The sequence below is a fragment of the Afipia sp. Root123D2 genome (assembly GCF_001425835.1).
Classification (GTDB): domain Bacteria; phylum Pseudomonadota; class Alphaproteobacteria; order Rhizobiales; family Xanthobacteraceae; genus Afipia.
The window spans coordinates 861,051-914,524 of sequence record NZ_LMDP01000003.1 but is presented as its reverse complement, the minus strand read 5'-3'; the positions used below and the strand labels follow the sequence as shown (position 1 = coordinate 914,524).

General features: G+C 62.5%; 65 protein-coding genes and 1 pseudogene (2 of these 66 cut by a window edge). 33 read left to right on the top strand and 33 right to left on the bottom strand.

The window, feature by feature from the left end; genetic code table 11:
* On the bottom strand, positions 1-1,423 hold the 5' portion of the coding sequence (gene acnA, locus ASC80_RS19580; RefSeq protein ID WP_056300743.1) for an aconitate hydratase AcnA. It extends 1,298 nt beyond the left edge of the window; 1,423 of the gene's 2,721 nt are visible here — the first part of the coding sequence; it begins with the start codon at positions 1,421-1,423; its stop codon lies beyond the left edge, outside the window.
* 234 nt (positions 1,424-1,657) lie between these two features.
* Between acnA and ccmA the strand changes: the two genes are divergently transcribed.
* The 6 genes from ccmA to ASC80_RS19550 all read left to right on the top strand — a co-directional run bounded on the left by ccmA (position 1,658) and on the right by ASC80_RS19550 (position 5,035).
* Positions 1,658-2,263, top strand: coding sequence for a heme ABC exporter ATP-binding protein CcmA (ccmA, locus tag ASC80_RS19575; protein WP_056300740.1), 606 nt, complete (start codon positions 1,658-1,660; stop codon positions 2,261-2,263).
* The gene (ccmB, locus tag ASC80_RS19570) at positions 2,260-2,928 is read left to right on the top strand and encodes a heme exporter protein CcmB (protein ID WP_056300736.1); all 669 of its coding nucleotides are present in this window, start codon (positions 2,260-2,262) and stop codon (positions 2,926-2,928) included. The genes ccmA and ccmB overlap by 4 nt, the downstream gene beginning before the upstream one ends.
* A gap of 91 nt (positions 2,929-3,019) precedes the next feature.
* Positions 3,020-3,751, top strand: a complete 732-nt coding sequence (locus tag ASC80_RS19565) for a heme ABC transporter permease (RefSeq protein ID WP_056300734.1) — start codon at positions 3,020-3,022, stop codon at positions 3,749-3,751.
* Between the two features lie 4 nt (positions 3,752-3,755).
* Complete coding sequence (gene ccmD / locus ASC80_RS19560; protein ID WP_056300732.1) at positions 3,756-3,935, top strand: heme exporter protein CcmD; 180 nt, start codon at positions 3,756-3,758, stop codon at positions 3,933-3,935.
* A complete protein-coding gene (locus ASC80_RS19555; RefSeq protein ID WP_056300730.1) occupies positions 3,932-4,525 on the top strand; it encodes a DsbE family thiol:disulfide interchange protein in 594 nt (197 codons plus the stop codon). The genes ccmD and ASC80_RS19555 overlap by 4 nt, the downstream gene beginning before the upstream one ends.
* Positions 4,526-4,663: 138 nt before the next feature.
* Complete coding sequence (locus ASC80_RS19550) at positions 4,664-5,035, top strand: ComEA family DNA-binding protein (protein ID WP_056300728.1); 372 nt, start codon at positions 4,664-4,666, stop codon at positions 5,033-5,035.
* A gap of 100 nt (positions 5,036-5,135) precedes the next feature.
* On the opposite strand, the gene ASC80_RS19545 is transcribed toward ASC80_RS19550, so the two are convergent.
* Both ASC80_RS19545 and ftsY read right to left on the bottom strand, forming a co-directional pair.
* Positions 5,136-5,738 (bottom strand): septation protein A, encoded by a 603-nt coding sequence (locus tag ASC80_RS19545; RefSeq protein WP_056300724.1) that lies wholly within the window; start codon positions 5,736-5,738, stop codon positions 5,136-5,138.
* Positions 5,735-6,682 carry a signal recognition particle-docking protein FtsY gene (ftsY, locus tag ASC80_RS19540; RefSeq protein ID WP_056300722.1) on the bottom strand — a complete coding sequence of 316 codons (948 nt, stop codon included), beginning with the start codon at positions 6,680-6,682 and terminating at the stop codon, positions 5,735-5,737. Before ftsY ends, ASC80_RS19545 begins: the two co-directional genes overlap by 4 nt.
* Before the next feature lie 50 nt (positions 6,683-6,732).
* Between ftsY and ASC80_RS19535 the strand changes: the two genes are divergently transcribed.
* The gene (locus tag ASC80_RS19535; protein WP_056300718.1) at positions 6,733-7,467 is read left to right on the top strand and encodes an RluA family pseudouridine synthase; all 735 of its coding nucleotides are present in this window, start codon (positions 6,733-6,735) and stop codon (positions 7,465-7,467) included.
* On the opposite strand, the gene mtaB is transcribed toward ASC80_RS19535, so the two are convergent.
* Together mtaB and dapF are read right to left on the bottom strand one after the other, a co-directional pair.
* Positions 7,456-8,727: a tRNA (N(6)-L-threonylcarbamoyladenosine(37)-C(2))-methylthiotransferase MtaB gene (gene mtaB, locus ASC80_RS19530; RefSeq protein ID WP_056300717.1), complete on the bottom strand. Its 1,272-nt coding sequence runs from the start codon at positions 8,725-8,727 to the stop codon at positions 7,456-7,458. The two genes, ASC80_RS19535 and mtaB, sit on opposite strands and share 12 nt — an antisense overlap.
* Positions 8,728-8,736: 9 nt before the next feature.
* Positions 8,737-9,609 carry a diaminopimelate epimerase gene (gene dapF / locus ASC80_RS19525; RefSeq protein WP_056300716.1) on the bottom strand — a complete coding sequence of 291 codons (873 nt, stop codon included), beginning with the start codon at positions 9,607-9,609 and terminating at the stop codon, positions 8,737-8,739.
* Between the two features lie 238 nt (positions 9,610-9,847).
* Between dapF and ASC80_RS19520 the strand changes: the two genes are divergently transcribed.
* Both ASC80_RS19520 and ASC80_RS19515 read left to right on the top strand, forming a co-directional pair.
* Positions 9,848-10,636 carry a GyrI-like domain-containing protein gene (locus ASC80_RS19520; RefSeq protein WP_056300715.1) on the top strand — a complete coding sequence of 263 codons (789 nt, stop codon included), beginning with the start codon at positions 9,848-9,850 and terminating at the stop codon, positions 10,634-10,636.
* 15 nt (positions 10,637-10,651) lie between these two features.
* On the top strand, positions 10,652-11,353 hold the full coding sequence (locus ASC80_RS19515) for an SIMPL domain-containing protein (protein ID WP_056300712.1): 702 nt from the start codon (positions 10,652-10,654) through the stop codon (positions 11,351-11,353).
* Between the two features lie 158 nt (positions 11,354-11,511).
* Here ASC80_RS19515 and ASC80_RS19510 read toward each other — a convergent pair whose 3' ends face one another.
* Positions 11,512-12,486, bottom strand: a complete 975-nt coding sequence (locus ASC80_RS19510; protein WP_056300710.1) for an MBL fold metallo-hydrolase — start codon at positions 12,484-12,486, stop codon at positions 11,512-11,514.
* Positions 12,487-12,506: 20 nt separating this feature from the next.
* Between ASC80_RS19510 and ASC80_RS23865 the strand changes: the two genes are divergently transcribed.
* The 6 genes from ASC80_RS23865 (at position 12,507) to rplS (ending at position 16,575) form a co-directional block, all read left to right on the top strand.
* Positions 12,507-12,677, top strand: a complete 171-nt coding sequence (locus ASC80_RS23865; protein WP_156464453.1) for a hypothetical protein — start codon at positions 12,507-12,509, stop codon at positions 12,675-12,677.
* A gap of 159 nt (positions 12,678-12,836) precedes the next feature.
* Positions 12,837-14,351 (top strand): signal recognition particle protein, encoded by a 1,515-nt coding sequence (gene ffh, locus ASC80_RS19505; RefSeq protein ID WP_056300707.1) that lies wholly within the window; start codon positions 12,837-12,839, stop codon positions 14,349-14,351.
* 47 nt (positions 14,352-14,398) lie between these two features.
* Positions 14,399-14,731 (top strand): 30S ribosomal protein S16, encoded by a 333-nt coding sequence (gene rpsP / locus ASC80_RS19500; RefSeq protein WP_056300704.1) that lies wholly within the window; start codon positions 14,399-14,401, stop codon positions 14,729-14,731.
* A 12-nt stretch (positions 14,732-14,743) separates the two neighbouring features.
* Positions 14,744-15,292 (top strand): ribosome maturation factor RimM, encoded by a 549-nt coding sequence (gene rimM / locus ASC80_RS19495; RefSeq protein ID WP_056300702.1) that lies wholly within the window; start codon positions 14,744-14,746, stop codon positions 15,290-15,292.
* 2 nt (positions 15,293-15,294) lie between these two features.
* The gene (gene trmD / locus ASC80_RS19490) at positions 15,295-16,086 is read left to right on the top strand and encodes a tRNA (guanosine(37)-N1)-methyltransferase TrmD (protein ID WP_056300700.1); all 792 of its coding nucleotides are present in this window, start codon (positions 15,295-15,297) and stop codon (positions 16,084-16,086) included.
* A 102-nt stretch (positions 16,087-16,188) separates the two neighbouring features.
* Positions 16,189-16,575 (top strand): 50S ribosomal protein L19, encoded by a 387-nt coding sequence (gene rplS / locus ASC80_RS19485; protein ID WP_056300698.1) that lies wholly within the window; start codon positions 16,189-16,191, stop codon positions 16,573-16,575.
* Between the two features lie 152 nt (positions 16,576-16,727).
* Here the strand turns inward: rplS and ASC80_RS19480 are convergent, their stop codons facing one another.
* On the bottom strand, positions 16,728-17,138 hold the full coding sequence (locus ASC80_RS19480) for a VOC family protein (protein ID WP_056300695.1): 411 nt from the start codon (positions 17,136-17,138) through the stop codon (positions 16,728-16,730).
* Between the two features lie 114 nt (positions 17,139-17,252).
* Here ASC80_RS19480 and leuC point away from each other — a divergent pair, with 114 nt between their 5' ends.
* Complete coding sequence (gene leuC / locus ASC80_RS19475) at positions 17,253-18,659, top strand: 3-isopropylmalate dehydratase large subunit (RefSeq protein ID WP_056300694.1); 1,407 nt, start codon at positions 17,253-17,255, stop codon at positions 18,657-18,659.
* 85 nt (positions 18,660-18,744) lie between these two features.
* Here the strand turns inward: leuC and ASC80_RS19470 are convergent, their stop codons facing one another.
* Positions 18,745-19,074, bottom strand: a complete 330-nt coding sequence (locus ASC80_RS19470; protein WP_056300691.1) for a hypothetical protein — start codon at positions 19,072-19,074, stop codon at positions 18,745-18,747.
* Between the two features lie 106 nt (positions 19,075-19,180).
* Between ASC80_RS19470 and ASC80_RS23860 the strand changes: the two genes are divergently transcribed.
* On the top strand, positions 19,181-19,582 hold the full coding sequence (locus ASC80_RS23860) for a hypothetical protein (RefSeq protein ID WP_056300686.1): 402 nt from the start codon (positions 19,181-19,183) through the stop codon (positions 19,580-19,582).
* 136 nt (positions 19,583-19,718) lie between these two features.
* Here ASC80_RS23860 and ASC80_RS19460 read toward each other — a convergent pair whose 3' ends face one another.
* Positions 19,719-20,024 (bottom strand): hypothetical protein, encoded by a 306-nt coding sequence (locus tag ASC80_RS19460; protein ID WP_056300682.1) that lies wholly within the window; start codon positions 20,022-20,024, stop codon positions 19,719-19,721.
* 198 nt (positions 20,025-20,222) lie between these two features.
* Between ASC80_RS19460 and leuD the strand changes: the two genes are divergently transcribed.
* Positions 20,223-20,828, top strand: coding sequence for a 3-isopropylmalate dehydratase small subunit (leuD, locus tag ASC80_RS19455; RefSeq protein ID WP_056300681.1), 606 nt, complete (start codon positions 20,223-20,225; stop codon positions 20,826-20,828).
* Positions 20,829-21,027: 199 nt separating this feature from the next.
* On the opposite strand, the gene ASC80_RS19450 is transcribed toward leuD, so the two are convergent.
* Positions 21,028-21,909: an HpcH/HpaI aldolase/citrate lyase family protein gene (locus tag ASC80_RS19450; protein WP_056301109.1), complete on the bottom strand. Its 882-nt coding sequence runs from the start codon at positions 21,907-21,909 to the stop codon at positions 21,028-21,030.
* Between the two features lie 122 nt (positions 21,910-22,031).
* Here ASC80_RS19450 and ASC80_RS19445 point away from each other — a divergent pair, with 122 nt between their 5' ends.
* Complete coding sequence (locus tag ASC80_RS19445; protein ID WP_056300680.1) at positions 22,032-22,679, top strand: carbonic anhydrase; 648 nt, start codon at positions 22,032-22,034, stop codon at positions 22,677-22,679.
* Positions 22,680-22,763: 84 nt separating this feature from the next.
* On the opposite strand, the gene ASC80_RS19440 is transcribed toward ASC80_RS19445, so the two are convergent.
* On the bottom strand, positions 22,764-23,798 hold the full coding sequence (locus ASC80_RS19440) for an aspartate-semialdehyde dehydrogenase (RefSeq protein ID WP_056300677.1): 1,035 nt from the start codon (positions 23,796-23,798) through the stop codon (positions 22,764-22,766).
* 174 nt (positions 23,799-23,972) lie between these two features.
* On the opposite strand from ASC80_RS19440, the gene ASC80_RS19435 reads away from it, so the two are divergent.
* Positions 23,973-24,776, top strand: coding sequence for a hypothetical protein (locus ASC80_RS19435; protein WP_056300674.1), 804 nt, complete (start codon positions 23,973-23,975; stop codon positions 24,774-24,776).
* A gap of 189 nt (positions 24,777-24,965) precedes the next feature.
* Positions 24,966-25,322: a hypothetical protein gene (locus ASC80_RS19430; protein ID WP_156464452.1), complete on the top strand. Its 357-nt coding sequence runs from the start codon at positions 24,966-24,968 to the stop codon at positions 25,320-25,322.
* 81 nt (positions 25,323-25,403) lie between these two features.
* On the opposite strand, the gene leuB is transcribed toward ASC80_RS19430, so the two are convergent.
* Positions 25,404-26,516, bottom strand: a complete 1,113-nt coding sequence (gene leuB / locus ASC80_RS19425; protein WP_056300671.1) for a 3-isopropylmalate dehydrogenase — start codon at positions 26,514-26,516, stop codon at positions 25,404-25,406.
* A 148-nt stretch (positions 26,517-26,664) separates the two neighbouring features.
* Between leuB and ASC80_RS19420 the strand changes: the two genes are divergently transcribed.
* Positions 26,665-27,867, top strand: a complete 1,203-nt coding sequence (locus ASC80_RS19420; RefSeq protein WP_056301104.1) for a YbfB/YjiJ family MFS transporter — start codon at positions 26,665-26,667, stop codon at positions 27,865-27,867.
* Between the two features lie 11 nt (positions 27,868-27,878).
* Here the strand turns inward: ASC80_RS19420 and ASC80_RS19415 are convergent, their stop codons facing one another.
* The 6 genes from ASC80_RS19415 to ASC80_RS19390 all read right to left on the bottom strand — a co-directional run bounded on the left by ASC80_RS19415 (position 27,879) and on the right by ASC80_RS19390 (position 32,304).
* A complete protein-coding gene (locus tag ASC80_RS19415) occupies positions 27,879-28,388 on the bottom strand; it encodes a superoxide dismutase family protein (protein ID WP_056300668.1) in 510 nt (169 codons plus the stop codon).
* A gap of 56 nt (positions 28,389-28,444) precedes the next feature.
* The gene (locus ASC80_RS19410; protein ID WP_056300665.1) at positions 28,445-29,230 is read right to left on the bottom strand and encodes a molybdopterin-dependent oxidoreductase; all 786 of its coding nucleotides are present in this window, start codon (positions 29,228-29,230) and stop codon (positions 28,445-28,447) included.
* A 25-nt stretch (positions 29,231-29,255) separates the two neighbouring features.
* Positions 29,256-29,903, bottom strand: coding sequence for a cytochrome b/b6 domain-containing protein (locus ASC80_RS19405; protein WP_056300662.1), 648 nt, complete (start codon positions 29,901-29,903; stop codon positions 29,256-29,258).
* A gap of 208 nt (positions 29,904-30,111) precedes the next feature.
* On the bottom strand, positions 30,112-30,690 hold the full coding sequence (locus ASC80_RS19400; protein ID WP_056301102.1) for a fasciclin domain-containing protein: 579 nt from the start codon (positions 30,688-30,690) through the stop codon (positions 30,112-30,114).
* A 297-nt stretch (positions 30,691-30,987) separates the two neighbouring features.
* Entirely contained in the window at positions 30,988-31,365 is a 378-nt protein-coding gene (locus ASC80_RS19395; RefSeq protein ID WP_156464451.1) for a hypothetical protein, read from the bottom strand.
* Between the two features lie 198 nt (positions 31,366-31,563).
* Positions 31,564-32,304, bottom strand: a complete 741-nt coding sequence (locus ASC80_RS19390; RefSeq protein WP_056300659.1) for an SDR family oxidoreductase — start codon at positions 32,302-32,304, stop codon at positions 31,564-31,566.
* Between the two features lie 67 nt (positions 32,305-32,371).
* Between ASC80_RS19390 and ASC80_RS19385 the strand changes: the two genes are divergently transcribed.
* Positions 32,372-33,901, top strand: coding sequence for a malonate--CoA ligase (locus tag ASC80_RS19385; protein ID WP_056300657.1), 1,530 nt, complete (start codon positions 32,372-32,374; stop codon positions 33,899-33,901).
* A gap of 6 nt (positions 33,902-33,907) precedes the next feature.
* On the opposite strand, the gene ASC80_RS19380 is transcribed toward ASC80_RS19385, so the two are convergent.
* A complete protein-coding gene (locus ASC80_RS19380; RefSeq protein WP_056300655.1) occupies positions 33,908-34,762 on the bottom strand; it encodes a sulfite exporter TauE/SafE family protein in 855 nt (284 codons plus the stop codon).
* 269 nt (positions 34,763-35,031) lie between these two features.
* Between ASC80_RS19380 and sdhC the strand changes: the two genes are divergently transcribed.
* Genes sdhC through ASC80_RS19360 form a run of 4 tightly spaced genes read left to right on the top strand, consistent with a single transcriptional unit; the run spans position 35,032 to position 38,495 of the window.
* Positions 35,032-35,427 carry a succinate dehydrogenase, cytochrome b556 subunit gene (gene sdhC, locus ASC80_RS19375; protein ID WP_056300654.1) on the top strand — a complete coding sequence of 132 codons (396 nt, stop codon included), beginning with the start codon at positions 35,032-35,034 and terminating at the stop codon, positions 35,425-35,427.
* A gap of 29 nt (positions 35,428-35,456) precedes the next feature.
* Entirely contained in the window at positions 35,457-35,831 is a 375-nt protein-coding gene (gene sdhD, locus ASC80_RS19370; RefSeq protein WP_200941219.1) for a succinate dehydrogenase, hydrophobic membrane anchor protein, read from the top strand.
* Positions 35,832-35,834: 3 nt separating this feature from the next.
* Positions 35,835-37,673: a succinate dehydrogenase flavoprotein subunit gene (gene sdhA, locus ASC80_RS19365; RefSeq protein WP_056300652.1), complete on the top strand. Its 1,839-nt coding sequence runs from the start codon at positions 35,835-35,837 to the stop codon at positions 37,671-37,673.
* A gap of 39 nt (positions 37,674-37,712) precedes the next feature.
* Entirely contained in the window at positions 37,713-38,495 is a 783-nt protein-coding gene (locus ASC80_RS19360) for a succinate dehydrogenase iron-sulfur subunit (protein ID WP_056300650.1), read from the top strand.
* An 82-nt stretch (positions 38,496-38,577) separates the two neighbouring features.
* Here the strand turns inward: ASC80_RS19360 and ASC80_RS19355 are convergent, their stop codons facing one another.
* Together ASC80_RS19355 and ASC80_RS19350 are read right to left on the bottom strand one after the other, a co-directional pair.
* Positions 38,578-38,994, bottom strand: coding sequence for an organic hydroperoxide resistance protein (locus ASC80_RS19355; protein WP_056301097.1), 417 nt, complete (start codon positions 38,992-38,994; stop codon positions 38,578-38,580).
* Positions 38,995-39,101: 107 nt separating this feature from the next.
* Positions 39,102-40,154, bottom strand: coding sequence for an alpha/beta fold hydrolase (locus ASC80_RS19350; protein WP_056300649.1), 1,053 nt, complete (start codon positions 40,152-40,154; stop codon positions 39,102-39,104).
* A gap of 151 nt (positions 40,155-40,305) precedes the next feature.
* On the opposite strand from ASC80_RS19350, the gene ASC80_RS19345 reads away from it, so the two are divergent.
* The 3 genes and pseudogenes from ASC80_RS19345 (at position 40,306) to ASC80_RS19340 (ending at position 41,633) form a co-directional block, all read left to right on the top strand.
* The gene (locus ASC80_RS19345) at positions 40,306-40,761 is read left to right on the top strand and encodes a MarR family winged helix-turn-helix transcriptional regulator (protein WP_056300648.1); all 456 of its coding nucleotides are present in this window, start codon (positions 40,306-40,308) and stop codon (positions 40,759-40,761) included.
* A gap of 220 nt (positions 40,762-40,981) precedes the next feature.
* Positions 40,982-41,209 (top strand): annotated as a pseudogene (locus ASC80_RS24470) (FkbM family methyltransferase); the annotation flags it as partial.
* A gap of 37 nt (positions 41,210-41,246) precedes the next feature.
* The gene (locus ASC80_RS19340) at positions 41,247-41,633 is read left to right on the top strand and encodes a VOC family protein (RefSeq protein ID WP_056300647.1); all 387 of its coding nucleotides are present in this window, start codon (positions 41,247-41,249) and stop codon (positions 41,631-41,633) included.
* Between the two features lie 7 nt (positions 41,634-41,640).
* Here the strand turns inward: ASC80_RS19340 and ASC80_RS19335 are convergent, their stop codons facing one another.
* The 3 genes from ASC80_RS19335 to ASC80_RS24670 form a co-directional block, all read right to left on the bottom strand.
* Positions 41,641-42,018 (bottom strand): MAPEG family protein, encoded by a 378-nt coding sequence (locus ASC80_RS19335; RefSeq protein WP_056300646.1) that lies wholly within the window; start codon positions 42,016-42,018, stop codon positions 41,641-41,643.
* 743 nt (positions 42,019-42,761) lie between these two features.
* On the bottom strand, positions 42,762-43,019 hold the full coding sequence (locus ASC80_RS24675; protein WP_056300645.1) for a hypothetical protein: 258 nt from the start codon (positions 43,017-43,019) through the stop codon (positions 42,762-42,764).
* A 169-nt stretch (positions 43,020-43,188) separates the two neighbouring features.
* A complete protein-coding gene (locus tag ASC80_RS24670; protein WP_349509673.1) occupies positions 43,189-43,386 on the bottom strand; it encodes a hypothetical protein in 198 nt (65 codons plus the stop codon).
* A 46-nt stretch (positions 43,387-43,432) separates the two neighbouring features.
* Between ASC80_RS24670 and ASC80_RS24665 the strand changes: the two genes are divergently transcribed.
* Complete coding sequence (locus ASC80_RS24665) at positions 43,433-44,500, top strand: OmpA family protein (RefSeq protein ID WP_349509672.1); 1,068 nt, start codon at positions 43,433-43,435, stop codon at positions 44,498-44,500.
* A gap of 77 nt (positions 44,501-44,577) precedes the next feature.
* Here ASC80_RS24665 and ASC80_RS19315 read toward each other — a convergent pair whose 3' ends face one another.
* From ASC80_RS19315 to ASC80_RS19305, 3 genes are all read right to left on the bottom strand, one after another.
* A complete protein-coding gene (locus ASC80_RS19315) occupies positions 44,578-44,817 on the bottom strand; it encodes a hypothetical protein (protein ID WP_056300643.1) in 240 nt (79 codons plus the stop codon).
* Between the two features lie 58 nt (positions 44,818-44,875).
* Positions 44,876-46,105: an argininosuccinate synthase gene (locus ASC80_RS19310; protein ID WP_056300640.1), complete on the bottom strand. Its 1,230-nt coding sequence runs from the start codon at positions 46,103-46,105 to the stop codon at positions 44,876-44,878.
* 125 nt (positions 46,106-46,230) lie between these two features.
* Positions 46,231-47,064: a phosphatase PAP2 family protein gene (locus ASC80_RS19305; RefSeq protein WP_056301090.1), complete on the bottom strand. Its 834-nt coding sequence runs from the start codon at positions 47,062-47,064 to the stop codon at positions 46,231-46,233.
* A 123-nt stretch (positions 47,065-47,187) separates the two neighbouring features.
* Here ASC80_RS19305 and ASC80_RS19300 point away from each other — a divergent pair, with 123 nt between their 5' ends.
* Positions 47,188-47,796 carry a 2-hydroxychromene-2-carboxylate isomerase gene (locus tag ASC80_RS19300; protein ID WP_056301088.1) on the top strand — a complete coding sequence of 203 codons (609 nt, stop codon included), beginning with the start codon at positions 47,188-47,190 and terminating at the stop codon, positions 47,794-47,796.
* A 12-nt stretch (positions 47,797-47,808) separates the two neighbouring features.
* Here the strand turns inward: ASC80_RS19300 and ASC80_RS19295 are convergent, their stop codons facing one another.
* From ASC80_RS19295 to ASC80_RS19275, 5 genes are all read right to left on the bottom strand, one after another.
* On the bottom strand, positions 47,809-48,555 hold the full coding sequence (locus tag ASC80_RS19295; protein WP_056300635.1) for a DUF4336 domain-containing protein: 747 nt from the start codon (positions 48,553-48,555) through the stop codon (positions 47,809-47,811).
* Positions 48,556-48,594: 39 nt separating this feature from the next.
* Positions 48,595-49,056 carry a hypothetical protein gene (locus tag ASC80_RS19290; RefSeq protein ID WP_056300632.1) on the bottom strand — a complete coding sequence of 154 codons (462 nt, stop codon included), beginning with the start codon at positions 49,054-49,056 and terminating at the stop codon, positions 48,595-48,597.
* Between the two features lie 19 nt (positions 49,057-49,075).
* Positions 49,076-50,305, bottom strand: coding sequence for a dual-specificity RNA methyltransferase RlmN (gene rlmN / locus ASC80_RS19285; RefSeq protein ID WP_056300629.1), 1,230 nt, complete (start codon positions 50,303-50,305; stop codon positions 49,076-49,078).
* A 224-nt stretch (positions 50,306-50,529) separates the two neighbouring features.
* On the bottom strand, positions 50,530-51,150 hold the full coding sequence (locus tag ASC80_RS19280) for an invasion associated locus B family protein (RefSeq protein ID WP_056300626.1): 621 nt from the start codon (positions 51,148-51,150) through the stop codon (positions 50,530-50,532).
* 158 nt (positions 51,151-51,308) lie between these two features.
* The gene (locus ASC80_RS19275; protein ID WP_056301086.1) at positions 51,309-52,154 is read right to left on the bottom strand and encodes an SDR family oxidoreductase; all 846 of its coding nucleotides are present in this window, start codon (positions 52,152-52,154) and stop codon (positions 51,309-51,311) included.
* 176 nt (positions 52,155-52,330) lie between these two features.
* Here ASC80_RS19275 and ASC80_RS19270 point away from each other — a divergent pair, with 176 nt between their 5' ends.
* On the top strand, positions 52,331-53,305 hold the full coding sequence (locus ASC80_RS19270; protein WP_056300624.1) for an NADPH:quinone oxidoreductase family protein: 975 nt from the start codon (positions 52,331-52,333) through the stop codon (positions 53,303-53,305).
* 118 nt (positions 53,306-53,423) lie between these two features.
* On the opposite strand, the gene ASC80_RS19265 is transcribed toward ASC80_RS19270, so the two are convergent.
* Positions 53,424-53,474 carry the 3' portion of a YkvA family protein gene (locus ASC80_RS19265; RefSeq protein ID WP_056301083.1) on the bottom strand. Its footprint extends 327 nt past the window's final position, so only the last 51 of its 378 coding nucleotides appear in the window; its start codon lies off the right edge, out of view — the gene reads right to left on this strand; the stop codon is at positions 53,424-53,426.

Below are 53,474 nucleotides of genomic sequence, written 5' to 3'. Positions count from 1 at the left end.
TCTTCACCCACGGCCTGGCCTTCAGCCCCTTGGCGGCGGCGTTGCGCGCCACCAGGCCGGCGGCGATCAGCACGCTCGGATTGGAAGTGTTGGTGCAGGAGGTGATAGCAGCAATCACCACGTCGCCATGGCCGACTTCGAAATCGCGGCCTTCGACGGCGAAGCGTTTGCTGTGATCGATCGCCTTCTTGTACTCGTTGGTCAGCGCGTCATCGAAACCGCTCGCGACCAGCGGCAAAGCGACGCGGCCTTCAGGACGCTTCGGACCGGCCATCGACGGCACAACGTCCTTGAGATCGAGCACCAGGGTTTCGGTGAACACCGGATCTTTCGATGCCGAGGTCCGGAACAGGCCCTGCGCCTTGGCGTATTTTTCGACCAGCGCCACGCGCGCCGAAGCACGGCCCGAGGTCTTGAGGTAATCGAGCGTCGCCTTGTCGACCGGGAAGAAGCCGCAGGTTGCGCCGTATTCCGGCGCCATGTTGCCGATGGTCGCCTTGTCGGCCACCGACAGATGGTCGAGGCCGGGACCGTAGAACTCGACGAACTTGCCGACCACGCCCTGCTTGCGTAGCATCTGCGTGACGGTCAGCACGAGGTCAGTCGACGTCACGCCTTCCTTGAGCTGGCCCTTCAGCTTGAAGCCGACCACGTCGGGCAGCAACATCGACAGCGGCTGGCCAAGCATCGCAGCTTCCGCCTCGATGCCGCCGACGCCCCAGCCGAGAACCGCGAGGCCATTGACCATGGTGGTGTGCGAATCGGTGCCGACCAGCGAGTCCGGATATGCGACTTCAAAAGTGCCCTTCTTCTTGCCGACGGTCATCTTCTCTTTCTTCGTCCAGACCGTCTGCGCGAGGTATTCGAGATTGACCTGATGGCAAATGCCGGTGCCGGGCGGCACGACGGAGAAATTCGAGAACGCCTTCTGACCCCACTTGAGGAATTCGTAGCGTTCCTGGTTCTGCTTGTATTCCTCGGTGACGTTCTTGCTGAACGCCTTGTTGTCACCGAAGAAGTTCACGATCACAGAGTGGTCGATGACCAGATCGACCGGAACCAGCGGATTGATCTTCTGGGCGTCGCCGCCAAGCGCCTTCATGGCATTGCGCATAGCGGCGAGATCGACCACCGCCGGGACGCCGGTGAAATCCTGCATCAGCACGCGGGCCGGGCGGAACGCGATTTCATGCTCGAGCTTGCGCTTCTTGATCCACTTCGAGAAGGCGATGATGTCGTCCTTCTTGACGGTGCGGCCGTCCTCGTTGCGCAGCATGTTCTCCAGCAACACCTTCATCGAATAAGGCAGCCGCGAAATGCCCTTCAGGCCGTTTTTTTCTGCGGCGGCGAGGCTGTAATAAACATAGGTTTTGCCGCCGACCTTGAGGGTTTTCTGGGCTTTGAAGCTGTCGAGCGAGGACATGTGAGGCGATCCCGATTCATGAGTTAGAGATACCCGGCAAAGGTATCAAAACACCGCCAGCAGTGATAGAGCCGCGGGCCTTGTGAGGATGCGTTGTGTGCTGCATCAAGTTTCGGTTCTATAGAATCTTTCCACACTGCGCGCCACACCGACAATCGTCTCTTCGCAACCCTGACGGACTGCTATTTTGACCCGGCATACGCCTTCTCATCACGATTCAGCGGTCAGGCATCCATGAAGCTTTTGGGACGCGGCGTGACATGCGTGCGAGGCGGGCGCAGCATTTTCTCCAACCTCGATTTCGAGGTGTCATCATTGCAGGCATTGGCGGTGACCGGCGCCAACGGCGCGGGAAAATCGTCGCTGCTGCGGATCATCGCCGGCCTGCTGCCGGCCGAATCCGGTTCGATCGACCTGGAGGGCGGCAACGTCGAACTCAGTGCTGGCGAACACGCCCATTATCTCGGCCATCGCGACCCCTTCAAACCCGCACTGACCGTGCGGGAAAATCTCGCGTTCTGGCAGGAATTTCTCGGCGGCGACGGCGGCGACGTGAAAGACAGCCTGTCCGAAGCAGGGCTTGGCCATGCAGCAGACCTGCCGGCCGCTTTCCTGTCAGCCGGGCAGCGCCGTCGTCTGTCGATGGCCCGGCTGCTCGCGGTGAAGCGGCCGATCTGGCTGCTCGACGAGCCGACATCCGCGCTCGATGCTGCCGGTCAGAAAACTTTTGCAGCACTGATGATGCGCCACCTCGACGGCGGCGGGTTGATCGTCGCCGCTACGCATGGTCCGCTCGGAATCGACGCCGCCGAGTTGCGGATCGGAAGCGCGCAATCATGAACACACTCGGCTCGCTGATCCGGCGCGATCTGCGCATCGCCATGCGCGTCGGCGGCGGCGCGCTGATCGGCGTGCTGTTCTTCCTGACCGTCGTGGTGCTGATGCCGTTCGCGCTTGGCCCCGAGCTGCCGCTGCTCAAGCGTCTCGGACCGGCGATCCTGTGGCTCGGCGCAATGCTGGCGAGCCTGCTCACGCTCGACCGGCTGTTCACTTCCGACCAGGAGGACGGATCGCTCGACCTGATCGTCATGAGCCGGACGCCGCTGGAACTGGTCTGCGCCGCCAAGGCTTTCGCCCACTGGCTCGCGGTCGGCGTGCCGCTGATCGTCGCAACACCGGTGCTGGGTATCCTGCTCAATCTCGAGCCGCCTGCGATGTTCGCCGTGGCCCTGACGCTGCTGGCCGGAACGCCGGCACTCACGCTTATCGGCATGATCGGCGCAGCGCTCGCCGTCACCATGCGGCGCGGCGGATTACTGCTTGCGGTGCTCGTGCTGCCGCTATCGATCCCGGTGCTGATTTTCGGCGTCGCCGCCTCCAACGCCGCCATCGCCGCGCCGGGATCGTTCGGCACACCATTCTCCATCCTGTGTGCGCTGTCGCTGGTTGCGCTGGCGGTCGGCCCGTTCGCCGCCGCCGCCAGCCTGCGGCAAGGGTTGGATTGATGCAGCGGACCGGATCAACTCTTGCGGAAATCGCACATGCCGCGGGCCATCCGCATTGCCTGCGGCGACGCGCGCCAGTATCAGGACCGTCATGAGCTGGATCGACCTCGCCAATCCCTCGCGCTTTCTCGCGTTTACCGCGCGCGTGCTGCCGTGGCTTGCCGCCGCGACCACGGTGCTGCTGGCGATCGGTCTCTACATGTCGTTCACGGTTCCCGACGACTACCAGCAGGGTGCCACCGTCAAGATCATGTTCATTCACGTTCCCAATGCGTGGCTGTCGATGTTCGTGTGGGGCGTCATGAGCCTGTCGGCGCTCGGCACGCTGGTGTGGCGGCACCCGCTGGCGGACGTCTCGGCAAAGGCCGCGGCGCCGATCGGCGCGGCTTTCACATTTCTCGCTCTGGTCACGGGCTCGCTATGGGGCCGCCCGATGTGGGGCACTTACTGGGAATGGGATGCGCGCCTGACTTCGGTGCTGATCCTGTTCCTGATGTATCTCGGCTTGATCGCGCTGTGGCGCGCGGTCGAGGATCCGTCGCGCGCCGCGCGCGCCGCCGCCGTGTTGACACTGGTCGGCGCGATCAACATTCCGATCATCAAGTTTTCTGTCGACTGGTGGAACACGCTGCACCAGGGCGCGTCGGTCATCCGCATGGGCGGACCGACGCTCGACCGCGCCTATCTCATTCCGTTGCTGGTAATGGCGGTCGGTTTCACGCTGCTGTTCATCACGCTGCATCTCGCCGCAATGCGCAACGAAGTCCTGCGGCGGCGCGTCCGCACCTTGCAGATCATGCAAGCCAGCAGGCAGGCGGCCTGACGCCATGGCGCTCGGACCCTACGCCAGCTTCATCGTCACCTCCTATGCGCTGGTCGCGATCGTGATCGTCGGGTTGATCGTCTGGATCGTTGCCGATCACCGCAGCCAGCAGCGCAGCCTGAAAAAACTCGAAGCCGAAGGCATCACCCGCCGGTCGGCTCGCACGTCCGGCTCAGCCTCATGAACACCGCACCGAACACAAGCGCGCCGCGTCGCCGGTCGTGGCTGGTGGCGCTGCCGCTGATCGCATTCGCGGGGCTCGCCGCGCTGTTCTGGTTCAAGCTCGGCAGCGGCGATCCATCGCGGATTCCATCAGCCCTGATCGGACGTCCTGCGCCGCAGACCACGCTGCCGCCGGTCGACGGGCTAACATCCAACGGCGCCGCGGTGCCGGGACTTGATCCCGCCGCGTTCAAGGGACAGGTCAGCATCGTCAACGTCTGGGCGTCGTGGTGCGTGCCGTGCCACGACGAAGCGCCGCTGCTGGTAGATCTCGCGAAAGACAAACGCATCCGCGTCCTCGGCATCAACTACAAGGACGCGCCTGACAACGCCCGGCGCTTCCTCGGACGCTACGGCAACCCGTTCGCGGCGGTCGGCGCCGACGGCAACGGCCGGGCTTCGATCGAATGGGGCGTCTATGGCGTCCCGGAGACCTTCATCGTCGGCCGCGACGGCGCCATCGCCTACAAGCTGGTCGGCCCGATCACGCCGGACAACATCGATCGCGTTCTCCGAACCGAAATCGGCAAGGCCCTGAAGGCCGGCACCTGACGCGCAAGCCGTTCGGCACGCATTCGCCTCAAAATAATTTTGCGCGTTTATCTGCCGTTCATTTGGCAGCCATGGCGCGGCCACGAATCCCGCCTTACCTTGAGGCACTTCAATCAATGTCCTGGAGGGACACCGCTCATGCGCTATTTCAAGCTCGCTTCACTGACTGCCGCAACGCTCGCTCTCGGCCTGCTTGCCGCCTCGCCGTCGTTCGCGCAGGCGACCCAGCCCGCGACTGGCGGCAAGATGGCGCCAGCTCCCAAAGCCGATTCGAAAATGGCTCCGGCGCCGAAGGCAGCGGCCAAGACCGACGCCAAAGCCGCACTGCTCGACATCAACACCGCCTCGGCCGACGAACTCGCCGAACTGAAGGGCATCGGCAAGGCCTATTCGGCAGCGATCATCAAGGGCCGCCCCTACAAGGGCAAGGATGAGCTGGTGCAAAAGAAGATCCTTCCGGAGAAGACCTACGCCGGCATCAAGGACAAGATTATCGCCAAGCAGAAGTAATTTCCGCTTCATTCGAGCCGATCGATAAAAACGCGCCGGCATTGCTGCCGGCGCGTTTTTGCTGGATCGTTCATTTCAGATCGACCGAGCGGCGCGTAGCTTATCCCTTGGTGATGTCGCCGCGCTCAAGATCGCTCGCCTCGTCGGTGGCCGGCTCGATGTGATAGCGCTTGATGAGCGGCGTCTGCAGCATGGCGAACACCGCGGTGATCGGAATCACGCCAAAAGCCTTGAACGCGACCCAGAAGTCCGTGGTCTGGGTGCGCCAGATGATTTCATTCAGCACCGCCATAGCCGCAAAGAAAATCGCCCAACGGATCGTGAGGCGTTTCCAGCCCTCCGGCGTCAGGTTGAACATCTGGTCGAACATCAGTGCGATGAACGACCGCCCGAACAGCAGGCCGATGCCCAGCGTCGCGGCGAACAACGAATAGATGATGGTCGGCTTGACCTTGATGAAGGTTTCGTCGTGCAGCGCCAGCGTCAATCCTCCGAACACCAGCACGATGAACGCGGTGACCAGCGCCATGATCGGAACGTGTTTCGTCACCACGTAGGACACGACGATCGCGGCAACGATCGCGACCATGAAGGCGCCGGTCGCCGTGAACAGGCCGAATTTCGCGTTGGCGGCGAAGAAGATCACCAGCGGCCCCAGCTCGGTCGCGAGCTTGAACAACGGATGGGGCGCGGGCTTGCTCATGAATCCTGTCCTGCAATCGCCTTGGCGAAATCCCTGGCGGTGAAGGGCGACAGATCGTCGATCCCTTCACCGACGCCGATGAAATGCACCGGCAGCTTGTACTTCTCCGACAGCGCGACGAGGATGCCGCCTCGCGCGGTGCCGTCGAGTTTGGTCATCACCAGACCGGTGACCCCGGCAGTCTTGAGAAAGGCCTCGACCTGCGAGAGCGCGTTCTGGCCGACGGTCGCATCCAGCACCAGCAGCACCACATGTGGCGCCGAGGCATCGACCTTCTTGATGACACGCACCACCTTGCCAAGCTCGGTCATCAGTTCCGTCTTGTTCTGCAATCGCCCGGCGGTGTCGATCAGCAGCACATCGCGGCCATCGGCCTTGGCTGCTTCGATCGCCTCGAAGGCGAGGCTTGCTGAATCCGAACCTTGCGCCCGCGCAATCACCGGCGATTTGGTGCGCTCGCCCCAAACCTTCAACTGTTCGATGGCGGCGGCGCGGAAGGTATCGCCCGCTGCCAGCATCACCTTGCGGCCTTCGCCGGCGAACTTCGCCGCCAGCTTGCCGATAGTCGTGGTCTTGCCCGAACCGTTGACGCCGACCACGAGAATGACGAACGGCTTTTGCGCGTCATCGACGACCAGCGGTCGCGCTACTGGCGCGAGAACTTTCTCAACCTCGGCGGCGACGATATTCTGAACGTCTTCCGCCGACACCGACTTGTCGTAGCGGCCCTTGCCCACGGCTTCCGCGATCCGCGCCGCAACCTCGGTTCCGAGATCGGCGCGCAGCAGCACGTCCTCGATATCCTCGAGCATCGCGCCATCGAGCTTGCGCTTGGTGACGAGATCCGCCACCGCGGTGCCGATCGAGCTCGACGTACGCTTCAGGCCGGCGGACAGGCGCCGCCACCAGCTTTGCTTGGGTTGATCTTGTGTGCTGTCACTCATGCGAGGATTGTGTTAGCCGGTTCACGCCGCAAACGAAAGCCACTGCGACGATGGATACGCCACAGCCGACACCGGAGGAAATGCAAGCCCGCGTGCTTCACCGCGACGGGCTGATGCTGGTGATCGACAAACCGGCTGGCATTGCCGTGCATCGAGGCCCCAAGGGCGGCGCCAATCTCGAGGCCTCGTTCGACGCGTTGCGGTTCGGCCTGCCGCGCCCGCCGGTGCTGGCCCATCGGCTCGATCGCGATACGTCGGGTTGTCTGGTGCTGGGACGCCACCGCAAGGCCACCGCCTCGCTCGGGCTGCTGTTCAAGCATGGCAAGATTTCCAAAACCTATTGGGCCGCGGTTGAAGGCGGACCTTCCGAGGCTGAAGGCGAGATCAACATTCCTTTGGGGCGTTTGAATGAAGAGCGCGGCTGGTGGCAGAAGCCCGACCCGAACGGGCTTCCATCGCTGACGCGCTGGCAGGTGCTTGGGCGCGGCAATGGCCTGACCTGGCTGGCGCTGGAACCGATCACGGGCCGCACTCATCAGTTGCGCGTGCATTGCGCCGCCTCCGGCTGGCCGATTGTCGGCGACAACATCTACGGCAACGGTCCGCGCTTCGGCGAACCGACGCTGCATCTTCACGCGCGCGAAATCGTGATCCCGCTCTCCAGGAACAAACCACCCGTGCGGGTCACCGCGCCGGTGCCTCCGCATATGCAGGAACGCTTGCGCGCATGTGGATGGAATGGAGAGGAAGAAGCGACGCAGGAGGCAGCGGCGTCAGACGTGTAGCCGCACGCCATCGTGACCGGCGATCATCAGCGCGCGCACCTCGCCCGCGACACCGCCTGCAATCGCTACCGGCATAAAATGTTCGGTGCGGCCTTGGGTCCCGCTCTCGATCAATACCTGCCGCGCGCCGCCGATCTCCGATGTGAGCCGCCGCTTCAGCGCAACGTGACCCGCTTCACGCAACCGCCGCGCGCGATCCCTGATCGCGTCGCCCTTGACCTGCGGCATCTTCGCCGCCGGGGTGCCGGGACGCGGCGAATAAGGGAACACGTGCAGGAAGGTGAGATCGCACTCGTCCACCAGATCGCATGAGCGGGAAAACATCTCTTCGGTTTCGGTCGGAAAACCGGCGATGATATCGGCACCAAAAGCGATATCAGGCCGCAGCCGTCGCACCTGCTCGCAGAATTCGATCGCATCCTTGCGGGTGTGCCGCCGCTTCATGCGCTTCAGGATCATGTCGTCGCCGGCCTGCAGCGACAGATGCAGGTGCGGCATCAACCGCTCGTCGGATGCAATCGCATCGAGCAGATCGCGGTCGGCCTCGATGGAATCGATCGACGAGATGCGCAGGCGCTTCAGATCGGGCACGTGGCGCAGAATCTGTTGGGTCAATGTCCCGAGCTTCGGCGCGCCCGGAAGATCGGCGCCGTAGCTCGTGAGATCGACGCCGGTCAGAACAATCTCCGCGTGTCCGGCCTCGACCAGCGTTCGCACCTGATCGACCACCGCGCCCATCGCCACCGAGCGCGAATTGCCGCGCCCGTAAGGAATAATACAGAAGGTGCAGCGATGATCGCAGCCGTTCTGCACCTGTACAAACACGCGCGGCAGTCCGCGCTGATAACCCGCGACCAGATGCGGTGCCATCTCGGTCACCGCCATGATGTCGGCGACAGCGATCTTTTCCTCGGCCGCAAGACTGAGCGACAGCGCACCGGTGAACGCGATCTTCGTCGCGCGCCACGCGTCGCTGCGCATCTTGTCGTCGTTACCGAGCACGCGGTCGACCTCGGCCATCGCGGCGAACATCTCGGGCTGCGTCTGTGCAGCGCAGCCGGTGACGACGATCCGCGCTCCGGGACGATCTCGCCGCAGCTTTCGGATGGTCTGGCGCGCCTGCGCCACCGCCTCGTTGGTGACGGCGCAAGTGTTGACGACGATGGCGTCGTCGAGGCCTGCCCCCGCCGCCTCGCGCCGGATCACTTCCGATTCGAAGCTGTTCAGGCGACAGCCGAAGGTGACGACATCGATACTCATTTCACGATTTCACGCCACACTCGCGAACAGCGCCGGATCGAAGCGGCCTTCGTATTCGAACACCGCAGGGCCGGTCATCAGCACATGATCGTCGCTTGCGCGCCACTCGATCACCAGTCCGCCGCCGGGCAGCGTCATGTTGACGATACGATTGGTGCGCTTGAGCCGCGCCGCCGCCACCGCCGTGGCACACGCCGCCGAGCCGCAGGCCTTGGTGAGCCCCGCGCCGCGCTCCCACGTCCGCATCACGATGTGGTCGCGATCGACGATATGGGCCAGCGTGATGTTGGCGCGTTCGGGGAAGATCGGGTGATTTTCCAGCAGCGGCCCGAAACGGGTGAGATCGTAGGCCTCGACATCGTCGACCCAGAAGATCGCGTGCGGGTTGCCCATGCTGACCACAGACGGTGTATGCAGGATCGGTGCATCGATCGGCCCGATCTGCAACTCGATGCCGCGCGTGTCGCGGAATTCCTCGGCCAGCGGAATGTCTTGCCAGCCGAACTTCGGCGGCCCCATGTCCACGGTATAGAGTCCGGCTGACGGCCCCTGCCAGCAATTGAGCAGCCCGGCGCGCGTCTCGAAGGTCAGCGCATCCTTGCCGGTTTCCGCGAACACCTGCCGCGCGACGCAGCGCATCCCGTTGCCGCAGGCGGCCGCTTCCGAACCGTCGTTATTGTAGATGCGGATGAAGGCGCTGGTGCCCTGCAAGCGCGGCGGCTGCAGCACCATCAGCTGGTCGTAATGCACGCCGCCGGGCGCGGCGATGGCACGCGCTTCCCCGGCGCTGACGCCTGCCTGCGAATCGCGCAGATCGATCACGACGATTTCGTTGCCGATGCCGTTCATCTTGGCAAAGGCGTGGTTGGCGAGCGCGCTCATCTTTAAATCCTCTGCCGCCTATATGGCGAATGGCGCCGAATTTGACCAGTCCAACCAAACTCCGGCCGCTGCCCTACTTCCGCCGCCAGACGCATATCTGTCATGGAAACATGCAGAGTTGCGCTGAACGAGCCCGGACAGCCACGCTGCGGTTCTGATTCAAACGGAACTGAAAAGGTTCTAGTGTGGGCGGTCCGCGCCGGACCAGACCGACTGGAATGCCCATGGAGACCGCCGAATGAGCCGCCCCCGTTTGTCCCGCCTCCCGCTGCTGCTGTTGCCAGCCGCGATCTGGCTGACCGTTCCCGCCACCCTCACCGTGGCGCAGACTGCATCGCCACCGGCTACCACACCGGCAACACCGCCCGCCGCGCCGGCTCCGGCCGATCCAGCGCCTGCGGCACAAGCCCCCTCGCCGCCCGCAGCCACTGCCCCCGAAATGGCGACGCCCGCGCCTGCCACGCCTTCAGCCTCAACACCCGGCACAGCCACGCCGCCTGCCGCCACTCCGCCGGCCGCAGCACAAACTCCGGCGACCTCGCCTGCCGACCAGAAGGCCCAGGCCACAGAGCCGTTCGGCGAGGAAGTCACGCTGACGGCGAAGAAGGTGCTGTCGCTGCGCGGCACCTCCAACTGGGAGTCGGCGTTCGACAACATCGTCGAGTCGGTGAAAACGCTGACCGCCTTCCTCGACAAGCAGGGCGTCAAGGCCGCCGGTCCGGCGCTGATCGTCTACACCTCCACCGACGACGCCGGCTTTTCCTTCCTGACCGAAATTCCCGTCGATCAGGACGTCACGAACCTCGGCAAGGACATGAGCATGAGCCAGTCGCCCGACGGCAAGACGCTCAAATTCGTCCATCACGGCTCTTACGACAACATGGACAACACCTACGAGGCGATCACCAACCACCTCGATGACAAGAAACTCGAAGCGAAAGACACCTTCGTCGAGGAGTACGTCACAAATCCGCTGACTACCGCCGAGGACAAGCTCGTCATCAACGTTTTCGTCCCGCTGAAATAAAACGGAGTATCTTTTATGCGCCATCGTCACGCCTTCGCCGCGATCGTTCTCGCCTGCGCGATCTCGCCCGCTTTCGCGGAAACGCAGCCACCGGCGATTTCAGTGAGCGGTGAAGCGACCATCTCCGTGCCGCCGGACCTCGCGGAGATCAACGGTGGCGTCACCACCGAGGCGAAGAACGCACGTGACGCCAGCGCCGCCAACAACAAGGCGATGAGCGCCGTGCTGCAGGCGCTGAAGGCCTCAGGTGTCGCGGAGAAGGACATCCAGACGTCACGGCTGTCGCTGCAGCCGCAAAGCGCACCGATCAAGGGCAACAACGGACCGATGCAGATCGTCGGCTACCGCGCCAGCAACCGCGTTACCGTCACCGTGCGCGACGTGACCAAGGTGGCGAATGCGATCGACGCGCTGGTGTCGAGCGGCGCCAACGACATCAGCGGCATCAGCTTCATGGTATCGCAGGCCTCGAAACTGCTCGACGATGCCCGCGCCAAGGCGATCGACGATGCGCACCGCAAGGCCGACATCTATGCCCGCGCCGCCGGCGTGACGCTGGGCGCGCCTCTCAGCATTTCCGAACAAGGCATGCCGGGCCCAATGCCCTATCGGAAGATGGCTGCCGCCATGGCGGACTCGGCGCCGGTTGCGCCGGGCGAGGAAATGCTGCGGGTGTCGGTGAGCGTGTCCTACGAGATCAAACCGAAGACGCCGTAAGTTTCACTATCGTTTGCTCTGTCGCCCGGCCTTGTGCCGGGCATCCCGCTTAGGGAAGCACGGTGCCCCATGAATCGGGATGGCCGGGACATAGGCGAGCGGAAGCGACGCCGTTCTTCGAACGGCTATGCCCGGCAATGACGATACAGAGAGCAACCCTAAATCTCCATCGCCTGCCCGGGCTGGAGCACCGCGAATTTTTCGCGCGGCATCTTCGCGGCCTCGAGCGCGACCCCGAGCGCCTGAACCGGCGCGTCGATGGCTTCGTCGGTCAGCTGGAACGTGCCGTGATGATGCGCGAAAGCCATCTCGGCACCGCAGTCGTCCAGCGCCTTCACCGCGTCCTCGGGATTCATGTGCTGATCGAGCATGAACCAGCGCGGCTCATACGCGCCGATCGGCAGGATTGCGGCACGCAATGGACCGTGCGCCTCGCGGACACGACGAAAATGTGCGCCGGTGCCGTAGCCTGAATCGCAGACGATGTAGATTTTCCCGGCCGGCGTTTCGAGCACGAAGCTCGCCCACAGCGCCTTGTTACGATCGAACAGACCACGCGCGGTCCAGTGACGTGTCGCCACCAGCGTGACCGCGATACCGTTGCCAAGTTCAATGCGGTCGCCCCAATCGAATGCTTCGGCGCGAATGGCGCTGTCGGCATCGCGCATCGTCACGTCATTGCCGAGCGGCGTGACCACCCGCGGCGAAAATTTCGCGGTGAGTTTCGACAACGTCGCGATATCCAGATGATCGTAGTGGCCGTGCGACACCAGCACCGCGTCGATCGGCGGCAGCTTGTCGAACGCGATTCCCGGATCGTTGACCCGCTTCGGGCCGGCGAACGAAAACGGCGAGCAACGCTCCGACCAGACCGGATCGATCAGGATGTTGAGTCCGGCGGCCTGAATGAGCCAACTGGCGTGGCCGACATACGACAGCCGCGTGCCGGTTCCGGTGACGCGGGCGGGTGGGGTGTCGGAATGGGGGCTCGGCGCCCAGTCCGGCCATTTTGCCGTCTGCTTGGTCATCTGCCAGCGCAGCACCTTCCAGAGCGGTTTTGGCGACGCTCCCTCCGGGTCGAAAAAGTGGGTACCGTCGAAATGATCGGAGATCGGGCCGGCGTAGGTCTTCATACGGGACATCCAGGCAGACGATGACGGCAGAGACGCCGGCCAGCAGGCCGAAAAAGGCGGCAGCGGGTGAGTTTCATCAGCCGATTGGCCTCAAAAACCCGGATTCGGCAAATGAAAGCTTCGCGACCGCCGGGGTGGCTGCCGCAAAAAACCTCCTTTTCCGGTCTTTTCTTGACTTTCCGGGCCTGTGAGGCTTTAACCGCCGCACTTCTCGGAAAGACGTTCTTTTCGACCCGCCGCCCGGTCCCAGAGGCCGGAGGCCCACGCCCGACAGCGCTGTGCGCCCTCGGGCGTAAATGTGTTTGGAATTTCACCTCCCTGCGGGGAGCGCAACGGGATACGGCGCCGGAATGTTCGACAATCTGTCGGAAAGGCTCGGAGGCATACTCGACAAGCTGACGCGGCGCGGCGCGCTGTCGGAAGCCGATGTCGATGCGGCCATGCGCGAGGTACGCCGCGCCCTGCTCGAGGCCGACGTGGCGCTCGATGTCGTGCGCTCGTTCACCGACAAGGTCCGCGAACAGGCGATCGGCGCCACCGTCGTCAAATCGGTGACGCCGGGCCAGATGGTCGTCAAGATCGTCCACGATCAGCTTGTGGAGACTCTCGGCTCCGACGGCCAGCAGATCGACCTCAACGCGCCGGCGCCGGTCGCGATCATGATGGTCGGCCTTCAGGGGTCCGGCAAAACCACCACCACCGCCAAGCTGGCGCGCCGCCTCACCCAGCGCGACAAGAAAAAAGTTCTGATGGCGTCGCTCGACGTCTATCGCCCGGCCGCGCAGGAACAGCTCGCCGTGCTCGGCCGCGACCTGTCGGTCGAAACCCTGCCGATCGTCGCCGGGCAGATGCCGACCCAGATCGCGCAGCGCGCATTGCAGGCCGGCAAGCTCGGCGGCTACGACGTCGTGCTGCTCGACACCGCCGGCCGCACCACGCTCGACGAACAAATGATGCAGGAAGCCGCCACGGTGAAGGCCGCGGCGCAACCGCATGAAGTTCTGCTGGTCGCCGACTCGCTCACCGGTCAGGATGCCGTCAATCTCGCCCGCGCCTTCGACGAGCGCGTCGGCCTCACCGGTATTGTGCTCACCCGCGTCGACGGCGACGGCCGCGGCGGCGCAGCGCTGTCGATGCGTGCTGTTACCGGAAAGCCGATCAAGTTGATCGGCACCGGCGAAAAAACCGATGCGCTCGAAGATTTTCATCCCTCCCGCATCGCCGGCCGTATCCTCGGCATGGGCGACGTCGTCTCGCTCGTTGAAAAAGCCGCGGCGCATATCGACGCCGAAAAGGCGGCCCGCACCGCCGAGAAAATGCGCAAGGGCAAGTTCGATCTTGCCGACCTGCGCGAACAGCTTGCCCAGATGCAGAACATGGGCGGCCTTGGCGGGCTGATGGGCATGATGCCCGGCATCGCCAAGATGAAGAACCAGATTGCCTCCGCCAATCTCGACGACAAGGTCGTGAAGCGTCAGATGGCGGTGATCGATTCGATGACGTGCGAAGAGCGCAAGAACCCCGATATCCTGAAAGCCAGCCGCAAGAAGCGCATTGCCGCCGGCGCCGGCCTCAAGGTCGAGGAAGTCAACAAGCTGCTGAAGATGCACCGGAACATGGCCGACATGATGAAGGCCATGGGACAGGGCAAGCGCGGCCCGCTCGCGGGTATGGCGCAGGCAATGGGCTTGGGCGGAAGCGGCATGCCGTCAGCCGATGCGATGAAACAGCTCGCGGACAAGATGCCCGGCGGGATTCCGCAAGGCGCGCCTTCGCTGCCGAAAGATTTTCCGGGCCTGCCAGGACCGGGAAAACCGTCATTGCCGGGCCTCGGGGGCTTCCCCGGATTCGGCAAGAAGAAATAATTTCACGACTTCAACATTCAACCTGAACACACCAAACGGAGAACATCATGTCAGTCGTCATCCGCCTGTCGCGCGCAGGCACCAAGAAGCGCCCGGTCTATCACGTCGTCGTCGCCGACTCGCGCTTCCCGCGCGACGGCCGCTTCATCGAGCGTCTCGGCCACTTCAATCCGCTGCTGCCGAAGGAGAACGAGGCCCGCCTCAAGCTCGACCTGGACAAGGTCAAGGCCTGGATGGCCAAGGGCGCGCAGCCGTCGGACCGCGTGATGCGTTTCCTCGACGCAGCCGGCGTCGCCAAGCGCACGCCGCGCAACAACCCGGAGAAGGCTGTGCCACGCAAGGAGCGCAAGGCCCTCGCGGAAGCCGCAGCCAAGAAGTAATCGCGCACGGCCGTGAGCAAAGCAGCGCTGATCTGCGTTGCGAAAATCGGCGCCGCGCACGGCGTGCGCGGCGAGGTGAAGCTGTGGCCGTTCACCGAGGATCCGCTTGCGGTTCTCAACTACGGCCCGCTCACCACGAAGGACGGCGCGCGGCAGTTTGAAGTGCTGCGCGCGCGCGCAGCCAAGGACCATCTGGTGGCGGCGCTCAAGGGCATCGCCTCGCGCGACGACGCCGCGCGCGTCAACGGCATCGAGCTTTACATCGCGCGCGACAAGCTGCCGGATACCGAAGACGACGAATATTATCACGCCGACCTGATCGGCCTGCGCGCCATCGACACGCAGCAGCAGCCCATCGGCAAGGTTCTTGCGATCCATAATTTCGGTGCCGGCGACATTATCGAGATTGCGCTGCCGAGCGGCCCGACGCTGCTGTTGCCCTTCACCAACGCAATAGTGCCGACAGTCGATCTCGAGGCCGGCCATGTGGTGATCAACATGCCGCAAGAGATCGACGGCGACGCGCCAGCAACCGATTCATCCCAGCATCCGGACGAATAGCGATGTGGCGCGCCACCGTGCTCACGCTGTTTCCCGAAATGTTTCCCGGTCCGCTCGGCGTCAGCCTCGCGGGCCGCGCACTCGCCGCCGGAATCTGGGCATTGGAGGCGCGCGACATCCGCGATGCTGCGACCGATCGTCACCGTAGCGTCGATGACACGCCCGCAGGCGGCGGCCCCGGCATGGTGCTGCGCGCCGACGTGCTGGCCGCAGCGATCGACGCGGCCGACATCGCCTCCGGAGCATTTTCGAGCGAGGTGGAAACCGGTTCGCGTGAAGAAAACGCGACAAATCAGGAATCCCGCCGCCCCCGCCTTTTGATGAGCCCGCGTGGAACCCCGCTGACGCAGGAGCGGGTGGTCCGGCTCGCCGACGGTCCGGGTCCGCTGATCGTCTGCGGCCGGTTCGAGGGGGTCGACCAGCGGGTCATCGACGCCCGTCAGCTCGAGGAAATCTCGGTGGGCGACTATGTGCTGTCCGGCGGCGAAATTGCCGCCATGGCCCTGATAGACGCCTGTGTCCGGCTTTTGCCTGGGGTCATGGGCAAAATCGCTTCGGGAACCGACGAAAGTTTCTCCCACGGACTACTGGAATACCCCCAATATACCCGCCCGCAGATCTTCGAGGGCCGCCAGATCCCCGATACTCTGGTGTCCGGCGACCATGCCCGGATCGAGGCCTGGCGCCGGGCCGAGGCCGAGGCGCTGACCCGATCCCGGCGGCCCGACCTGTGGGCAGCGGTGCCAGCCGAAAAGAAGCCGTCCCGGGGATCAAAAAAGACGACGGACGGGTGACAACCCTCGATCTTTGGCGTATAGCAGCGCCAAATCCGCGCATGTGCTGGATACGAATTTCCGCGCAGCCCCGTCCGGGCGCGCCGCCGATGGAGTTTTGCGATGAACATCATTCAGGAACTCGAGAAAGAGCAGCTCGAGAAACTTGCCTCGGGCAAGACTATTCCGGATTTCGGACCGGGCGATACCGTGACCGTCAACGTCAAGGTCAAGGAAGGCGAGCGCACCCGCGTGCAGGCCTATGAAGGCGTCTGCATCGGCCGCAATGGCGGCGGGCTCAACGAGAGCTTCACCGTGCGCAAGATTTCCTACGGCGAAGGCGTGGAGCGCGTGTTCCCGATCTACTCGCCGATGATCGACTCGATCAAGCTCGTGCGTCGCGGCAAGGTGCGGCGCGCCAAGCTGTATTATCTGCGTGGCCTGCGCGGCAAATCGGCGCGCATCGCCGAGAAGCAGGATCCCCGCCCGCAGGCTGCGGCTGCAGAGTAATTCCCGCGGCGCTTGCGCCGTTACTCGTTTTACGAAACGCGGCCTCACGGCCGCGTTTTTTGTTGCGCCATAGCGTTTTCAAGCGAAGCACGGCCTCGGGCTCGACCCGAGGGTGGATACCGGTTCGCATCAAGAAAACGCGTCAAACAAAACTAGCGCGCGAGCGGCCCATTCATGATCCAGCGATGTCCGAACGGATCGCGCAGGATCGCCGTGCGCGTGCCCCAGAAGGAATCCGTCGGAGTGACCTCGCCGGAGGCGCCGAGCTTGGTGGCGCGGGCGAACACCTCGTCGACCTGTTCGGCGGTCGCGAATTCGAGGCTGACCGACATCGTCACCGGCTCCGACGGCAGCGGTGTCCGCGCCTTGCCGAATTCCGGAAACGCATCGGACAGGAACAGCGCGCCGCCGTTGATCTCAAGCTCGCAATGCATGATCCGCATCCCGTCAAGCGCCGGCATCAGGGCCTTCTGCCGGGCGTCGAATGCCGCGGTGTAGAAGGCGATCGCCCCGGCCGCGGGAGAAACCGTCAGATAGGGCGCAACCGGCGGGCGAGTGGACATTGAGTCACCTTGTGTAAGGTCTTATATGGCAAGGATACTTTCCCCCAACGGGTTATGCGAGTAAAAACCCAGGCCCGGCCGACCGGGCCACAAACAGCAACCGGACCCCTTACGATGGCCAAAGCGACGACCCTGTACGACAAGATCTGGAACGATCATCTGGTGGACGAGCAGCCCGACGGCACCTGTCTGCTCTATATTGATCGCCATCTTGTCCATGAAGTCACGTCGCCGCAGGCCTTCGAAGGTCTGCGAACGTCCGGCCGCAAGGTTCATGCGCCGAAGAAGACGCTCGCAGTCGTCGATCACAACGTGCCGACCACCGACCGCTCCAAACCAAACCCCGATCCGGAGAGCGCCGAGCAGATCGCGACGCTCGCCGAGAATGCGCGCGAGTTCGGCGTCGAGTACTACGATGAGCACGACAAGCGTCAGGGCATCGTTCACGTCATCGGCCCCGAGCAGGGTTTCACGCTGCCCGGCACGACGATCGTGTGCGGCGACAGCCACACCTCGACGCATGGCGCGTTCGGCGCACTGGCGCACGGCATCGGCACCTCCGAGGTCGAGCACGTGCTCGCGACCCAGACGCTGATCCAGAAAAAGGCCAAGAACATGCGCGCGACCGTCGACGGCAAATTGCCGGACGGCGTGACCGCGAAGGACATCATCCTCGCGATCATCGGCGAGATCGGCACCGCGGGCGGCACCGGCTACGTGCTCGAATACGCCGGCGAAGCGATCCGCGCGCTGACGATGGAAGGCCGCATGACGGTCTGTAACATGTCGATCGAAGGCGGCGCACGTGCGGGACTGATTGCTCCCGACGAGAAGGCCTACGAATTCCTCAAGGGCCGTCCTATGTCGCCGACCGGCGCCGACTGGGACGCCGCCATGCGCTACTGGGAAACGCTGCGCACTGACGACGGCGCGCATTTCGATACCGAGATCAGGCTCGACGCGGCGAAGCTGCCGCCGATCGTGACCTGGGGCACGTCGCCGGAAGACGTGGTGTCGATCGCCGGCATCGTGCCAGATCCCGCCAAGATCGCTGATGAAGCCAAGCGTCTGTCGAAGCAGCGCGCGCTCGACTACATGGGGTTGAAGGCCGGGACAAAAATCACCGACATCAAGCTCGACCGCGTCTTCATCGGCTCGTGCACCAACGGCCGCATCGAAGATCTGCGCGCCGCCGCCAAGGTCGTCGCCGGTCATACCGTCAACGGTAACCTCAACGCGATGATCGTGCCGGGTTCGGGTCTTGTGAAGGAGCAGGCGGAAGCCGAAGGCCTCGACAAGATCTTCATCAAGGCCGGCTTTGAATGGCGCGAGCCGGGTTGCTCGATGTGCCTTGCGATGAACCCCGACAAGCTGTCCCCGGAAGAACGCTGCGCCTCGACCTCGAACCGCAACTTCGAAGGCCGTCAGGGCTTCAAGGGCCGCACCCATCTGGTGTCGCCGGCGATGGCAGCTGCTGCGGCGATCGCCGGACACTTCGTCGACATCCGCGAGTGGCGCTAGCCGCCTCGCATCGTTGAATCAAACGAAACAGGCGCCCCAAAGGGCGCCTGTTTGCTTTTGATCAATCGTTCGAGCTGCACGCAGCTTACCAGCCGAAACCGAAGCTGAATCCCGGGCCGTAGAAGCGCGGCCCGCCATAGTAGTGTCGGTAAGGCCGATAGTAGTAAGGCCGCGGGTAATAATAGGGCCGGTAATACGGCCGATAGTACGGACGATAATAATGGGGTCGATAATAGTGGCGCCGATAGTAACGATGACGGCGGCGCGCGCTGACATCCGTTGTCTCAGCCGCGGTCTTTGCGTCGTGATTCTGTGAGATACCCTTCGCCGGCTCGGCCATGGCCGGTGCCATAGTCATTGCGCCGGTGAACGACAAGGTTACGGCCACGATCGCCGCTCCGAGAATTCCTCTCATGAGAACTCCTCCTCCGATCAATTTCATCGAGATAGATAACGTTCGTTACCTGCTTGAGTTTCGCGATCTTCCTTAAAAATCAACGGTATTTCGCTGCAGGCCGTGATTGAAAGCTGTGATTCGATGCCATGACCATGACGCGAACAACGCCGCGCAATGGCCGGCTGCCGCATCACAGCTCGATGCGGCAGCCGCTCAGGCTTTAGTAGCGATGATGCCGGTATCCACGATGGTGGCCACGGCTCCAGCCGTAGTGATGACCTCGGTTCCAGCCATGGTGGCGATGATGCCAACCATGATGACGGCGCACATGGCGATGACGCGCGTGGCGATGGCGCGAGCTCACATCGGTTGCGACACCATCCGTGACATGCCTCGCAGCGGCAGTGCCCGTGTCAACAAGCGAGAGAGCCTGAGCCGGCCCCGATGGCGCAGCGGCGAACAAAAGTCCCGCAACTGCGAGAAGGCCGAGAATCTTTTTCATGAATGTCCTCTCCTTGATGGATAAAGCCATTGAAGTTTTCATCAAAGGCATCGCTTCGCCGCGATGGCGACAACGGATCCAAAGCTAGGAGCAGGAACGTGAATGTGGGGTGAATACGGATGCCGTATTAATGGCGCATTCGAATGAGCGGGCGCGGCCGTCAACGGCTCCAGTAGCAATTCATTTTAGGAACGATCACCGTTCCGCTCGGTCGGAATTCCTGTTCGTAGTGGGCATTGCAAATTCGCACCGAATTGGGACCGGGGCCGCGGGACCGGCCATAGATATGCACCCGACGCGGCGGGCGCTGCTTCGTCCGGACCTGCGACGAGACGTCGGTCGGAGCGGTTGTCGCGGCGACCGTGGCCGATCCGGTTGTCGCCTCCAAGGCGTGCGCCGCTCCGCCGAGTGCCGCGAGGCAGAGAATGGACAGCGCGGCACACATCGCTCTGGTCTGGCCTTGCATCAGGCGCTCCGTTGAAACAAATCCCGGCCGGAACGTCTCCGATTGCCCCGACGACGTCAACTCCGGAAAATCCCCGCAAACGCCGGCCAGACGGCTTCTGCCTTGCGCAATTTGCACTTTTCCACGGGCCGCGTTCGCGATACACCAACCTCCAGGTCACCGGATGAACTCCGGCCGTCAAACCCGAGAACCGCACCAATGGACAAGTTTACGACGCTGAACGGCGTGGCTGCGCCCCTGAAGATCATCAATGTCGACACCGACATGATCATCCCGAAGCAGTATTTGAAGACCATCAAGCGCACCGGTCTCGGCAAGGGGCTGTTTTCGGAGCAGCGCTACAAGGACGACGGCAGCGAGAACCCCGATTTCGTTCTCAACAAGCCGGCCTACCGTCAGGCCAGGATTCTTGTCGCCGGCGACAATTTCGGCTGCGGATCGAGCCGCGAACATGCGCCATGGGCGCTGGCGGATTTCGGAATCCGCTGCGTGATCTCGACCTCGTTCGGCGACATCTTCTACAACAACTGCTTCAAGAACGGCATTCTGCCGATCCGCGTCAGCCACGAGGAGCTCGACAAGCTGTTCGACGATGCGGACCGCGGCGCCAACGCGACGCTCACCATCGATCTCGAGAATCAGGAAATCCGCGGACCCGATGGCGGCACCATCAAGTTCGACCTCGATCCATTCCGCAAGCACTGCATGCTCAACGGCCTCGACGATATTGGCCTGACGATGCAGAAGAAGGCTTCGATCGATACCTTCGAGATGAAGGAAAAGACCGAACGGCCTTGGCTGTAACAGCCTGGGGTTGTCGTCAACGCAAACCCTGACTTGCTTGGTCGTCCCCGCGAAGGCAGGGACCCAGAATCAGCGGGCTGTTTCTTTCTACCGATGCACCGGTAGAAAAACGATCGACAGTAGCTTCGCCAACCACGATCTAAAGAAATGGTCCCCGCCTTCGCGGGGACGGCATCGTGATTGTGGGTCGCCTCGTGTCTTACGATTCTGAAAGCGTCTTGATCGCATCGGAGATCGCAATCGTGCGCCGCACGATCTCGGCGTGCAGCCGTTCCACCATCCGGCCATCGAGCTGGATCGCACCCTTGCCGGCATTCTCCGGCAGCGTGAAAGCGGCAATGATCTTGCGGGCGCGCGCGACCTCTTCCGCCGGCGGCGTGTAGATTTCATTCGCCTGCGCAATCTGGCTCGGATGGATCAGCGTCTTGCCGTCGAAACCCATGTCGCGACCCTGCGTGCATTCTTTGGCAAACCCATCGTCGTCGCCAATTCCGCTGTAAGGCCCGTCAAGAATTTCGACACCGTAAGCACGCGCAGCCATGATGCAGTGAGCGAACAGCGGAATCATCGCTTCACGCCCCGGCAGCATCTTCATTCGCGTTTCGAGGGCGATATCGTTCGGCCCGAACACGAAGCCCGCAAGCCGCATCTCGACGTCCTTGGCGCAAGCGGCGATTTCCTTCGCCTGCAGCACCGCCATCGGTGTCTCGATCATCGCCCAGACGCGGATCGACATATCGGCACCGATATCGGTGAAGCGATTGGCGATACTCGCCAGATCCTCGGGGCCATAAATTTTCGGAACGAGAATCCCGTCAGGCTTCGCCTTGGCGGCCATATCGAGGTCGTCCAGCCACCACGGCGATTCGAGACTGTTGATGCGGATGATGACCTCGCGTTTGCCGAAGCCCTTCGCCGCGACCGCCTCCGCGATCTGATTGCGGGCAGCCGCCTTTGCCTCCGGCGCCACAGCGTCCTCGAGGTCGAGAATAATACCGTCGGCGGGCAAGGTCCGCGCCTTCTCAAGTGCGCGCGGGTTGGAGCCCGGCATGAAAAGCACGCTACGGCGCGGTCGGATCATGGCCATTATTCCCCAAGCATCTCAAGCCCGAGGCGATAGCACCTTGGCCGACGCTCCGAAAGTCTTGTTCAGCGCCGGCGCATGTGGTTAGCCATCCGCAGTGACGACGAGGAGATTTCCCCATGACACCCTTTCCTCAAGACCTGATTTCGGGCTACCGGACATTCGCGACCCATCGGCTCCGCACCGAGCAGTCGCGCTACCACGAGCTATCGGAGCGCGGGCAATCGCCCGAGACCATGGTGGTCGGCTGTTGCGATTCCCGCGTCTCGCCGGAAGTGATCTTCGACGCCGGGCCGGGCGAACTGTTCGTGGTGCGCAACGTCGCCAACCTGGTTCCGCCCTACGCGCCGGACGGCGAAGCCCACGGCGTCTCGGCGGCGCTGGAGTTCGCGGTGCAGGTGTTGCGGGTCAAGAATATCGTGGTGCTCGGGCACGCCCAGTGCGGTGGCATCAAGGCACTGGTGCAAGACTCGGATCCGTTGTCGCCGGGCGACTTCATCGGCAAGTGGATGTCGTTGCTCACGCCCATGATGGAGAACGAGGTCGAGCATCACCACGACGACACGCCGCAGGAACTTATCACCCGGCTGGAAAAGAAAGCGGTTCTGACCAGCCTGGAGAACCTGATGACGTTTCCATGCATCAGCACCCTCGTCGAGCGCGGCAAGCTCCATTTGCACGGCGCCTATTTCGGAGTGGCGAAGGGGTCGCTGTCGGTGCTCGATCGTGAGACCGGAGAGTTCAGCACCGTCAACCCGACCGCATAACCCCGCATTACCGACAGCAAAAAGGGCGCCCGTGACGGGCGCCCTTTTGTTGAGTACCGGGATGAGGCGAAGCGGGTGCCGCGGTTACGCGGCCTTCTTCTTGGCGCTGATCAGCTTGCGATTTATGAGGCACTCAGCGATCTGGATCGCATTAAGCGCCGCGCCCTTGCGCAGGTTGTCCGATACGCACCACAGCGCGATGCCGTTCTCCACCGTTGCATCCTCACGGATGCGGCTGATGTAGGTCGCATCCTCGCCGGCACATTCGTAAGGCGTGACGTAACCACCAGGCTCGTGCTTGTCGATCACGAGGCACCCTGGCGCGTTGCGCAGGATACTGCGGACCTCGTCGACCGAGATCGGCTTTTCGAACTCGATGTTGACCGATTCCGAATGGCCGATGAAAACCGGCACGCGCACACAAGTCGCGGCGAGTTTGATCTTGGGGTCGAGAATCTTCTTGGTCTCGGCCATCATCTTCCATTCTTCCTTGGTGTATCCGTCCTCCATGAACACGTCGATCTGCGGGATGACGTTGAAGGCGATACGCTTCGGGAATTTCTTGTTGACGATCTCGCTGTTGGTGTAGACGGCCTTGGTCTGCGAGAACAATTCGTCCATCGCATCCTTGCCGGCGCCCGACACCGACTGATAGGTCGAGACCACGACGCGCTTGATGGTGGCGGCATCGTGCAGCGGCTTGAGCGCGACGACGAGTTGCGCGGTCGAGCAGTTCGGATTGGCGATGATACCACGCCTGGTGAAGCCTGCGACGGCGTCGGCATTCACTTCCGGCACGATCAGCGGCACATCGGCGTCATAGCGCCACGCCGACGAGTTATCGATCACCACCGCGCCGGCCGCCGCGATCTTCGGCGACCACTCCTTCGAGACCGCACCGCCCGCCGACATCAGACAGATATCGACGTCGCTGAAATCGTAGTTTTCGAGCGCTTTCACTTTGAGGGTGCGGTCGCCATAGGACACTTCCACGCCCAAGCTGCGGCGTGAGGCCAGCGCCACGACCTCGTCGGCCGGAAACGCGCGTTCGTCCAGAATGTTGAGCATTTCCCGGCCCACGTTGCCGGTCGCTCCCACACAGGCCACCTTGTAACCCATCATTGACTCTCCGAAGAAAAATGCTTCGTCCCCACACCGAGCGGAAACGGAAGAGGCAGCGCTTCTATGCGAAAAATGCCGAAAATACAACGCTGACGCGCTTCCGGGGCGGCGACACCCTCTCCATCGCAGGCAATCGCGTCGGTTTCAAGAATTGAAACAGGGCGCGTTCGCATGAGTGTTCTGCCGATCGACCGGCATCCCGTCATTCTGGCCGAGATTCATCCAGCCTTGCGCAGCTTCCGGGATGAAGCGCGCGCCTTTGCCGTCCGCTTCCTGGCCTATGTCTGCGGCCTCGCGTCGCTGGCGGCGATCCTCGCCGACTTGCTGGTTGGCCCGGTAGGCGCAGCCATCGAGCCCAAGCCGGCGGCAGCCGAGCCCGGCTGGAGCGCCGCCACCCGGCCACAGCCGGTGTTCACCATCGCCAAGCTGGATTTTTCAGGAGTGACAGAGCCTTACGAAGCACTCCGTCACCCTGAAGGCGGCCGCAAGGACACCCTGCGCTGGGCCTTGGGACCGGATGGCAAACCAACCGCTGAAGCTGAAATTTACCGGCCCGGTGACGAGATCGCTGAATTCGAGCCTGCTGATGCCATCCTGGCTCGCCGAATCGGCAACGGCGCACCGGTGCGAACCGAGGCCGCCGGCTTGATCGCCAGTAAATTCGGCCCTGTCAGCCTGCTCCGTCTCTCTGCCACAGAATCGGGTGACAGTTGCATAGGGTTCGCCCGAAGCCTCGCATCGCCGCGCCTGCAAATCACCGGCTGGGTGTGCCAACCGCCATCGGGGCCGGCCCAGCGGGCGGCAATTGCCTGCGCGCTCGACCGGTTCGTTCTTCTTTCGGCCGGAAACGATCCGAAACTGGCGGAATGGTTCGCCGCCGCCGAACTCAAGCGAGCGGGCTGCGGCACCACGACCGGCCCGAACGCCAACTGGATGACCGCGGTTCGGGACCCTGCCCTGCGCGGCAGCCTGTGATCCGCGATACCCGCTAAATCTCTGGCTCGCATGAAACATTTTGCCCCACAGGGCTGTTATTGTCCCTGAGTGTGACCCAATTCACCTTGTGGCCGCATTGCCCGAACGGGTAACATGTCGCCAATCTGGAATTCCCGTGAGGACATGATGGTTTTGAGACTCTTCCGCGCAAACAGCCCCGGTGTGAAAATGTCGGGCGCAAAACTGGCGACAATCGTGCTGGCCGCTTCCGCCGCGATGGCATTCGGCCTGAACGCATCGGACGCCAATGCTGCGCCGAAGAAGAAATACCGCACAGTGCAGGCCACCAATGGCGGCCCCAACTACTCCTACCGCGCCGGCCCGCGCACCCGCGTTTACGTGACGCGCCGCTCATGGCTCGATGCCGGCACCGAAGTGCTTCCCGGCGAGCGCAAGTTCACCGACTATGCTTATCCGCCGGGCTATAACTACGGCCACAGCATCGACCGGACCTATCAGGCTCGCCAGCCGCTGAGCAGCCCGTGGGACGTCGGTGGTTATCCGGAGCGGATTCCGCTCTACTGATCTCGCAACGATCCTCCCCGAAATCAAAATGTCCGGCTTTTGCCGGGCATTTTTCTTGATCGGATCACGCGATGACGAGACTCAGGCGTACAGCGCCTGCACTTCCTTCAGGATCGCTTCGCCCATCTGCGACGTGCTGACCACGGTCGATCCTTCCGACTTGATGTCGCCGGTGCGAATCCCCTTTGCCAGCACGGTTGCAATCGCCTGATCGAGCTTGTCGGCCAGTTCGCCCATGTCGAACGAATAGCGCAGCGCCATGCCGAACGACGTCAGCATCGCAACCGGATTGGCGAGTCCCTTGCCGGCGATATCCGGTGCCGAACCGTGGACCGGCTCATACAACGCCTTGCGCTTCCTGGTCTTCTGATCGACTTCACCCAGCGACGCCGATGGCAACATGCCGAGCGAGCCGGTCAGCATCGCCGCGATATCCGAGAGAATATCGCCGAACAGGTTGTCGGTGACGATCACGTCGAACTGCTTCGGCTGGCGCACGAGTTGCATCGCGCCGGAATCCGCCAACTGATGCTCGAGCTGGACGTCCTTGTATTCGCGCGCATGCACCTGCGTGACGACTTCCTTCCACAACACGCCGCTCTTCATGACGTTGTGCTTTTCCATCGAAGTCATCTTGTTGCGACGCTTGCGAGCAAGCTCGAAAGCGACGCGCGAAATGCGCTCGATCTCGTAGGTGTCATAGACCTGCGTATCGATGGCCCGCTTCTGGCCGTTGCCGAGGTCGGTGATGGTTTTCGGCTCGCCGAAATAAACGCCGCCGGTGAGTTCGCGCACGATCATGATGTCGAGACCTTCGACAACGTCTTTCTTGAGGCTCGACGACTCCGCCAGCGCCGGATAGCAGATCGCCGGTCGCAGGTTGGCGAACAGCGCCATGTCCTTGCGCAGCCGCAACAGACCGGCTTCGGGGCGCGCTTCGTAAGGGACGTCAGCCCACTTCGGACCACCGACCGCGCCGAAGATCACCGCATCCGAGGCCTGCGCCAGGGCCATCGTCGCATCGGTGATCGACACCTTGTCGGCGTCATAGCTCGATCCGCCGACCAGTCCGCTTTCGGTCTCGAATTTGGCGATGCCCTGCCCATTCACCCAGTCGATCAGCCGCTTCACCTCGGCCATGACTTCGGGGCCAATACCGTCGCCGGGAAGGAGCAGGAGCTTGTGGGTTGCCATGATCGATGTGCCTTGTGAGATGTCGGTGGTCGGTCAAACTTGCCGGACTTGCTAGAGCGCTGCTGCGGGATTTGCAAGACACCATTGTTTCGTGCGGCCTTGTTCAGCCAAGCGAAATCCTGTCACAGTGCTGCCGTCGGAGCGCCCATTGTCAGCACCTGAAAATTCCTCGCCGCCACAGGCGCATGCCTTGCGCACGATCCTTGTGCTGGCGCTCGCCCCGGCCATCGGACTCGGTATCGGACGCTTCGCCTACTCGCTGGTGCTGCCGGACATGCGCGATGCGCTCGGATGGTCCTACGCCACCGCGGGTTTCATGAACACGATCAACGCCGCCGGCTATCTCGCCGGCGCGCTCGGCGCCGCCGCCTTCATTCGCAGATACGGCCTGTTCGCCGCGGTCTGGGTCGGCACGGTGGCCTGCGTGATTTCTCTGGCGCTGTGCGCGATCACCGGCAACGTCATCGTGTTTTCCTTCGCGCGTCTGCTCGCCGGTCTCGGTGCGGCGATCGCTTTTATCGCCGGTGGCGCGATGGCTGCGGCGATCGCGCAATCGCGCCCGGCTCAGTCGGCCATCCTTCTCGGCCTGTTCTACACCGGACCCGCATTGGGCATCATCATCTCCGGCCTTGCGGCACCCTTCCTGCTGGAGGGCTTCGGGCCGGGCTCATGGTGGATCGTATGGACAGCGGTGACCGCGATCTCGACGATTCTGACTGTGCCGCTGCTCATTACTCGCGTCGATGCGCCGCCGTTCAAGTCGACCTCGACATCGAACGCTGTCCCGCTGCGGCCGATACTCGCCTACCTCGCCGGCTACTTCCTGTTCGGCGCAGGGTACATCGCCTACATGACGTTCATGATCGCCTACATCCGCGACGCCGGCGGTAGCGCGGCGGCCCAAAGCGGCTTCTGGTGCCTGATCGGGCTGAGCTCTTTCGTATCGCCATGGGCGTGGCGCAGACTGATGACACGCGGCGACAGCGGAATGACCACCGGAATCCTGATTGGAATCACCGCCATCGGTACCGGCCTCGCCTTGTTCGGCACCGCGCCTGCGCTGCTCGCGGCCTCTGCCTTCGTGTTCGGCACCGCGTTCTTCGCCGTGGTGACGGCGACGACCGTGTTCACGCGGATAAACTATCCCCCTGCCTCATGGCCGAAGGTGATCGGCATCCTGACGGTGGCATTCGGGCTGGGGCAGACCTTCGGCCCGATCGCGACCGGCGCCATCACCGACGCGATGGGCAGCCTGACATATGCGTTGAACGTCTCGGCCGCGGCGCTGGCGCTGGGCGCCCTTGCATGTGCCTGCCAACGCCGCCTCGTCACATCAGGCCTCGCCTCCTGACGTCACCTCCATCATTCGACAACGCCGCAGGCGATGCGCCCGCCGGCGTTGCCGGTCGGATCGGTCTTGTAATCGTCAGGCGAGGCATGAACGACAAAAGCGGTGCCGTTCGGCTGGTACAACGAGTTCGGCTTGTCCTTCTGAAGAGTGACCGCGGTATTCATTACCTCGACGGTCAGATCACCCGATGACGGCACGACCAGGTTAGGCATGTCTCCTGCGTGATGACCGTCGGCGGCCATCATGCCGTGCTTCTTGTTGCCGGGATTGAAGTGACCGCCGGCAGAATTAAACGGCGGCTCGCATTTGCCGACCGCATGAATATGAAAGGCATGCTCGCCCGGCGGCAGCCCCTTGGCGTCGAGTTTGACGAGAACGCCGTCGGTCACCTGCGTCATATTGATGTCGCCGACCGTCTTTCCGCTGGTGTCCTTGAGAACGGCACGGGCGGATTGCGCGGACGCAATGCTTGCCGTGCACACGAGCAACACGGATGTGGTCAACAGCAATCGTTTCAGCATTACAGGCTCCTTGCTCATGAAAACGTCGGATACCAATGCTTCTGGGCTCTGATTGTTCAGCTTCCGCTGAACGAATTGTAACCCTGATCTTCCCAGTATCCGCCCTTATAGTCGTTGGTGACTTCCATCGAAATCACATACTTCGGATTCTTGAAGCCCAGCTTGGTCGGCACCCGGATTTTCATCGGGAAGCCATAGGCCCTCGGCAGGATTTCGTCGCCGAATTTGAACGTCATCTGGGTCTGCGGGTGCAGTGCACTCGCCATGTCGAGCGGGCTGTTGTAACCGTCGACGTCCGCGCACTGGAACCAGCAATACTTCGCGCGGGTGTCGGCGCCGATCAGTTCGAGGAAGTGCCGCAGCGGCGTCCCGGTCCAGCTTCCGATCGCGCTCCAGCCCTCGACGCAGATATGGCGGGTGATCTGCCTGACCTGCGGCAGTTGATAAAGCTCCTGCAGCGTCCACGGCTTCTTGTTGTCGACAAGACCGCGCACCTCGAGCTTCCAGCTGTCGCCGTCCACCCTGGGGGCATCGTCGAGCGCGTAGTAGCCATTGAACGGAAACGGCCGGGTGATCGCGCTTTCCGGGAATTCCGGAGCCAGCGTATTTGGATTGAACAGCAGCGCCTGCACCCGGTCGTTGAACTTCGAAATCTTGGTCAGCAGCGCTTCCGCCGACGAGCTGTCGACAACATCGCAGCCGGTCAGCAGCGTCAGCGCCCCGAGGCTGGCGCCGCCGGCGATAAACCGGCGCCGCGCCGGGTCCGGCAGTAGCTTCGTCGCGTCCTTGACGAGTAGCGTCTTGTCGACGCCCGGGATCAGAAGTTTGCGAAGACGGCTCATGATGACGCTTCCTTCAATCCAGTTGTCAGCGGCCGATAATCATGGCGCGCAGGCTCTTCGGAACCAGCAGCGCCAGCGCGACGTGGATCACCAGAAAGGCGACGATGACGGCCATGCAGAAGAAATGGACATAGCGCGCAACGTCGTAGCCGCCGAACAGCGCTGTGAGCCACTGCAGCTGCACCGGCTTCCAGATCGACAATCCGGACAGCACGATCAGCACACCGACCACGATGATGCCAGCATAAAGCAGCTTCTGGATCTGGTTGTACTTGGTGAGGTCGTCATGCGACAGCTTGCCGGTCAACGCCGCCTCGGTGTCGCCGATCACGCCGCCAGCCGAGAGCGGGAGCAATTTCCTGCGGAAGCGGCCGGTGACGAAGCCAAGAACCAGATAGACCAGACCATTGACCATCAGCAGCCACATCGCCGCGAAGTGCCAGAGCAGCGCGCCGCCGAGCCAGCCGCCGAGCGTGATCGAGCGCGAGAACGTAAAATCAAACAGCGGCGATGCGTTATAAATCTGCCAGCCCGACATGATCATCATGATCATCGCAACCGCGTTGATCCAGTGAACGATCCTGACCCATGCCGGTTGAATGACTTTCGCGGCGTCGGAATTCCGCGCGGGCGCCAGGGGCATTTGCAGGTTCGATGTTGGCAGACTCGACATGATCGGTTTGAACCCAGGCTGGTCGCCAAAGCGGCGTGACCCTGACCTGTACGATTTTAATCCAGTTTTGTTACCCGGTCGTGCGGCAAAAGGTGCTGCCGCACCGGGAATCATTCGCTCACGGCACAAGATCACCTCAACGTGAAGCAGGCCGGGGGACATCCCCGGCCCGCTGCGCGCCGTTCGGACTGAGCCGGTGTGCGAACGATCAGGTCGCCGGCATCAGAACGGTGTTCACCACATGGATCACGCCGTTCGACTGGTTGACGTCCGGAATGGTCACCTGCGACTTGCCGCCCTTGGCATCGACAATCCAGATCTTGTTGCCATCGTGCTTGACGGTCAGGGTCTCACCTTCGACCGTGGTCAGCTTCTTGCCATCGGTCAGATCGGCTGCGCTCAGCTTGCCGGGCACCACGTGATAGGTGAGAATCTTGGTGAGGGTCGCCTTGCTCTCGGGCTTCACCAGCGTTTCGACGGTGCCCTTCGGCAACTTGCCGAATGCTGCATTGGTTGGGGCAAACACCGTGAAAGGTCCCGGTCCCGACAATGTGTCGACAAGGCCCGCCGCCTTCACCGCTGCGACCAGCGTGGTGTGATCCTTGGAGTTAACCGCGTTCTGAACGATATTCTTCGACGGAAACATCGCGGCGCCGCCGACCATCACGGCGCCGGACATCTCGCTTTTCATCATCTTGTCTTTGGCCTGAACCGGCACAACAACCGAAGCCGTGAGAGCCAACGCGCCGAGAGCGGCGGCGGACATAAGAACAATACGCTTGGACATTTTCGTCTCCCGATGATTGGACATCCGGCCAGAGCGCCGGACTGGAACGACAGCGCACAGCCTTGGAGGACGACTGCGCTGACGTTGACCAAGCTACGGAAGGAGAGGACGAGCGGGTTCAAAGAATAAATTTTCGGATCGATGAAACTTTTTGCCGATCCAACGTATCGCCGGCGAAGCGAAAGAGACGGCGCGCGATGTTTGTCCGGACACAATAATTCATCCGAATACAATAAAAGGAGGGCCGAAATACTGGGCCCTCCTTCTCTGCATTGCTTCTACGATACTTTCACGCGATTACTGGCAGATATGCCGTCGGCCGTCTTCTCCACGAAACCATGTGCCCGGCTGACAGACGAATCCGCTTGGGCCGTTGAAGCTGGTGGCGTTGCCGTTATAGGCATACGAGTTGTAGCCGTATGATCTCGTCTGGAAAGGCGCGGTCGCGATTGCGCCAGCAGCACCGACAGCGCCGCCAACGACACCTGCCGCGACCTCACCGGGCCAGAACCCGGAGTCGCGCCGATTCCAGTCGTCGCCGCGATAGTACGCGTTACTGTCGTAACTTCGCGAATGGATGCCCGAGCGATGATGAATTTGATCCTGCGCAAGCGCCGGCGTTGTCATCGCAGCCGCGACAACCGCCGCAGCTGCCAGCATTTTCATGGTTCTCATTGATTACTCCATTTATCGGATTGTGGTCGCCATCCGAGGCATGAAGCTAACAACCCATTGCTGTGGGCGTTCCGAATCGATGCCGTTCCCGACTCACACGGGCGTGAGTTCCGGCTGGTTCGCATTTGATCCAATACAAATGAAGGAGAGCTGCGCGCCTGATGCCACGCAGCTTCCTGTGTCCCGCATGCCTCCCGGTTAAAGGAACGTCCGGTTCCAGGTCGGGCTGATCAGAACCTCATTGACGCAGACATGCGGAGGCATATTCGCGACAAACGCGATGGTGCGGCCGAGATCTTCAGGTTGCAGCATGCGCGACATATCCTCTTCCGACGGCGGCACAGGACGCGACTTGAGAATCGGCGTCGCAACTTCCGCCGGCGAAATGCAGCAAGCGCGCAATCCGTTCCTGAACTCTTCCATGTTGAAGGAATGGGTCAGCGCCACCACCGCATGCTTGGTCGCGGTGTAGGCCGGACCCGTCATCGGCGAGACGAAATGCCCCGCCCACGAGGCGATGTTGATGATGCAGCCATCCTTTTGAGCACGCATGGTCGGCAGCACCGCATGCATGCAGTAGAGCAATCCGTTCAGATTGATGTTGACGACCTTGTCCCAGCCGTCGTTGCTGAACTGATCCCAGCTCCGCTTGGGCACGTTGAGGCCGGCACTGTTCACCAGCAGATCGACGCGGCCATGCTTGCCGATGATGCCCTGCGCTACGAAATTGACGTGATCCGCATTGCCGACATCCAGCGCGATCGCTTCCACCTTGCCGCCGGATTTGGCGATATCCGCCGCTGCGGCGTCGATGACCTCCTTCCGCCGGCCCGAAATCACCACCGTCCAGCCTTCGGCCGCGAGCGCCTGCGCTCCAGCGAGCCCGATACCACTACCGCCACCCGTGACCCATGCTACTTTTTTCTTGTCGTTGCTCATTCCGCTGGTCTCCGTTGTTGGGTAAAACGTGGCGGATCAATCAGCCCGCTCAGCCTTGGAATGATGCATGAACGCCAGCGCCAACGCCAACCTGTTTTCCCGCCTGTTCGACAACCTCGATAATCCCGCGCGCCTCGCTATCGAGACCGCCGATGGCCGGCGCATCAGCTATGGCGACTTGATCGCGCTTTCGGGCCGGTTCGCGAATTATCTGGTGTCGCGCGGCGTCAAGGTCGGCGACCGTGTTGCAGCGCAAACGGAGAAGTCGGTTTCGGGTTTAGTGCTGTATCTCGCCACCGTGCGCGCCGGCGCGATCTACCTGCCGCTCAATACCGCCTACACGCTCAACGAACTCGACTATTTCATCGGCGACGCCAAGCCGTCGCTGGTGGTGTGCGACCCGTCAAAGGCGGAAGGCATTGAGAAAATCGCAGCCAAGGTTGGCGCCAGGGTCGATACGCTTGATGCCGCGGGCAAAGGCTCGCTGACCGAGGGTGCTGCGAAGGCGAATCCGGAATTCGCCACCGCGCAGCGCGGCAACGACGACCTCGCCGCCATCCTCTACACGTCGGGCACCACCGGCCGCTCCAAAGGCGCAATGCTGTCGCACGACAACCTGGCGTCGAATTCGCTGACGCTGGTCGATTACTGGCGCTTCACCGACAAGGACGTGCTGATCCACGCGCTGCCGATCTATCACACCCACGGCCTGTTCGTGGCTAGCAACGTGACGCTGTTCGCGCGCGCCGCGATGATCTTCCTCAACAAGCTCGATGTCGACCGGATCATCGATCTGATGCCGCGCGCGACGGTGCTGATGGGCGTGCCGACTTTCTACACGCGCCTGCTGCAGAATCCGCGCCTGACCAAAGAAGCGACAAGCCACATGCGGCTGTTTGTTTCCGGCTCGGCGCCGCTGCTCGCCGAAACCCATCGCGAATGGTCAGCGCGCACCGGTCACGCCGTACTCGAACGCTACGGCATGACCGAAACCAACATGAACACGTCGAACCCCTATGACGGCGATCGCGTGCCGGGCGCGGTCGGCTTCCCGTTGCCGGGCGTCTCGGCGCGCGTCACCGATCCGGAGACCGGCAAAGAACTCGCGCGCGACGAGATCGGCATGATCGAGGTCAAGGGCCCCAACGTGTTCAAGGGCTACTGGCAGATGCCCGAGAAGACCAAAAGCGAATTTCGCGACGACGGGTTCTTCATCACCGGCGACCTCGGCAAGATCGACAGCAAGGGCTATGTCCACATCATCGGACGCGGCAAGGACCTGGTGATTTCCGGCGGCTTCAACGTCTATCCCAAGGAAGTCGAAAACGAGATCGACGCCATTCCCGGTGTCACCGAAAGCGCAGTGATCGGCGTACCGCACGCCGATTTCGGCGAGGGCGTCACCGCCGTGGTGGTGAGGGAGAAAGGCGCGAAACTCGAGGAAGCCGCGATCCTGCAGGCGCTCGATGGGCGGCTGGCGAAATTCAAGATGCCGAAACGGGTGCTGTTCGCCGATGAGTTGCCGCGCAACACCATGGGCAAGGTGCAGAAGAACGTGCTGCGCGACGCCTACGCCAAGCTCTATGCGAAGCCGTAACCCGGCTTACGCATAGACCAGCGCAATGAGAAAACGTGCGCCCATCGTCAGCAGATAGAACCCGAAGGCCGTTTCGAGGGTTCGCTTCGACATTGCGTGCGCCACTCTGACGCCGAGCGGCGCGACCAGCAGGCTGGTCGGCATCACCAGCAGGGCGCCGATCAGCGAGACGTACCCGAACGCGAACGGAACCTGCAGCGCGGCAACTTCGGGAAAGCGCGATGCCGCCGGCCACCCGGCATAGATGTAGCCGATCGCACCGGGAATCGAGATCAGCACCGCCAGCCCCGACGAGGTCGCGACCGACTGGTGGATCGACCGGCCATAGAACGTCATCAGCAGATTCGAGAACAGGCCGCCGCCGATCCCCATGAGCGTCGACAACAATCCAACCACGGTGCCATAGAACTTCATCAAGAGGCCCTTGGGCAATTCAGCTCCCAGCCGCCATGTCTCGCGGCCGAACAGGAGCCGCGCCGCAGCGGACCACGCCACCACCACGAACACGATCTTGAACAGCCGTTCCGGCGCATACCGCGCGACCACGCTTCCAATGATGACGCCGACGATCACCGGCAACGCCCATTGCTTCAGCACCTCCATATCGACGCTGCCGCGCGCGCGATGGGCGCGATAGGAACGCACCGACGTCGGGATGATGATGGCAAGCGAGGTGCCGATGCACAGCGGCATCCGCACCTCCAGCGGCACGCCGACCAGCCGGAAGCACTCATAAAGCACCGGCACTAGCACCGCCCCGCCGCCGATCCCGAACACCCCGGCGAGAAATCCGGCGATGCCGCCGACAGCCACCAGCGCCAGCGCCAGTTCGACCAGCTCCGAGATATTAAGGCCCGCCATCGTGACATGCTCCCAGCCACCGCTCGCGAAGCAACGTGGAATGAATCCAGCTTCATGTGGGTGCTTCGCTCGGTTTCGGCTGGTATACCAGAAACACGGCGCGCGCCAGCATGGCGCAAGCTCAACTCAAAGAATGAACAATAATTCTATTTATACTAAATTCGGCGTTGCGCTCGTTTGACCGACTCCGTAAATAGAAATCCTCTAATGCGGTCCCTTAAGACGCCGGCACCGAAATTCTCGTGCCCGCAAACCTTCAAAAGTTGCCGATGACACCCAGGATCGACCGTCCGCTTTCACCTTTCATGACCTATCGCTGGACGCTGACGATGGTCATGTCCATCGTCCACCGCATCACCGGGATCGCGCTTTACGCCGGGACCCTGCTGATGGCGTGGTGGCTGATCGCCACCGCCTCGGGCCCTAATGCCTACGCCAATATCCAGGGCTTCACCGCAAGCTGGATCGGCCGCGTCATTGTGTTCGGCTATACGTGGGCGCTGCTTCACCACATGCTGAGCGGGATTCGTCACCTGATCTGGGATCTCGGTTACGGCTTCGGCGCCAATGAACGCGAATGGCTGACCCGCGCCGCCCTGTTCGGTGGGATCGTCCTGACGATCGTGCTCTGGATCGTCGCCTATGCCATGGGAGGCGGCCGATGAGCGCGCAGAAGTCCGGCAAACCCACCTCGATGCGCACGCCGCTGAGCCGCGTCCGCAACCTCGGCGCCGCCCATTCCGGCACCACCGATTTCTTCCGCCAGCGCATCACTGCGGTTGCACTGGTCCTGCTGATCGTTCCGGTGATCGCCGTGATCATGACCCTGCTCGGCCGCAATCAGGCCGCGGCGGCGCAGATTCTCGGCTCCCCGCTGATCGCGATCATCATGATCCTCTTCATCATCGCGAGCTGCTGGCACATGAAGATCGGCATGCAGGTCGTGCTGGAAGACTACGTGCACGACGAGAAGCTGAAGCTGGCTGCGATCATCGCGAACAATTTCTTTTCGTTCGGCGTCGGCATCGCCTCGATCTACGCCATCATCAAACTATCATCTGGAGTGTAGCGCATGGCCGCGAACGGCAACAGCGCCAGCGAGCCCAAGAATGCGGCCGCCAATGGCCAGGCTTATCCGATTGAAGACCATACCTACGACGTGATCGTGGTCGGCGCCGGCGGCGCGGGCCTGCGCGCCGTGGTCGGGTGCAGCGAAGCGGGCCTTCGCACCGCCTGCATCACCAAGGTGTTTCCGACGCGTTCGCACACCGTTGCGGCGCAGGGCGGCATTTCGGCATCGCTCGGCAACATGCATCCCGACGACTGGCGCTGGCACATGTACGATACCGTCAAGGGATCGGACTGGCTCGGCGATCAGGATTCGATCGAGTATCTGGTGCGCAACGCGCCGGAAGCGGTTTACGAACTCGAGCACTGGGGCGTGCCGTTCTCGCGCACCGAAGAAGGCAAGATCTATCAGCGTCCGTTCGGCGGCATGACCATCGATTTCGGCAAGGGCCAGGCGCAGCGCACCTGCGCCGCCGCCGACCGCACCGGCCACGCCATGCTGCACACCATGTACGGTCAGGCGCTGCGCCATTCGGCTGAATTCTTCATAGAATTCTTCGCCATCGATCTCATCATGGACGATCAGGGCGTTTGCCGCGGCGTGATCGCGCTCAAGCTCGACGACGGCACGATCCATCGCTTCCGCGGCCAGACCACCATTCTCGCGACCGGCGGCTACGGCCGCGCCTACGCATCGTGCACCTCCGCACATACCTGCACCGGCGACGGCGGCGGCATGGTGCTGCGCGCGGGCTTGCCGCTTCAAGACATGGAGTTCGTCCAGTTCCACCCGACCGGCATCTACGGCTCGGGTTGCCTCGTGACCGAAGGCGCACGCGGCGAAGGCGGCTATCTCGTCAATTCCGAGGGTGAGCGCTTCATGGAGCGCTATGCACCGTCAGCCAAGGATCTCGCCTCGCGCGACGTCGTCTCGCGCGCAATGACGATCGAAATTCGCGAAGGCCGGGGCGTCGGCAAGAAGAAGGATCACATCTACCTTCATCTCGACCATCTCGATCCGAATATCCTGCACGAGCGCCTTCCGGGCATCTCGGAGTCGGCGCGAATTTTCGCCGGCGTCGATGTGACCCGCGAGCCGATCCCGATGATCCCGACCGTGCACTACAACATGGGCGGCATTCCGACCAATTTCCACGGCGAAGTCGTCACCAAGAAGGACGGCGACGACAACGCGGTGGTGCCGGGCCTGATGGCTGTCGGCGAAGCGGCCTGCGTGTCGGTGCACGGCGCCAACCGCCTCGGCTCGAACTCGCTGATCGACCTCGTGGTGTTCGGCCGTGCGGCAGCGCTGCGCTGCGCCGAGAAGCTGACGCCGAATGCCTCGCAACCGGATCTGCCGGCGAATTCGGCCGAACTGGCGCTGGGCCGTCTCGACCATTTCCGTTACGCCTCCGGCGGCACGCCGACCGCCAAGCTGCGCGACAGCATGCAGCACGTGATGCAGAACAACTGCGCGGTGTTCCGCACCGGCGACGTCCTGAAGGAAGGCAAGGATCTGATTCACAAGGTTTACGGCGGCATCGGCGATATCTCCGTCGCCGACCGCACGCTGGTATGGAATTCGGACCTGATGGAAACCCTTGAATACGACAACCTGATTTCTCAGGCCGTGGTCACGATGGATTCCGCCGCCAACCGCACCGAGAGCCGCGGCGCCCACGCCCGCGAGGATTTCTCCGAGCGCGACGACAAGAACTGGATGAAGCACACGCTGTCATGGATTGACAGCAAGGGTGTCTCCACGATCGATTATCGCCCGGTCCACGATTACACGATGACCAACGACGTTCAGTACATCCCGCCGAAGGCGCGCGTTTACTGATCGCGATAGACTGAAGCGAACAAGCGAAGGCTCAAAAGCATGGTTCAGTTCACACTGCCGAAGAACTCCACGATCAGTGGCGGCAAGGAATGGCCGAAACCGGCCGGCGCGACGCAGCTTCGCGAGTACAAGATCTATCGCTGGAATCCGGACGACGGCAAAAACCCGACCATCGACACCTATCACGTCGACACCGCCGATTGCGGACCGATGATTCTCGACGGGCTGATCTGGATCAAGAATCACATCGATCCCACTTTGACTTTCCGCCGTTCCTGCCGTGAAGGCGTTTGCGGCTCCTGCGCCATGAACATTGACGGCCAGAACACGCTGGCCTGCACCCGCGCGATGGACGAGGTTGACGAAGGCCCGATCAAGATCACTCCGCTGCCGCATCAGCCGGTGGTGAAGGACCTCGTTCCCGACCTGACCAATTTCTACGCCCAGTACGCATCGATCGAGCCCTGGCTGCACACCACCACCGCGACGCCGCAGAAGGAATGGAGGCAGTCGCCGGACGAGCGCGCCAAGCTCGACGGTCTCTATGAATGCATTCTGTGCGCCTGTTGCTCGACCTCGTGCCCGAGCTACTGGTGGAACAGTGACCGCTTCCTTGGCCCCGCTGCGCTGCTGGCCGCCGACCGCTGGGTCAACGACTCGCGCGATGAAGCAACCGGAGAGCGGCTCGACAATCTCGAGGATCCGTTCCGGCTCTATCGCTGCCACACCATCATGAATTGCGCCAAAGCCTGCCCGAAGGGGCTGAATCCTTCCGAAGCCATCGCCGACCTCAAGCTCAAGATGGTCGAGCGGCAGGTCTAGCACCGTCGCTCCGCCGCACCGCGTCGCCCACAAACAAAACGGCCTGTCCGACGCGGACAGGCCGTTTTCATTTCAGCCGCGATCAGACCAGATTGATCTCGACGTTGATATTGCCGCGCGACAGCTTTGAGTAGGGGCAGGTTTGGTGTGCTTCATCCACCAGCGACCGGGCGACGTCACGTTCGAGACCCGGAAGGCTGATGTTAAGGCGGGCCTGGAGGAGATACCCTCCATTCGCGGTGCCCAGATCGACTTCCGCGTCGATGGCAAGATCGGCCGGAAGAACAATCGTTCTGTTGCGGGCAACATGTCCCATCGCCCCCTGGAAACAAGCCGACCAGCCGGCAGCGAACAACTGCTCCGGATTGGTCCCGGCGCCGGTACTGCCGGGTGACGACAGCTTGACGTCGAGACGACCGTCGGAGCCGCGCGACGCACCGTCGCGGCCGCCGGTCGTGTGGGTCTTCGCAGTATAGAGCACCTTGTCGATGAGGGTCATGTTCGCAGTGTTGCCTTGAGTCATGGCCGTTCCTTTCAGATTGAATGTGAGAGTTGCATGTCACGATCCCTGAACAGTTCGCGCAGGAACGATGTCGGTTGCGTCGATCAGAATCCGTCGACGTCGATGACGGCTTGGGCAAACGCCTGCGGCGCTTCCTGCGGCAGGTTGTGACCGATGCCGCCCTTGATCAGCCGGTGCGCATACTTGCCCGTGAATTTTTTGGCGTAAGCGCTGCTGTCTGGATGCGGCGCGCCGTTGGCGTCGCCTTCGAGGGTAATGGTGGGCACCGTAATCGCGGGGCCTGCGGCAAGGCGCTTTTCCAGATCGTCGAACTTCGCTTCGCCTTCGGCGAGGCTCAGCCGCCAGCGATAGTTATGAATTGAAATGGCGACATGATCCGGATTGTCGAATGCGCTGGCGCTACGATTGAACGTCGCGTCGTCGAAATTCCACTTCGGCGAGGCGAGCTGCCAGATCAGCTTCGCGAATTCGTGCGTGTTTTGCTGGTAGCCGAGGCGACCGCGCTCCGTCGCAAAGTAGAACTGGTACCACCATGCGAGTTCGGCCTTGGGCGGCAGCGGCTTGCTGTTCGCCTCGCGGCTGCCGATCAGATAACCGCTGACCGCGACCGACGCCTTGACCCGCTCCCGCCGCAACGCAGCAACGATGTTGGCGGTCCGCGCGCCCCAGTCATAGCCGGCGAGAATCGCCTTCTGGATCTTGAGCGCGTTCATCAGGTCGATCAGGTCGACCGCGAGTGCCGCCGGCTGGCCATTGCGCGGCGTATCGCCCGAGAGAAAACTCGTCGTGCCATAACCGCGCGCGAACGGAACGATCACGCGATAACCCTTGGCCGCCAGCAAGGGCGCGACATCGGCGAAGCTGTAAATGTCATAGGGCCAACCATGAAGAAGGATCGCCACCGGACCGTCGGAGGGGCCGGCTTCGGCGTAACCGACGTTCATGACCCCGGCCTCGGTGTGCTTGAGCGGACCGAACGAGGTGTGCGTTCCCGGCTTGATCGCTGGCACTGTCGCCGGCTTCGTCATGCCCGATTGCGCATCGGCAAAACCGGTCAGCCCGATCTGGGCTGCAACGAAAGTAACGGCGGCAGCTCCGAAGAGGCGGCGGCGATCATGGTCAATAACTTCGGGCATGATGGCTTCTCCTGATTTTATATCGTGTACGATTTATTCGGATGCGATGTATAAATATCATTCCAGCTCGTTCGTCAACCCTTCCGATTTAATCGCATCCGATATATATCGGCGACATGACCTCAACTTCTCGTGAGCCCGGAGGCCGCCGATGACTTCCGCCGACCAAACCACACCGAAACTGGCTGATTTTCTGTGCTTTGCGATCTATTCAGCCAATCTGGCGTACGGGCGGGCCTACAAGCCGATTCTCGAGAAACTCGGGCTCACCTACACCCAGTACATCGCGATCGTCGCGCTGTGGGAGCAGGACCACCAGACCGTCAGCGGCCTCGGCGAAAAGCTGTTTCTGGAATCCAACACGCTGACCCCCATCCTGAAGAAGCTCGAGGAAATGGGCTATCTGCGCCGGACCCGCGACCCTGCGGACGAACGCCAGGTTGTAATCAGCCTGACCGATGCGGGCCGCCGCCTGCGGGAAAAAGGTCTGGGAATGAACCTCGTGAAAGCCACCGGCCTGCCGCTCGACGAATTCGTTAAAGTGCAAAAGGCCGTGGTCTCCCTGCGCGACAATCTCATCAAGCACGCACGCGACGAGCGGAAATAGCCGACGGCGAGACTCCATAGAACCGTCCAGAACGTGACCTTGAAACATCGCGCTCGCTGCACGATGACTCTGCGATGATGTCCGCGCAGCAACCGTCCGACAGATCGTTCGGCTCATATGCGCCGAACGCTTCGCAACGCGTGGTGATCGCGGCCGCGCACGGTTCCAACCTCAAGCGCAGCGCTTTCCGTCCGATGCTGTCGCGTCTCACAACCTGCTCGGCGGTGGGCCGATCGACGCGCTAAGGATCGACGTCGAAGGATCCGAGGACCGGGTGCTAACCGGCTTTTTCCGCGACGCCCCGCAATCGCTGTGGCCCCGGGCCGTGGCCATCGAGCATTTGCAACGCGCCGGCTGGCAGCACGATTGCATCGACGACATGATAAAGCGCGGCTACGCTGTCATCGGCAAGACCCGCAGCAATACCTTGCTGGCTCGTCCGATATGATCTGATTCACGAGGCTTCTCACCGACCGGAGGCTTGCATGATCGACCATCTGGGATTTTCGGTTTCCGACTACGCGCGTGCGAAAGAATTCTACAGCAAGGCGCTGGCGCCGCTTGGCTACGGCCTGATCATGGAAGTCACGCAGGAACAGACCGGCGATTTTCCGGCCGCCGGATTCGGCAGCGATGGCAAACCGGATTTCTGGATCGGCGGCGAGGGCGGCGTCAACAAGCCGCTGCATGTCGCCCTTCTTGCCAAGGATCGCGCCACCGTCGACGCCTTCTACAAGGCTGCTCTGGCCGCCGGCGCCCGCGACAACGGCCCGCCGGGTCTGCGCCCGCATTATCACGCCAACTACTATGGCGCGTTCGTGCTCGATCCTGACGGCCATAACATCGAAGCGGTCTGTCATGCCCCGGCGTGATGCCGGTCTAGTTGAATGCCGGCAGCACGAAGATCGCGATATTGACCAGCAGGCCGAGGCTGTAGATCGATGAGCGCGCCGTCGATTGATCGAAGATGTACAGCAGCCCGTGAGCCACCCGTAACAGAAGATAGAGAACTGCAAGCCAGTTCACGGTGCTGACCGGCGCGCCCATGGTCAGCGCAACGATCACCGCGGCTGCGAAGAACGGAAAATTCTCGTAGGCATTCTGATGCGCGGCGTAGGCGCGGCGCTTTTTCGGTGGGAGCTCCTCGTAGTCCTCGCGCGGATAGTGATTGTCGCTTTCCACGCCGAACTTGGCATAGCTGACCCAGACGATTGGCAGCAACGCCGCAACCAGAACGCACCAATAGGCCAGCGGCATGACAACGCATCTCCCGTTGCGCGATGGAGCGTGGATGCAGGTTTCATCGCGAACCGTCAAGACATGCTACGCAGCAACGTCTCATCGGGAACATATCTGCCGTTGGGCCGTTACTGATGCGGACGAAATTCCAAAGAACATCCATCGCAGCGTTCCGCGAGGCCGATGTGACCATCGCAGGGATCGGCAGAGACGCCAGAACCCAAACGCCAATCGCCAACCTGAATCCAAGAGGTCGCAACGTGGCAAAACCTCCGCTGCAGGATCCCCAGGAAGTCCCACCGGCGAAGCCTGGTCAGCCTTCCGAGCCTCCGATGGAAAATCCACCGGGCAATCCGCAGCCTGAAGTGCCGCCGCCAGCAAACGACCCGGCAGAGCCGTCGCATCCGCAAGAGCTTCCCGGAAATGCGCCCGATGAATTGCCGGTGCGCGGACCGGGCGCGCCGCAATCGCCATCAGGTCCCGTGTCGAACGCGACGGATTAATATCCATTCATTCAGCGCGGTGCGATTGGCATTGATCTTCAAATAATGCGACTCTCATCGCGCTTCGCCACATTGCCGCCCAACGATTACTCGCTGATCGGCAAATCGGAACGGAATTACAGACTTCGCTTCACCTTCGCAGATGTAAATTGTTCTCAACACCCAAGGACATCATGACGAAAATCAGATTGATACTGCTCGCAACCACCGCGATCTCGGCCACCGCACTGACGCAGTCTCCAGCGTCCGCTGACCCGATCATCGTTGCGCAAGCAGCGCAACCTGACCAGAAGCAAGCACCCAAGGCTCCGCCAAAAGCACCGCCGAAGGCAGCGCCGCCGAAAGCCGCTCCTCCAGCGGCCGCGCCGAAAGCTCCGCCACCGGCTGCACGTCCCACACCGCCGGCCCCGCCGAAGGCTGCCCCTCCAGTTGCACCCAAAGCGCCGCCTCCTGCTGCTCCGAAGGCCGCGCCTCCTTCCGCACCGGAGGCTCCACCGGCCCCACCAAAAGCTGCACCGACTCCTCCCGCCGCTCCGAAGGCAGCCCCTCCGTCTGCTGCGCCGAAGGCCGCGCCCGAGTCTCCCAAGACTGCGCCTACTCCGCCTGCTGCTGCCCCGAAAGCCGCACCACCTCCGCCACCGCCCGCAGCTGCGCCCAAGGCACCTGCGCCCAAGGCTGCTCCGACTCAAACGCCACCGGCAAAGGGCACGCCTCCGGCCGCAACGACGCCGAACGCACCACCGGTGCCCCCCGGTGTTCGCGACGTCACGCCGCCGCGCTCCGCACCCAATGGCGAGCCCGCAAGACCGGGCGCGACCCCGCCTGCTCCCGGCACGCCACCGGCGACCCAGACCGCTCCGGGAACTGCGCCTGCTCCCGGCACTCCCGATCGCGGGCCGCGAACCGAGCGCCGCGGACCGCCTCCCGGTATGCCTGCAGGCACGCCCGCCACACCAGTCACCGCGCCGGTTGCGGCACCGCTGCCGCCTGCGCCAGCCATTACCGCCAAGCCTATTCCTGCCGGCAGCCCGCGCCCTGGCGCGGTCAATATCGACCAGATCCGCAGGGAGCGTCGCCAGACCACGGAGGGTGGGCGCACCATCATCCGCGAACCGGGCCGCGTCATTATCAAGGACCCGAACGGACAGTCGTTCATTCGCCACAGCGATGTCGACCGCTTCCGCTACGGCGCGCGTGATGTGAAAGTTCAGCGGCAGGGCAACGACACCCGCACGGTGATCGTGCGCCCTGACGGCACCCAGATCATCACCCTCAATGACAACAACGGACGGCTGCTGCGCCGCGTCCGCCGCGACCAGCGCGGCCGCGAGATCGTCATTATCGATAACCGACGTCGCGGCCCCGATGGTAGAGCCATCGCGGCCGGCGTAGCCGCCGGTGTCGTTGCCGGAGCGATCGGCGGCTACTTCGTCGCGCTGCCGCCGCCGACGCTGCACATTCCGCACGACCGTTACATCGTCGAAGCGGAAGATGCTTCGCCGGAGCTGATCTACGAAACGCTGGTCGCGCCGCCGGTGGAACGCCTCGAGCGCAGCTACACGCTTGACGAAATCCGCTACAGCCCGTCGGTGCGCCAACGCATGCCGTCGGTAGATCTCGACACCATCACGTTCGAAACCGGATCGGCGGAAATTCCGCCCGATCAGGCCGCGAAACTGCAGGTGATTGCCGATGGCATCAATCGCGCCATCCAGAGAAACCCCAGCACGGTGTTCCTGATCGAGGGCCATACCGATGCGGTCGGCAACGATGACGACAACCTGTCGCTGTCGGACCGTCGCGCGGAATCGGCGGCAGCGCTGCTCACGCAGCAATTCAATGTGCCTCCGGAAAACCTCACGTCACAGGGCTACGGCGAGCAGTACCTCAAGGTCCCGAACGACGGACCCGAGCGGCGCAACCGTCGCGTGACGGTTCGCAACATCACGCCGCTGCTCAATGGCGGCCAGGCCAATGCGGCACCGCCGCCGCGCTGAGTCGGCGAAAGGCCAAAATCAAAACGGCCGGGAGCAATCCCGGCCGTTTTTGCTTAAGAGACAATCGTACAGACCTTTCAGACCCGCCTAATCTCCGAGGGAGGAATCAGATTCACCTTGCCGGTGACATCGCCCTTCATGCGCAGCGAAAACCCACGCTGCAAATAATCTTCGATCTGGTCGTCTCGAATCGAAAGCTGATTCTTGGCGTGATGTTTCACATCACCCAGGGCAGGGTCCGCGACGCGGTAGAGTCCGTTGGGATATCGGTGGGGTGTAAAGACTTCCCCGTCCAGCCCTATCCGCTCCCAGCCCATATGTGGAATCCCATCCTGTGACTCACCGACGATAAATGAAGGTGAGCCGATTGGAGCGCTACAACCCCAGCTTCCGCTTGCGCTGGCCGAGCGTGCGCAGCCGCAATGCGTTAAGCTTGATGAAGCCGGCGGCATCGCGATGATCGTAAGCGACCGCGCCTTCCTCGAAGGTGACGAGATCCTGATCGTAGAGCGAATACCTGCTCTCGCGGCCGATCAGAATGACGTTGCCCTTGTAGAGTTTCAGCCGCACTTGCCCGGTGACGAACTTTTGGCTGTTGTCGATCGCCGCCTGCAGCATCTCGCGTTCCGGCGCGAACCAGAATCCGTTGTAGACCAGTTCGGCATATTTCGGCATCAGCTCATCCTTGAGATGTGCCGCGCCGCTATCGAGCGTGATCTGCTCGATGCCGCGATGAGCCTGCAGCAGGATGGTGCCGCCCGGCGTCTCATACATGCCGCGCGATTTCATGCCGACGAAACGGTTCTCGACCAGATCGAGACGGCCAATGCCGTTGGCGCGGCCGAGTTCGTTGAGCTTCGCAAGCAACGTCGCCGGCGACATCTTCTTGCCGTCGATGGCGACCGCATCGCCCTGCTCGAAATCGATGGTGATGACGGTCGGCTGATCCGGCGCCTTCTCCGGATCGATGGTGCGCGAATAGACGTAATCCGGCACTTCCTGCGCCGGATCTTCCAGCACCTTGCCCTCGGATGAGGCGTGAAGGAGGTTGGCGTCGACCGAGAACGGCGCTTCGCCGCGCTTGTCCTTGGCGATCGGAATCTGGTGCTGCTCCGCGAACGCGATCAGTTGTTCGCGCGAGCGCAGATCCCATTCGCGCCACGGCGCGATGATGGTGATGTCCGGCTTCAGCGCATAATAGCCAAGTTCGAAACGGACCTGATCGTTGCCCTTGCCGGTCGCGCCGTGCGACACCGCGTCGGCGCCGACCTTCTCGGCGATCTCGATCTGCTTCTTGGCGATCAGCGGGCGCGCGATCGAGGTGCCGAGCAGGTACTGCCCCTCATAGACCGCGTTGGCGCGAAACATCGGAAACACGTAGTCGCGAACGAATTCCTCGCGCAGATCCTCGATGAAAATATTCTCGGGCTTGATGCCGAGCAGCAGCGCCTTCTTGCGCGCCGGCTCAAGCTCCTCGCCCTGGCCGAGATCGGCGGTGAATGTCACCACCTCGCAGCCATAGGTGGTCTGCAGCCATTTCAGAATGATCGAGGTGTCGAGCCCGCCGGAATAGGCGAGCACTACCTTCTTGACGTCCTTGGTCATGGGAATCCTGTCGGAATAAATGCCGGAAACGGGCCGAATTCGGCGGGACCATAAAGCGAATTCCGGCAAAACGGAAACCCGGATTTACCCCGAAATTGGCCTCTTTTTCGCGCCGGGACGCGACTTCAGGGCAAGGCCTTGATACCATCGGAGCCGGTTGCCGATACGGTCTCGGTCCCCGGCCGCAGTCGTGGCGCCGGGCCGACATCGTGGCCGCGCAGCTTCTGCAGCCAGCGATAACCTGGCCACGCCACACGCGTCAGCCACGCATCGACGCCCTCGTCGGTCAGCCGGGTCGAGGGCCAGCGGTAGATCAGGGCATAGGCGAGCCAGATCACGAAGAATGTCACCAGCGCCGCAGCCATGACGTCGGTGAAGAAATGTCCCCCGAACGCAACACGTCCGCCGCTGATGGCGACCCCGAACGCCGTGGCGCCAACGTAAGCGAGCGGCCGCCATGCCGGGGGCGCGAGCGTTGCCGGCGCGTAGGTCCAGAATGCGGTCGCGCCTTCCCCGGAGAAGAACGAACAGTTCTTTGGACATTGGCCGCGCGGGTCCCACCACGGCATGAACTTCAGGTTGCCGTTAAACTCGGCGACGGATGTCGGGCGCGGGCGGCTCCAGTGCGACTTGAACGCCGCGTTCGGCAGGATGATCGCCGACAGGAAAATCGTCACCAGCAGAAATGTCATGGCGCGGCCCGACATCATCAGCGGCTTCACCGGACGCGCCAGTTTCACAATCAGCGCAACCATGGCCGGAAAGGTGAAGGCCCATGAAATCCACATCGCGGCAAAACGGATGATCTCCGCGCCGGCCCTGGTCTGCAGCGGGAATGTCTTGGTCACCGGATTGTAGAACAGTGCCGTGATTTTCAGATCCAGCCCGGTGTAGACGCCGAACAGCAATCCGAAAAACAACGCCAGCGCCAATGCGACGAAAAGACCTGTCCGGTTCATGGCGGGTGTGTAGCCGACACCGGCAAGCCTGAAAAGGGCCGCGGCGACGGACAATCGCGACGGCTGGGCGATCCGTGGCAACCCATGCTAGCGTCCGGCCATTACCAAGGAGCGCCGCCCATCATGCCCAAGCCGGTTCTGGATTTCTGGTTCGACTTTGCCTCGGTCTATTCGTTCCTGACGTCGATGCGGATCGCGCAGCTGGCGGCGGAGGCCGGCGTCGAGATCCGCTGGCGGCCGTTTCTGCTCGGTCCCATCTTCCAGTCGCAGGGAATGAAGGACTCACCTTTCAACCTGTTTCCGGTGAAGGGCCAGCATATGATCCGCGACGTCACGCGGACCGCCGAGGAGATCGGTGTCGGCTTTCAGTGGCCGGATCATTTTCCGCAATCGGCGGTGCCGGCATCGCGCGTCGCGCTGGTCGGGTTGCAGGAGGGATGGGGTGAGGATTTCAGCCGGGCCATCTTCCGCGCCGAGTACGTCGACAATCGCGTGATCTCGGATCAAGCGGTGATCGCGAGTGTTCTCACGCACCTCAAGGTGCCGGTCGACGCAACATTCGCCAAGGCCCAGTCCGATGCGATCAAATCGAAACTGCGCGACCAAACTGCCGACGCGCAGGCCCGTGGCTTTTTCGGCGCACCGACCTTCACCACCGCGAGCGGTGAAATGTTCTGGGGCAATGACCGGCTCGAACAGGCGCTACGCTGGGCGGTGCGCGAAGGCGCTTGATCAGGACAGCCATCACCCAAGCAGCCAGCGGAATGCCCGGCGCAATTCATCCGCGCCGTTTCGGTCATACCAGCGGCCGTGAGCGAGAATCACACGCTCGGGATTCCAGCCGATCATCGTCTCAATGGCTGCCTTCAGTTGCGCCCGATCCCTTCGGAACGTCACCCGCATGTCGCGCGGCATTTGCCCGTCGGGATCCTGCACGCCGCCGAGCCGCGTCAGCCAGCGCATCCACACCGAGTCGATTTTGCGCGGCTCGAAATTTTCGATTGCATCGGTGAGGATCAGTGTCCGGCTGGCGCGATGAAAGAAGACGACCTCGGTCATGTACGTGCCAGTCAATCGAAGGATGGCAATCGCCGGATCCCACGGATAACCGCTGTCGTGATCCAGCGTCAGGCAATGAAAGTCGATGCGGTCGCCAGCCTGCTCCCTGATGCGAGGCGCAAGATAAACGCGCGCATCGGCATAGGCGCGATGCCACTCCGGAATCCACCAATAATGAATCCGGTTGGGACCGATGATCCATCGCGGCTGTCCCACTGCCTCGATCTCAGCCTTCAGTTCCGGCGTCAGGGGCGTCGGCGAATGAAGCAGCAGATCGTGGCCGACACGCACGACGGTCATCCGGGTCGGAAATGGCATCTTCGGCCACGGCGCGCCAAAACGGATAATCGGGCCATCGACGATCCATATATCGTCGGCGACGCGCTTCAGCGTGTTGAGCGGCGGATAGGTCTGATGCGAGTTGTCGTTCATCGCGCCTCGCCGGTCAGGGGTGGCCTAGAATCCCGCCCGCTATCCTGTGGGCCGATCTACGCGCTCGGAGCCGCGCCACGCACCGGCGTTGCGGCCTGCGATCATCCAGTAGATGACGCCGCCGAGAATTCCTGCGCCGACCATCACTTCAAGATGACGGCGCACAATGCCGTCGAACGACCACGACACCGTGTCGAACGGAATAAACCCGAGATAGCAGCACAGGCCGGCGAGACCGCCGGCCACCGCATAGGCGAGAATGTTGCGGATATAGAATGCCTCGGTAATCAGAACGGCGATCAGCGCCGGCAGCAGCGCGAAACCGCTGACAAGAACGAATCCGAAACCGAGGATGATATTGATCGTATCCTGGTTCATCGGTTCGAGCGACAGGTCGGTCATCTCGGGAAACAGCAGCGCGAACACGATGACGAAGCCGGCCACCAGACATGCCGCCACAAATCCGAAGAAAATCGCGAACAATCGTCCGATCAAAGCCATCCGGATTCGCCTGCCTGCTTCAGTCCGTCATCGCCATGGCGCGCAGCGCCTGACGTTCGCGCGCCGACAGCTTTTCGGATTCAGATTTAAGCTGGCCGCAGGCGGCAAGAATGTCGCGGCCACGCGGCGTCCGCACCGGCGACGAGTAACCGGCGTTGAAGACATACTCGGAGAATTTTTCGATCTGGTCCCAGTCCGAGCACTCGTACCTGGTGCCCGGCCACGGATTGAACGGAATGAGATTGATCTTGGCCGGGATGCCCTTGAGCAGCTTCACCAGCAGCTTGGCATCGTCGAGCGAGTCGTTGACGCCCTTCAGCATGACGTATTCGAAAGTGATGCGGCGCGAATTCGACGAGCCCGGATAGGCGCGGCAGGCGTCCAGCAATTCAGCGATCGGATATTTCTTGTTCAGCGGCACCAATTCGTTGCGCAATTCGTCGCGCACCGCGTGAAGCGAGATCGCCAGCATGACGCCGATCTCGTCGCCCGTGCGCGCAATGTTCGGCACCACGCCGGAGGTCGACAGGGTAATGCGCCGCCGCGAGAGCCCGATGCCTTCGCCATCAGAGACGATCAGCAGCGCATCGCGCACCGCATCGAAATTATACAGCGGCTCGCCCATGCCCATCATCACCACGTTGGTGACGAGGCGGTTGCCGCTCGGCGTCTCTCGATCGGCCCAGTCGTTGAGCCGATCGCGCGCCACCATCACCTGCCCGACGATCTCGCCTGCGGTGAGATTGCGCACCAAACGCTGCGTGCCGGTGTGGCAGAACGTGCAGTTCAGCGTGCAACCGACCTGCGACGAGACGCACAGCGTGCCGCGATCGGTCTCGGGAATGTAGACGCACTCGACCTCGTGCGGCCGCTCGGATGCGTGCCCGCTCGGGAGACGCAGCAGCCATTTGCGGGTGCCGTCATTCGAGATCTGCTCGGCAACGACCTCGGGTCGGTCAACGGTGAAATGTTGTTCAAGTTCGGCACGCATGCCCTTCGACACATTCGACATCTCATCGAAGGTTTGAGCGCCGCGCACATACATCCAGTGCCAGAGTTGCTGGACCCGCATCTTGCGCTGACCGGGCGCGACACCGATCGCGCCGAGCTGCTCGGCCAGTTCGGCGCGCGACAGTCCGATTAGCGACGGCTTGGCCGGCGGCACATAGGTTTCCAGCGCGACTTTTTCCAAAGGCGCATCGCGCAGGGACGCCTGCGGCTGGATTGCCTCTGTCGGGATCGATGTCATGGCCTCACATCCGGATTGAGGAGCGGCTTGCCCGCACCCGCGATGAACCGGCCCCGGCCCGCCGCAAGAACCCTCACTGAAACAATAGCTTGCGCGTATTCCCAAGGCAAAGCCGGATCGTGCCCGTGCTCTGCAAGGCTCACATACGCATCATCGCGGGGAACATCAATCGTTCCCGTCGCATCCCGCGCCCCTCCGCAGCGGGCGGGCAAGTGCCCTGCAGCCTATTTGCCGCAGTCCTGAGCCAGCCGGTCGAGCGCCTGGGTCAACCCCTTGAGCGAAAAGACATCGGTGGTCTCGGTGCCGCGCGTGGACACACCGGTCACCGTTACATCGGCGCCCTTGCGCAGCGCATCCACAAGACGGCTCTCTTCAGCGGCGTTCTTGATCCACAGGCCGTCGCCCTGCGCATACATGTCGAACTTCGTCTTGCCGATCTCCATCGCGGAGTCTGATCCGGGCTTGAGCGGATAGCCGATCATGATCGACACCTCGTTCACCACCTTTTCCGCAGGGCGGTTGGAAATGAACGCATAGGCCGGATCGCGTGGACGATTCGGCGGATTGGTTTTCGACGACGTCGGCTTCGACAGCGCAAAACAGACTTTCCGGCCGCTCGGCGACGCGACGTAAGCGCCCCACGATCCGAATTGTCCGACCAGCGTCGGTTCCTCGCTGCCGGCAGCGGCGGGCTTGGGCGACGTGGCATGTTTGGCAGCGGGCTTCGCCGGCGCTTTCGGAGCAGGAGCAGCGGTCTTGGATTTTGTCTGCGCGACAGCGACGCTGGAAAACCCGCACGCGAGCACAATTGCCGCAAAGACCGTCACACTTCGCCGCACCACCATGAGCGAACCTCCTTCTGTTAGAAACGTCCCGGAGATCGCCCCGACTCCCTCGACATCATGTTCATGAAATAGCCGGAAAATCCGATTCTGGAAAGGCAATCAGCCGCTTAATACCGTCGCAAGGGAAATGACGGAACCAGATTGAACGGAGCAATGCGTCAGTTTTTTGTCCGCAGGCTGCGCCGGTGCATTTCCCATTGCTCATCGGTCCAGCCGAGAAGGTCTTCAGCGCCCGAACTGCGCAAGTGCGCGCCGCCATCGATCGCGGCCATCTCGCCGTTGATGTAACCGGCGCGATCGGACACCAGAAAACTCGCGAGGTCCGCAAGCTCCTGATGTTCTCCGACGCGGCCGAGCGGATTGCGGCTCGCCGGACCTGCGGCAGCCCGGCCTTGCGGATGCAGCCCTGCCGATGCGCCTGCGGTTGGAAACGGCCCCGGCGCGATCGCCACGGTGCGAATGCCTTTCGGACCCCATTCCACCGCGAGGCTGCGCGTCATCGCCAGCAGGCCGGACTTCGCCATCGCCGACGGCACGGTGAAGGCGCGGCCAGTCAGCGTCGACGTCGACAGAATGCTCAACACCACACCGCGCCCGCCGGTGTCGATCCAGCGTTTCCCCGCGGCGATGGTGCAATACAGCGCACCATGCAGCGTCGGTGCGAGTATCGCATCGGCCGCGCGGGCCGACAGATGCTCGGTCTGCGCGATGAACGTCGCCGCCGCGTTATTGACCAGAACATCCAGCGCGCCGTCACGCCAGATTGCGTCCATCATGGTTTCCACCGCGGCCGCATCGCAAATGTCGCAGGGATGAATCGCAACCGTGACGCCGAAATCCTGTTTCAGCGCGACCGCAGTCTGTTCGAGATTCTCGCGCCGCCGCCCGCAGATGACGAGATCGGCACCCAGTTCCGCAAAGCGCCGGCCCATTGCGACGCCGAGGCCCGAGCCGCCGCCGGTCACCAGAATCCGCTTTCCCTTCAACAATCCCGGCTCGAACATCTGGAACACCTCATCGCAGTACTTTGAACGCATGTGTTTGCAACACATTAGCCGCCACGCAACGCTTTTCTGCCCGAGCGCGTTTTAAACGCGGCGGGTTCAAACCGGATTGTCGCCGGGCTTCAAATCCGCCATGAAGATCGTCAGACGAGTTTCCCTTATTTCAGGTGCCCCACATGAAAGCTGTTCTCTGTTCACAATTCTGCGGTCCCGACGATCTCGTTCTGACCGATATTCCGGACCCGGTCGCGGGCCCCGGTGAAGCGGTGATCGCCATCAAGTCTGCGGCACTGAACTTCTTCGATCTGCTGATGATCCAGGGCAAGTATCAGGTGAAGCCGCCGTTCCCGTTCTCGCCTGCCGCCGAGATCGCCGGCGTGATCGAAAGCGTCGGCGCCGGCGTCACCGATCTCAAGCCGGGCGACCGTGTCGCCGCATCGATCGGCCACAACGGCGCGCGCGAGAAAGTTGCGGTCGCTACCACGCAGATCGTGAAAATTCCTGACAATCTCGACTTCGACCGCGCCGCCGGTGTGATCGTGATTTACGGCACCGCGCTTCATGCGCTGCAGGATCGCGCCGATCCGAAGCCGGGTGAAACCCTCGCGGTGTTCGGCGCGGCCGGCGGCACCGGCCTTGCGGCCTGCGAACTCGGCAAGGTGCTCGGCCTCAAGGTGATCGCCTGCGCCTCATCCGACGAGAAGCTTGCCTTCGCCAAACAGCACGGCGCCGAACTGACTATCAACTACGCCAAGGAAGATTTGAAGGAAGCGCTCAAGCGCATCGGCGGCGACAAGGGCATCGACATCGTGTTCGATCCGGTCGGCGGCAGCTTCGCCGAAGCCGGCGTGCGGGCATCGGCGTGGAAAGGCCGTTTCCTTGTGATCGGATTCGCCGGCGGCGAGATTCCGAAAATCCCGCTCAACCTCGCTTTGCTCAAGGGTTGCGACATCCGCGGCGTTTTCTGGGGCGCCTACATGAAGCGTGATCCGAAAGACGGCCGCGCCAATCTCGAAAAGCTGATGCAGTGGGCCGCCGACGGAAAAATCTCGTCACACGTCGACCGCACCTTCCCGCTGGCACAAACCACCGACGCGTTGAAGGTGCTCGCCGGACGTCAGGCGATGGGCAAGGTGATCCTGCATCCGTGACTCGAATCTCGCTCCGTCCCTAGATGCGTCATGGCCGGGCTTGTCCCGGCCATCCACGTTTTAGCAACCAAAGGCAAGGCGTGGATGCCCGGCACAAGGCCGGACATGACATCCGATGTCAGCCATCCGCCTCATCCAGCCCGCGCTGGAGCGCCGAATGCGCCGCCTC

Bases quoted from the DNA above. Each gene is read 5' to 3' on its own strand.
- ASC80_RS19280 (WP_056300626.1), bottom strand. From the start codon at position 51,150: ATGGTGGTGCGGCGAAGTGTGACGGTCTTTGCGGCAATTGTGCTCGCG.
- dapF (WP_056300716.1), bottom strand. From the start codon at position 9,609: ATGAGCGCGCTCGCCAACCACGCCTTTGCCAAGATGAACGGCATCGGC.
- ASC80_RS19340 (WP_056300647.1), top strand. From the start codon at position 41,247: ATGATCGACCATCTGGGATTTTCGGTTTCCGACTACGCGCGTGCGAAA.
- ASC80_RS19410 (WP_056300665.1), bottom strand. From the start codon at position 29,230: ATGAGCCGTCTTCGCAAACTTCTGATCCCGGGCGTCGACAAGACGCTA.
- ASC80_RS19360 (WP_056300650.1), top strand. From the start codon at position 37,713: ATGGTTCAGTTCACACTGCCGAAGAACTCCACGATCAGTGGCGGCAAG.
- ASC80_RS19290 (WP_056300632.1), bottom strand. From the start codon at position 49,056: ATGGCTTTGATCGGACGATTGTTCGCGATTTTCTTCGGATTTGTGGCG.
- ASC80_RS19300 (WP_056301088.1), top strand. From the start codon at position 47,188: ATGCCCAAGCCGGTTCTGGATTTCTGGTTCGACTTTGCCTCGGTCTAT.
- rplS (WP_056300698.1), top strand. From the start codon at position 16,189: ATGAACATCATTCAGGAACTCGAGAAAGAGCAGCTCGAGAAACTTGCC.
- leuD (WP_056300681.1), top strand. From the start codon at position 20,223: ATGGACAAGTTTACGACGCTGAACGGCGTGGCTGCGCCCCTGAAGATC.
- ASC80_RS19555 (WP_056300730.1), top strand. From the start codon at position 3,932: ATGAACACCGCACCGAACACAAGCGCGCCGCGTCGCCGGTCGTGGCTG.
- ASC80_RS19565 (WP_056300734.1), top strand. From the start codon at position 3,020: ATGAGCTGGATCGACCTCGCCAATCCCTCGCGCTTTCTCGCGTTTACC.
- ASC80_RS19450 (WP_056301109.1), bottom strand. From the start codon at position 21,909: ATGATCCGACCGCGCCGTAGCGTGCTTTTCATGCCGGGCTCCAACCCG.
- ASC80_RS19470 (WP_056300691.1), bottom strand. From the start codon at position 19,074: ATGAGAGGAATTCTCGGAGCGGCGATCGTGGCCGTAACCTTGTCGTTC.
- ASC80_RS19275 (WP_056301086.1), bottom strand. From the start codon at position 52,154: ATGTTCGAGCCGGGATTGTTGAAGGGAAAGCGGATTCTGGTGACCGGC.
- ASC80_RS24665 (WP_349509672.1), top strand. From the start codon at position 43,433: ATGCCTGCAGGCACGCCCGCCACACCAGTCACCGCGCCGGTTGCGGCA.
- ASC80_RS19310 (WP_056300640.1), bottom strand. From the start codon at position 46,105: ATGACCAAGGACGTCAAGAAGGTAGTGCTCGCCTATTCCGGCGGGCTC.
- ASC80_RS19345 (WP_056300648.1), top strand. From the start codon at position 40,306: ATGACTTCCGCCGACCAAACCACACCGAAACTGGCTGATTTTCTGTGC.
- ccmA (WP_056300740.1), top strand. From the start codon at position 1,658: ATGAAGCTTTTGGGACGCGGCGTGACATGCGTGCGAGGCGGGCGCAGC.
- sdhC (WP_056300654.1), top strand. From the start codon at position 35,032: ATGACACCCAGGATCGACCGTCCGCTTTCACCTTTCATGACCTATCGC.
- ASC80_RS19415 (WP_056300668.1), bottom strand. From the start codon at position 28,388: ATGCTGAAACGATTGCTGTTGACCACATCCGTGTTGCTCGTGTGCACG.
- ASC80_RS19395 (WP_156464451.1), bottom strand. From the start codon at position 31,365: ATGAGAACCATGAAAATGCTGGCAGCTGCGGCGGTTGTCGCGGCTGCG.
- ASC80_RS19445 (WP_056300680.1), top strand. From the start codon at position 22,032: ATGACACCCTTTCCTCAAGACCTGATTTCGGGCTACCGGACATTCGCG.
- mtaB (WP_056300717.1), bottom strand. From the start codon at position 8,727: ATGAGTATCGATGTCGTCACCTTCGGCTGTCGCCTGAACAGCTTCGAA.
- ASC80_RS19515 (WP_056300712.1), top strand. From the start codon at position 10,652: ATGCGCCATCGTCACGCCTTCGCCGCGATCGTTCTCGCCTGCGCGATC.
- ASC80_RS19430 (WP_156464452.1), top strand. From the start codon at position 24,966: ATGTCGGGCGCAAAACTGGCGACAATCGTGCTGGCCGCTTCCGCCGCG.
- leuB (WP_056300671.1), bottom strand. From the start codon at position 26,516: ATGGCAACCCACAAGCTCCTGCTCCTTCCCGGCGACGGTATTGGCCCC.
- ASC80_RS23865 (WP_156464453.1), top strand. From the start codon at position 12,507: ATGACGGCAGAGACGCCGGCCAGCAGGCCGAAAAAGGCGGCAGCGGGT.
- ASC80_RS19460 (WP_056300682.1), bottom strand. From the start codon at position 20,024: ATGCAAGGCCAGACCAGAGCGATGTGTGCCGCGCTGTCCATTCTCTGC.
- sdhD (WP_200941219.1), top strand. From the start codon at position 35,457: ATGCGCACGCCGCTGAGCCGCGTCCGCAACCTCGGCGCCGCCCATTCC.
- ftsY (WP_056300722.1), bottom strand. From the start codon at position 6,682: ATGAGTGACAGCACACAAGATCAACCCAAGCAAAGCTGGTGGCGGCGC.
- trmD (WP_056300700.1), top strand. From the start codon at position 15,295: ATGTGGCGCGCCACCGTGCTCACGCTGTTTCCCGAAATGTTTCCCGGT.
- ASC80_RS19335 (WP_056300646.1), bottom strand. From the start codon at position 42,018: ATGCCGCTGGCCTATTGGTGCGTTCTGGTTGCGGCGTTGCTGCCAATC.
- leuC (WP_056300694.1), top strand. From the start codon at position 17,253: ATGGCCAAAGCGACGACCCTGTACGACAAGATCTGGAACGATCATCTG.
- ASC80_RS19480 (WP_056300695.1), bottom strand. From the start codon at position 17,138: ATGTCCACTCGCCCGCCGGTTGCGCCCTATCTGACGGTTTCTCCCGCG.
- ccmB (WP_056300736.1), top strand. From the start codon at position 2,260: ATGAACACACTCGGCTCGCTGATCCGGCGCGATCTGCGCATCGCCATG.
- ASC80_RS19550 (WP_056300728.1), top strand. From the start codon at position 4,664: ATGCGCTATTTCAAGCTCGCTTCACTGACTGCCGCAACGCTCGCTCTC.
- ASC80_RS19405 (WP_056300662.1), bottom strand. From the start codon at position 29,903: ATGTCGAGTCTGCCAACATCGAACCTGCAAATGCCCCTGGCGCCCGCG.
- rpsP (WP_056300704.1), top strand. From the start codon at position 14,399: ATGTCAGTCGTCATCCGCCTGTCGCGCGCAGGCACCAAGAAGCGCCCG.
- ASC80_RS19535 (WP_056300718.1), top strand. From the start codon at position 6,733: ATGGATACGCCACAGCCGACACCGGAGGAAATGCAAGCCCGCGTGCTT.
- ccmD (WP_056300732.1), top strand. From the start codon at position 3,756: ATGGCGCTCGGACCCTACGCCAGCTTCATCGTCACCTCCTATGCGCTG.
- ASC80_RS19435 (WP_056300674.1), top strand. From the start codon at position 23,973: ATGAGTGTTCTGCCGATCGACCGGCATCCCGTCATTCTGGCCGAGATT.
- ASC80_RS19390 (WP_056300659.1), bottom strand. From the start codon at position 32,304: ATGAGCAACGACAAGAAAAAAGTAGCATGGGTCACGGGTGGCGGTAGT.
- ASC80_RS19400 (WP_056301102.1), bottom strand. From the start codon at position 30,690: ATGTCCAAGCGTATTGTTCTTATGTCCGCCGCCGCTCTCGGCGCGTTG.
- ffh (WP_056300707.1), top strand. From the start codon at position 12,837: ATGTTCGACAATCTGTCGGAAAGGCTCGGAGGCATACTCGACAAGCTG.
- sdhA (WP_056300652.1), top strand. From the start codon at position 35,835: ATGGCCGCGAACGGCAACAGCGCCAGCGAGCCCAAGAATGCGGCCGCC.
- ASC80_RS19270 (WP_056300624.1), top strand. From the start codon at position 52,331: ATGAAAGCTGTTCTCTGTTCACAATTCTGCGGTCCCGACGATCTCGTT.
- ASC80_RS19380 (WP_056300655.1), bottom strand. From the start codon at position 34,762: ATGGCGGGCCTTAATATCTCGGAGCTGGTCGAACTGGCGCTGGCGCTG.
- ASC80_RS19305 (WP_056301090.1), bottom strand. From the start codon at position 47,064: ATGAACCGGACAGGTCTTTTCGTCGCATTGGCGCTGGCGTTGTTTTTC.
- ASC80_RS19520 (WP_056300715.1), top strand. From the start codon at position 9,848: ATGAGCCGCCCCCGTTTGTCCCGCCTCCCGCTGCTGCTGTTGCCAGCC.
- ASC80_RS19355 (WP_056301097.1), bottom strand. From the start codon at position 38,994: ATGACCCTCATCGACAAGGTGCTCTATACTGCGAAGACCCACACGACC.
- ASC80_RS19315 (WP_056300643.1), bottom strand. From the start codon at position 44,817: ATGGGCTGGGAGCGGATAGGGCTGGACGGGGAAGTCTTTACACCCCAC.
- ASC80_RS19385 (WP_056300657.1), top strand. From the start codon at position 32,372: ATGAACGCCAGCGCCAACGCCAACCTGTTTTCCCGCCTGTTCGACAAC.
- ASC80_RS19295 (WP_056300635.1), bottom strand. From the start codon at position 48,555: ATGAACGACAACTCGCATCAGACCTATCCGCCGCTCAACACGCTGAAG.
- ASC80_RS19350 (WP_056300649.1), bottom strand. From the start codon at position 40,154: ATGCCCGAAGTTATTGACCATGATCGCCGCCGCCTCTTCGGAGCTGCC.
- ASC80_RS19510 (WP_056300710.1), bottom strand. From the start codon at position 12,486: ATGAAGACCTACGCCGGCCCGATCTCCGATCATTTCGACGGTACCCAC.
- ASC80_RS19440 (WP_056300677.1), bottom strand. From the start codon at position 23,798: ATGGGTTACAAGGTGGCCTGTGTGGGAGCGACCGGCAACGTGGGCCGG.
- ASC80_RS19545 (WP_056300724.1), bottom strand. From the start codon at position 5,738: ATGAGCAAGCCCGCGCCCCATCCGTTGTTCAAGCTCGCGACCGAGCTG.
- rlmN (WP_056300629.1), bottom strand. From the start codon at position 50,305: ATGACATCGATCCCGACAGAGGCAATCCAGCCGCAGGCGTCCCTGCGC.